This window comes from Nitrospiraceae bacterium (assembly GCA_035623075.1).
In the GTDB taxonomy this organism is placed as follows: Bacteria; Nitrospirota; Nitrospiria; order Nitrospirales; family Nitrospiraceae; genus DASPUC01.
In genome coordinates this window covers 57,105-114,775 of the sequence record DASPUC010000003.1, presented here as the reverse complement: position 1 = coordinate 114,775, position 57,671 = coordinate 57,105, and the positions used below count along the sequence as shown (strand labels likewise).

Genomic DNA, 57,671 nt, shown 5'->3' with positions numbered 1-57,671 from the left:
GTGCGTACGATTGCCACTGGAATACCGCTTTCGTGCGCCACGGCTGCCAATGCGGCACTCTCCATGTCGAGGCCGACCGCGCCCGTGAGATCGCGTATGGCCCGTTTCTCATCGGCTCGCCAGATGATTCGTGGAGTCGACACGATCGTACCGCTCTTCACGGGTATCCCGGCTTCTCGCCCGACGGAAAGCAAACGAAGACACTGGTCCTGCGAGCACGGAGTGAGACCTTCTCTCCTGATCCTTTGCCCATCATGAACAACCGAAACGACTTCTGACCCGATAATCAGATCCCCGATGCCGGCCGTCGTCAGCGCGCAAGCAAATCCCGTCGATAAGGCCAACGTCCATACACCCTCACTGAGCACCGATCGGGCAACCTGACTCGCACGACCGAGGCCGACGCCGGTTTGAACCACGTAATAGAGGCGCCCGTTCCGTTCCGTCTTGCCACAGCGGATGCTTCCAAGAATCGTCGTCTCGTCGAGTGAAAGAGCGGAATGAAGGGCGCGGAACTCCCAGCGAGTGGCAACGAATACTGCGATGCGTGTGACGGCAGGAGTGGAATGGGCACGAACACAACCAGTGGATTGGGCTGGCGCGATCGTCAACGATCCGACCGATAGCACCCGGAGATCATTACCTGCCTGCGTATGTCATCGGCGCGCATCCTTCCGCGTGTCCGTAAATTCCTATACATGGCGAGTGCCCAAAGCGGAAAGTATTGGCAATACCAGTGATAGCGCAAATAGAACACGCGCGGGAACCCAGTGCCGGTATGGCGCACTTCTTCCCACGACCCATCCTTCATTTGATGCCGAAGGAGATACTGAACCCCTCGAACCACGCTGAAGGCATCTGTGATGCCAGCAGACATCAAAGCCATGAGGGCCCAGGCGGTTTGTGATGGGCAACTCTCTCCCTCCCCCCTCGACTCGAACTCTCCGTAGGATAGGCAAGACTCCCCCCAGCCACCGTCCGGATTCTGCTTCGATTCGAGCCAGGAGACCGCACGGCGAATGTACGGCTGCGACAGATCTTCGCCGATCGCCCGTAGACCGGCCAACACGGACCAAGTGCCATAGATATAATTGACTCCCCAGCGGCCATACCAACTGCCATCCTCCTCCTGCTCCCGCTTGAGGAACGCCAACGCCGGTGCAACGGCCGGATGAGTCTGGTCATAGCCCAGCGCGGCCAGCATTTCCAGGCAACGCCCGGTCAGGTCGGCCGTACTGGGGTCGAGCAACGCATGGTGGTCGGCGAACGGAATATAGTTGAAGACGATGCGATTGTTGTCCTTGTCATAGGCGCCCCACCCCCCGTCCGATCCTTGCATGGCGAGCACCCAGTTCATCCCTCGCCGGATGGAGTCCCGTAATTCGGCTGTCTGAGCCACGTGGACCTTAGACAAGGCCATCAAGACCACCGCGGAATCGTCCACATCGGGATACAGTTCGTTTTCAAACTGGAAATACCAGCCGCCCGGTTCGGCGTTGGGGGATGAGAACTTCCAATCCCCGACCGTCCTGGTCTGCCTTGATACGAGATACGTACAGGCCTTCTGCAGCGACGGATGGTCCTGAGCCATCCCGGCTTCGACCAAGGCATTCATCAACACCGACGTATCCCAAATCGGAGAGTGGCAGGGTTGGAGATGCATCGTCTCAACCCGCTGCTCGCCGCTCCCGATGCTGTCGTAGACTTCCAGGTCTTCGATCTCGCGGAGCGCTTTCTGCACGAGCGGGTCGTCAACTTGATAGCCCAAACACCTGAGCGCCACGATCGAATTCGCCATGGCGGGATAAATCGCCCCGAGTCCGCCGCTTCCTTTGATGTGCTCCAACATCCATGTGGCCGCACTGTGGAGAGCCTTCTCACGCAGCCAACTGACCGGCATCCGGTCATACACTTTCAGCACGGCATCTAGCACCACAAAAAGATTGTGCGGGGTAAACCACCCTTGATCTTTGTTGAACGGAGGAAACCGGCGATACCGAATCTGCGTCCGTGGGGTGACATAGAGTTCGTCGATACCCTCTTCTTGAGGGATGCGGCAGACAGGCTGGTCTGCAAACACAATGAGTAATGGAATCAAGACCGCGCGCGACCAGTACGATATCGCATAGATGCTGAAATAAAACCGCTTCGGCAGCAGCATGATTTCGGGAGGCATACTCGGGATGCCTTGCCAATCGTACTGACCAAACAGCGCCAGGGCGATCTTCGTGAAAACGTTCACCTGGACGACTCCGCCTTTCGCGAGGATGCAATCCTTTGCTCGCACCATGAAAGGCTCCTGCGCCGATACGCCGCTGAGCTTCAACGCGAAGTAGGCCTTCACCGACGCACTGATCTCCGAAGGACCTCCGTAGTAAATCGGCCATCCGCCGTCCGGTAATTGCGTTGAACGGAGATAGCGGACCGCCTTACGTTCTCGTTCGAGATCAACCCGATCGAGGAATCTTCGAAGCATGAGGTATTCGGAAGTCAGCGTCGTGTCCGCCTCGAGCTCAGCGACCCAGCAGCCTTCGGATGTATGCTGCCGTGCCATAAACCACGCCTGGCTCCGACGCACTGCATCATCAATAGCCTCGACCTGACCACCTGAGTGCCCGCTAGCACGCCGACCCGGCGTGTCGACCGTGGCGGGAGACGTAGATTTTTCCGAGATGAGGCGCAAGGCCGGGGTCTTTGAAAATTCCGCTACGAGGCGGAATTTTTCCGGGACGGACGCGAAAAGGCCATCCGACAGACGGGTGAATATGGTTCGAAACAGTTTCATCGTGCTTCTAATCTGGGAAACACCCAAGGCAGACGGGAACGCGAGAACGACTGATTCCGCTGCCAGGACGAGACGGAACGAGTCTGCACACTCGGGGAGCTGCCTATCGCTGGGCTTATAACAGACGCCCTCCCTCAAGTCAAGAATTGAAGAAGTGGAAGTCCTCTGAACTACGAGGATTTTTGTTGGATCGTCGCCTAGGCAGGCTGTAAATCGGTCAACCGGACGGAAACAAGTTTTGAGATTCCCGGCTCTTCCATCGTCACCCCGAACAAGGAATCCGCGATGGCCATCGTCCGTTTATTGTGGGTAATGACCATGAATTGCGCATCCTGGGCCAGCTCGCACAACACGCCGGTAAAGCGTCCGATGTTCTCCTCATCGAGCGGTGCATCGATTTCGTCGAGGATGCAGAACGGTGTAGGTCTGATCAGAAAGCTCGCGAAGAGCAGAGCCATGGCCGTCAAGGTTTTCTCCCCCCCGGACAGCATCGCAATACTCTTCAGGCGTTTGCCTGGAGGTTGGGCGACGATTTCCACCCCTGGTTCCTGGGGGCCGCGGTTTTCATCCGTCTCATCCGGAGGACTTTCCACCAATTGGAGCTCTGCACGACCACCGGGGAAAAACTTGGCGAAGACATCGCCGAATTTCTGCTGCAACTCGGCAAAGGTATTGACGAACATCTCCTTGGTCGTTCGGTTGATGCGCTGAATAATTTCCTTGAGCGAGCTGATGGACGCGGCCAGGTCCTGCTCTTGAGTGGAGAGGAAACGAAACCGTTCCTCCAACTCTTGATGCTCGCTGATCGCAGCAAGATTGATCGGCCCCATCCGATCGAGTCGGTCTCGGACCTTCTGGAGCTGTTCTCGTAGCGCCGGCTCGTTCGCCGTTGGCTCGGCATCGCCACCAGGCTCGACTGTTAAGGTCGCGGGCATCCCTTCTGCCAGCAGACGGAGGTCAACCTGATACGTCCCGAGGAGAGTGGACTCCACTGTACCGAGTTGAGTTTTGACCTCAGCTCGCCGTACTTCCACCAGCATCCGAGCCTCGCGAATCGAGGTGATCCGTTGGTGTACTTGATCGAGTCCGCTCTCAAGCTGTCGGGCAGTTACCATGTCTTGCGCTTGCTGCTCCTGTGCTTCAACCAGTCGAGCCTTGATCTGGACCGCTGTCTGCCCCAGCTCCTGGCGCAAGGTCTCCTGTCTGAGCCGATCCGCCCGACATTGTTCAATCGAAGTGACGAGACTTTCGATCTGGCGGGTGAGAGCTTCGACACGCGTATCAGCCTCGACTTGAGCCTGCCGAAGGCGCAACAGATCCTCCTGTCGATGTTCAGAGGTCGTCCTGAGGCCTTGGGCAATCAACTGTGCCTCTGTCAGCTCTTGTCGCAGCACTTGTACACGGTGGTCGATCTGGCTGAGTCGTGCCCGCACCTGTCCAAGCCCGGTTTCTTGACCGAGTTTTTCGCTTTTCCACTGCGCAAACTGGGCTTCGCCGGAACGTATTTCTTGATCCAGTTGCCGGCCCTCGCGCGAATGTTGGGTTGCATCACTCGTCAGTGTGTCGATCCGCTGCGCCAGCTCTCCCAGTATGTGCCCGATCCCGACCGCATCTTTTTGGAGAGACAACGCTCGCATCTCGGCATCGCGGAGTGCATCGGCCAGCCGCCGTAACTCTTCCTTGAAGCCCACGGCGTGAGCAAGGAGCTGCTCCCGGCGTTGCCTGCCCTCTTCCACAGCAGCAACCAATCGTTCTCGCTTGGCATCGAGATCGAGAACCTCTCGACGTCGCTGGAGTAACCCTCCTGTGGTACTCACCTGTCCGCCTGTCATCACTCCCGCAGGGTCGAGAATTTCTCCCGCACCAGTCACGAGCACGGGGCCGTCTGGTGCCGACCACGAATGCTGTTCCCAAAGCCGAGTCGCCGTTTCCAGCGAGTCCACAATGACAACACGATCGAAGAGGTAGTTTCGCGTTTCCTCGCGGTGGTGCTCCGCCTTGATTAGGTCGACCGCACGCCCCACGACACCGGGTTGATCCTTGATTGTCGGCCACCAGGTTTCCAAGGAAGAAGTTCGGCCGGTCCAGCGCGGCTGTTGAGGGATGAACGTGCCTCGCCCAAGATCGTTGCCTTTCAAAAAGCCGATGGCGTGGGTAGCCGCTGCAAGCCCATCGACAAACCATCCACGTACCCGTTCACCGAGAATAGCGTCCACCGCGCGGTCAAGGCCCGGCGGGATGATCAACCATTCCGCCACCGCGTCGTGCACACCGGTGCAGGCTTTGAGGGCGGTGGCTTCTTCCTGTCCACAACGGCCATACCCCATGTCTTCCTGCAACACACCCTGCAGTGCCCGCAGGTGAGAGTCTACCGCAGCCAACTCTTCCGATTGACGCAGTAGTTGTTGGTCGATCACCACCAAGTCTTCTGCCGCGCGGTCATTCTGCTGCACGACCTGCTGATGCTGCTGGCGGAGAGTCTCTACCAATTGCTCGGCTTCACGGCAGGAGGCTTGAAGCTGCAGATGTCGATCATGTGCCGCAGCTTGTTGGGCCTCGGTTTCCCCTCGCTCTCTTGTCAATCGTTCGTCGCGCCCGGCTATGTCTTGCTTGCGCGTTGCTAATTGAACCAAGCCCTGTTCTGCATGTGCAACTAGGACGGTCAGGTTGAGGACGTCGAGTCGGCCCCGTTCTTCTTCCGCCACTGTTGTGGACCGTTGATGGAGTAATGTTTTCATCTCACGGTCGAGCGCAGTCACGGTCTGTTCCCGTTCCGAAGATTCGCGCTCCAAGGTCACGAGAGCTTCCTCTATGGCTTCCGTCTCCGATCGTAGACGGCGTCGTTCTTCCGCGAGTCGGTCGAGTTCCTGTTTCCCTTGCAACAACTGCTCTTCAAAGAGACCGCCTCGATTCCGCTCCACTTCAGCCGCCGTCAGCGCTTGCGCCTGTTGCTGCTCGACTGTCGTTAACTCTTCGTGCACACGGGCGATCCTGTCATTCGCCTCGAACACCGTAAGTCGTACCTGTTCGAGCGCAGCCACAAGCCGCGCCTGCTCGGCCGCTTCTCCTGATTCCTGTTGAGCGCATGTCTGGAGTTCAGCTTCTACACCTTTCATGGTCGCTCGGAGCGTTCGGTATTCATGCGTCAACAATTGGATCTCAAGGGATTTCGCCTCCTGCTGGAGCGTCTGATACGAACGCGCCTGCCGCGCCTGCCGTTCCAAGGCATTCAGCTGCTTCTTGACTTCGGCAATGATATCGCGCACGCGTAAGAGATTCTGCTGTGTGGTGTCGAGTTTGCGCAAAGCTTCTGCCTTCTGTTTCTTGTAGCGGATGATGCCGGCCGTTTCTTCGATCAACTCGCGACGGTCTTGCGGAGAGGAGTTGAGAATCTGATCAATTTGTCCCTGGGCAATAACCGTGTGCCCTTTGGTGCCTGCGCGCGTGTCGAGCAACGCGCTCCGGATGTCTTTAAGGCGACAGGGCGTCTTGTTGATTAGATATTCGCTGTCGCCGTTCCGGTAGAGACGGCGCGTAATCATGAGTTCCTGAAATTCGGCCAATTGACTCGATAGCCCAGACAAAGGATCGACGTTGATCCGATCCAATTCGCTGATCACCAATGACACCTCCGCCATCCCAAGGGGTTTCCGCAGTTCGGTCCCGTTGAAGATGACGTCTTCCATCTTCTCGCTGCGGAGCGTTTTTGTACTCTGTTCCCCAAGTACCCAGAGGATGGCATCGACGACATTGCTCTTACCGCTCCCGTTGGGTCCGACGATGGCCGTGACGCCGTCCGGAAATTCGATGCGGGCCTCGTGGAACGATTTAAAGCCCAGCATTTCGAGCGATTTCAGGTACATGGCGACTCCTTTTCAGGGGTGGTATGGCCAGCCTGAATGAACCAGACAAACGGGGGTCTTGTAACACAAGACCTTACGAAAAATCAAAGAAAAATACTGCCTGTAGTGGGCTTTGTTAAAAAGCCCACAATATTTTGACGGTTGAGTGTAAGGGAAGGGAAAAGACTAGCCTGCTTGGATCGCCACTGGTTTCTTCGACGATTCGATTGTGATGAGTTCCTTCGGAAGAAGAAATTCGACGTCTTCCTCGATCACAGTGAGATCTTCAACTTCAGCCGTGCCATAGGTCTTCAGGTAGGCTACAACTTCCTCTACCAACACTTCGGGGGCCGATGCCCCGGCGGTAATTCCCACCGCTTTCACGTTCTTGAGCCAGACCGGGTCGATATCGGATGCGGAGTCAATCAAATAGGAAACAATCCCGCAGTGTTCCCCCAACTCCCGCAAGCGATTGGAATTAGAGCTATTCGGGGAGCCGATGACCAGGATGACATCGACCAACTTGGCCAGTTCTTTGACCGCGTTTTGACGGTTCTGTGTGGCGTAACAGATGTCTTCCTGGTGGGGCCCCTTGATGTGGGGAAACCGTTGGTGGAGGGCACCGACGATATCTCGGCATTCGTCCACGCTGAGTGTCGTCTGGGTGACATACGACAGGTTCGTGGTGTTCTCGACCTGCAGATTTCGTACATCTTCGACCGAGGACACGAGGTGAAACTTGTCCGGGATCTGACCGAGTGTTCCGATCACCTCGGGATGGCCCGCGTGGCCGATAAGAATGAGATCGTACCCTTGCGTGTAATCACGGTTCACCTCATTGTGAACTTTGATCACAAGAGGGCACGTCGCATCGATGACGTGCAATCGTCGGTGATGCGCTTCCTCCCAAACCGACTTCGCCACACCGTGCGCGCTGAAAATCACCACCGAGCCTTCCGGAACTTCGCTCAATTCTTCGACGAACACAGCCCCCTTCTGACGGAGCGAATTCACGACATGCCGGCTATGGACGATTTCGTGTCGCACATAAATCGGCGCACCATATTTCTTCAGCGACAGGTCAACAATATCGATCGCCCGATCGACGCCGGCACAGAATCCTCGCGGGTTGGCAAGATAAATCTTCATCGTGATCCGCTCTCCCTCATAGCCCGATAGCATTGGTCGCCCTCACGCCAAGCCAACATGGTCGTCTCGTTTACCTTACGTCAGATCAGCAGGTTCCGTCAACAGTTTTGCCCGTCCTCCGGCAGATTCCGTCTCTTGACAGGGTTTTCACGGCCCCGTAGGCTGGACCTATTCACCATGTCGCCCGCACCGTTAAAGAAGATTCTCATCGTCGAGGACGAACAGGACATCCTGCAATTGGTCAAATTGTATCTGGAGAAAGAGGGATTCCGAACTGTCACGGCAGCGACCGGTTCAGAAGGTTTGAAGCAGGTTAAGCAGGAGAAGCCCGATCTGATCATCCTTGATTTAATGCTTCCCGAACTCGACGGACTTGAGGTCTGCAAACGGCTTCGTTCGGCTCCAGAAACGGCGATGCTGCCCATCATCATGTTGACGGCCAAAGCCGAGGAGTCGGATACCGTGATCGGTCTTGAGTTGGGCGCTGATGATTATGTCACCAAGCCTTTCAGTCCAAAAGCGCTGATGGCACGTGTCAAAGCGCTCTTTCGTCGACTTGATCGCAAACCCGACGAACGTCTGACTCGATACCAATATGGACGCCTGGTCATGGACTTGGCCCGTCACGAGGTTACTCTGAACAATAAAGACATTCCCTTGACGGCGAAAGAATTCGGACTTCTTGAGCATCTGTTGCGAAACCCGGGCCGCGTTCTCACACGCGAGGTGCTTCTCAACACCGTGTGGGGGTATGATTATTACGGTACGACTCGGACCGTCGACGTCCATATCCGCCGCCTGAAACAAAAAATTCCGCTCCTGAACGAAGCCATCACCTCGGTCAAATCGATAGGATATAAGTTGAAAGAAGCGGACCGGACGGCATGACTCTCCCCATCCGATGGAAGGTGACGCTCGCCACGCTGGTGGTGCTCGCCTGCGGACTCATCACTGCCGGTCTTCTCGCCGCTCAGTCGATCAAGCAACAGGAGATTGCTCAGTCGAGTCAAACCCTGGAAGTCCGGACCCAGCTCGTCGCTCATCAATTGCAACCTCTTCTTCTGGGTCCCAGCCCTCTGCCGCCCACAACACAACTCCAAGCGATCGTCCGCGATTTGAGTTCGTTGGCCCTCGTGCGTATCACGCTCGTGGCGGCGGATGGATCGGTTTTGGCCGACAGTGCCGTCCCTGATCGAGAACTGGCAGCTGTCGAAAATCATCGAACGAGGCCTGAAATTCAAAGCGCGATCGCCTCCGGATTCGGAACCGATCTCCGCATGAGCCACACGACCGGCCAGCGAACGTTGTATCGAGCGGTCGGGTTGAAACGGGATGGCGACCCGACCTATTCGATTTTTCTGAGGCTCGGGCTTCCGATGACAATGTTGGAACAGGAGTTGGGCAAGTTACAGCACAATCTGGCTCTTGCGTTCGGAAGTGCGTTTCTCATCGCCGTCGCGCTAAGCGTGTGGTTGGCACGCGGGCTGACAAAACCGTTGTCGGACATGGCCAAGGCAGCCAGTCAGCTGGCCGCCGGTGACCACGGCGTTCGTATCCAAACATCGGCGCAGGACGAAGTCGGACTTTTAGGCGATGCGCTCAATCACATGACCGCCGAGCTCCGAGTGAAAATCGAGGAATTGTCCGAAGATCGGTCGCAGTTGCTGGCGATGCTCACTTCGATGGTTGAGGGGGTGATGGTCCTCGACTATCGCGGTCGAGTCCTTCAGGTCAATCCGGCCCTTGAGCGCATGTTTGACATCAGTCGATCGGAATCGCGTGGTCGCCGCTGTGCCGACGTGTTCCAGCACCAAGACTTGAATCAGTTGGTTTCGAACGTGCTGGCATCCCGCAATGGGCAAGAATCCGAGATTATCCTCTCACCGAGTGGGCGGTGCCTCCATGTCGAAGCCTCAATCGCAGGAGGTGAACAGGACAATGAAGCCTGTGCGGTCCTGGTGCTCCATGACATCACCGAACTCCGGAGACTTGAGAACATCCGCAAAGATTTCGTGGCGAACGTCTCCCATGAATTACGGACTCCGCTGACCTCAATCAAAGGGTACGTCGAGGCGCTCATCGACGGAGGGAAAAACGACCCCGACACGAGCTCGCGCTTCCTCGATATCATCCTCAAGCAGAGCGACCGACTGAATTTGATTCTCGACGACCTGCTGCAGCTTTCGAAGATTGAATCCGGTCAAGTCCTGTTCAAGCGAGACCCGCTGCACCTCAGCACCGTCATTGAGCGGACCTTGGCCATGCTCAAACCCCTTGCGGATAAAAAAGGGCATCGCTTGACGTCGTGGATTGCTCCGGATCTCCCGCTGATTGCTGGCGATGAAGAGCGCCTCGTGCAGGTGCTCATGAACCTGATCGACAATGCGATCAAGTACACGCCGGAACATGGAACCGTCACCATCGCGGCCCATCGCGCGACATCTGGCCCCTCTTCCGCCAGCTCCGCCAGCGATCAGATCGACTTGACGGTCACCGACACCGGTATGGGCATTCCCGAACGGGATCGTCCCCGAGTCTTCGAGCGATTCTATCGCGTTGATAAGGCGCGCTCGCGCGAGCTGGGAGGCACAGGGCTCGGGCTGGCCATCGTGAAACATATCGTCGAAGGACACGGTGGACAGGTGTGGGTAGAGGCAAATATCCCGACCGGGAGTCGTTTTGTGGTGCGATTATCCGTCTACCACGTCGTTTCGCCGGACTCTCAGCTCAATCTGGTTCCGAGCAGATAAATCACGCACGACAACAGCGCCGCACCGGGCAATGTAAACAACCAGGCATAGAGAATCCGCTTCGTCACCCCCCAGCGCACCGCAGACAGTCGCTTAACCGCGCCAACACCCATGACCGAAGAGGTGATCGTGTGCGTCGTGCTGACTGGCAAACCGATGTGCGCCGTGACCATCAGCACTGCTGCAGCGCCGGTTTCAGCGGCGAACCCATGAACCGGTTCGAGCTTGACGATGCGCATCCCCAAGGTCCTAACGATCTGCCAGCCTCCCACCGCCGTCCCCAGACCCATCGCGATAGCACAGGCTCCGATGACCCAACCCGGCACCTCCGCCGTTTGAATCTGGCCCGCCGAAAGGAGAGCCAGTGTAATGATACCCATTGCCTTTTGAGCATCGTTCGCCCCGTGGCTGAATGCCATGAAGCAGGCCGACAAGAGTTGTAGCCGTTTGAAGAACCGCGTCGCCACGCTCCGCGCGATCCGGAAACAAGTCCAGCTGATCAGCACCATTAATAGAAGTCCCATCGCAAACCCGCAAAACGGCGACAAGACCATTGCTTCCAACACGGACCGGAGGCCGGACAATTTCACGGTCTCCCATCCTCCGTGAGTCACCGCCGCGCCGACGAGCCCACCGATCAAAGCGTGGGAGGAGCTGGTCGGAAGACCAAGCATGAGCGTGAGCAGATTCCAGAGAATCGCCCCCGCTAACGCTGCTGCAACCATCTGCTGTGTAACGGACGTCGGATCAATGATTCCCGATCCGAGCATCTTCGCAACCGCCGTCGACATGAATGCGCCAGCGACGTTGAGAGCCCCCGCTGCCATCACGGCCACAAACGGGCTGACCACTCGTGTGGAGACCACGGTCGCGATTGCGTTCGCACTGTCATGCCAACCGTTCGAAAAATCGAACATGAGCGCCAGCAGGACGACGAGGAGGAGCATCCCGCCCAAATCAGGCATGCGACACCCTGGTGAGGCGAAGGGAGGGGGCAGGCGGCAAGCCCTGCGGATTCCCTGCGAGAACAAACACAACCAACAAGGCCGCCGATCGGTCGAGCACCGCAGTCTGATCCCTTGTGATGAGCCACTGGCCTCTCACGCCTTGCCTCTTACCGGGTTCATTTAGTGGTGTTTTAAGGCGATACGCTCAAGAATATTGGCCACGTCCTCACACCGATCGGTTCCTTCTTCAAAGCCCTCGTAGATCTCTTTTAGTTTGATCACCGCCATCGGATCGTTTTCCTTTTCGAACAACGCCGAGATTGCGTCGCGAGAAACACGATCCGCTTCGTTCTCCAAGCTATTCACCTGAACACTACATTCATTCACTTGGGGATGGCCCATCCCCAAACGATCCACTCCCCGACCGACCGCGACAGAGGCTTGATACAAAATGTTTGCCAGCTTGATCGCCATATCGGTCGGTTTTGCTACCTTGTAGAGCACGAAGCGGTCAGCGATCGCCTCGGTCACATCGAGAATATCGTCCAATGCGCTGGCAAGGTCATGGATATCCTCGCGATCGATCGGCGTGATAAAGGTCTGGTTTAGCCGTAGGGCGATGTCGTGGGTGATGCCGTCCCCCACATGTTCCACGTCCTTGATTCGCTTGGCTTGTTGGACCGGATCCTGGAAGTGTTCCATCATCTCTTTCAGGAGACGACTCCCCTCGATCATGTTATGCGCGGCCTTCTTAAACATCTCGAAGAACGCTTCTTCCTTGGGAATCAGCCCAAACATCATCGAGTCGCCCCTCCTATCGTGCGCTGGTTACATTCCACGAGTCCTGTTACGTCGAGATTACGAAACGGCTACCGGCCTGTAAATTGTTCACCACCGGAGGATTCCCGTCGCCCAGGTGAGTCCCCCGCCAAAAGTGCCCAGCACGATAAGATCGTTTGGTCTGATCGAGCCGGCTCGGACTGCATGATCAAGGGCAATGGGGAGAGATGCCGAAGACGTATTACCGTAGTGCTCGATCACAGAACAGATTCGCCCTGCCGGAATCTTCAGGCGTCTCGCAACCTGCTCGAGGATACGCGCATTAGCCTGATGAAGGATCAGCTGCGTCACCTCTTGAAGGTCAATCCCGAACTCCTTCACCACATCCCGCACAGCTTCCTCCAGCCGCCGGACTGCCTGTCGAAACAGCGGAGATCCTTTCATCCGCAATGTGTGACCCATTGCGTTCACCGTCTCTTGCGTCGTCGGGGTTCGAGACCCTCCAGCAGGAATACGAATGTAGTCATGACCTGATCCGTCGGCATGGAGACGTAGGCCCAAGAGACCTCTGCTCGGATGGCTGCTGCCCGGCTCTGCGCGGACCACGACAGCTCCAGCCCCATCCCCAAACAAGAGCGCCGTGTCGACATCCGTCCGATCCAACGTCCGAGATTTCACCTCGGCTGCTACCACGAGACATGTTTTGAGCTGTCCACTTCGAATCATGGCGTCCGCCATCGAGAGTCCATAGAGAAAACCCGAACAGGAAGCAGAGATATCGAAGGCCGGCACATTCCGACACGCCAGGAACCGCTGAACGAGGCAGGCCGTTGACGGGAATGCCGTATCAGCCGAAGTCGTCGAAACCACTATTCCATCCACATCAGCAGCGGCAAGACCCGCGGTCGCCAAGGCTTGTCGACCTGCCTCCGCAGCCAGATCTGAGGAGGCTTGCGCCGGAGATGCCCAGCGCCGCTCCTTGATCCCCGTGAGCCGCTGCACGGCAGCTGCATCAACCCCTAGCGGTTCACCGACCTCGCGATTGGATATCTCCCGTTCAGGGATATATGAGCCAGTCCCGATTATTCTGGTTCGTACCATTTTCTTGGGGTTGCCCCCTCCTTTAGGAGACTAGCCGGCCCCCTGTGCGGGCGGGATTATAGGTCTCAGTGAGAAAGGGGTCAACCAAGTGCCAGTTTCATTGCATTTTACGCGCAAGCCTGATACAAACCGACACAGTGACAGGCTGACACAGTGACATGACAGTTTTACTTCAGCTAAAACCGCGAAAACGAGCTGCAATTGACCTCCGAGCGATCGGCTGTCTGGTGGTCTGCTGCTTACTGACTGCCTGTTCCACTACGCCCAAAAACCAAGATTCTTCAAAGAAAGCCCTTACTGGGACCGATGAGCAGATCTTTGTGGGAGACACGATTGAAAAGAACTACGACCCCAACGTGATCATGAAACGGGGCGAAGCCTTCTTCGATAAGGAAGAATATGGGGAAGCAATCGTCGAGTATAACCATTTTCTGGAGCTCCACCGTACCCATATGCTCGCCCCATATGCGGCTTTCCGAATCGGAGAAAGCCAGATGAAGCGAGCCAAGGGAATCCATCGAGACCCCGAACCGATTCAAAAGGCAATCGAGGCATTTGAGCGACTGCGAAAGGAATACCCGGGGAACCGCTATGAAACTCAAGCCGTCGAGAAAATTCAGGAATGCCACGACCTTTTAGCACAGACCCATCTCGTTGTCGGGCAATTTTATTATCGACGTGCCTCATACCTGGCTGCAGCTCACCGATTTGAGCAAATTATAAAACTCTACCCGGATAAGTCGGTTGCGCCGGAGGCCCTCTATTTTCTAGCCTTGAGCTATCACGATCTGGGAGCCGAGGACTGGGCCAGCGAAAACCTGATACTGTTGGCCGAAAAATATCCCAACAACAAGCATGAAGGTGAAGCCCGACGGTTGTTGGCCAAGATCGGAAACGTGAATTCTCCCACGCTGCTCGCTAAGAAATCCGATTCCGGCCCATCTGGGCCTCCCTCTATCGCGACCGAGCCAGATTCCCATATCAGCTCCCCGTCCGGCTTCGCTCCTCCGACCGCACACGGTTCACTAGGAATCCCTTCCGCCAACGTCCTTATACCGTCGTTCGTGACGTGCCGCCTCGGCGCCTGGTGCTAGGTTTACAGCGAAGACGCTGTCAGCAATCAGCAACGAGATTCTCCACCAAGGCTGAGGACTGTGGACTGAGGTGGAAAGAGGAGGTTTGCGGAACCTGGCGCGAAGACGAGATTCAAGAGCGGGAAGCTAATCGCTGATGACTGACCGCTGTTTACTGCCCGAGATACCAACCGATGCCATACCGCTCTAGAAAACCGGTAATCATCGTCAACGTGTTGGCATAGATCATCACGCCCACGATAACCAACAAGACCCCGCTCACTGTCGAGACGCCCCACAGGTAGGCCCGTGCTTGTTTGAAATAGACCAGGAAACGATCCACTCCTAACGCCGTCACGAAGAGTGGTAAACCCAAGCCGACCGAGTACGCCGTCAGCAGCGTGACGCCGCTCGTCAGCGAATCGGTCGTGCTAGCATAGAGCAAAATGGTTCCGAGGACGGGACCGACGCAAGGCGTCCAGCCCGCAGCAAACGCAACGCCGATGAGAAATGATCCAAGGTAACCGGTCGGACGATTTCTGAATTGATACCGATGCTCCATTTTCAAAAAATTCAGATTCAGGATGCCCAATAGATACAGACCGAAGACGACGATCAACACCCCTCCGATCCGTCTGACGTGGTCTTGGTAGGTAATCAACAGCTGCCCGAGGAAACTCGCAGAGGCACCGAACATAATAAAGACGGCGGAGAATCCGGCGATGAATAAGAGGGCGTTGGCGATGATGGCTTTCTTGAATTTGGATCGCTCTGTGGCATCCGTCAGTTGTTCCACGGACAAGCCGGTAATGTATGAGATGTACGAGGGGACCAGCGGCAGCACGCAGGGCGAGATGAATGAAAGCAAGCCCGCGGAGAATGCAGCGATCACGGAGATCTGTGGAAGGGACTGCGTCATGCTCTTACGACTTCATCAGCACTTGAATCAACTGGTGGGCTTCCGGGGCACTCCAGTCACGTGCTCCAAAAATCTGTTGTCGGACAACTCCGTTGCGGTCCACCATGAACGACATCGGCAAGGTGCGCGCACCATAGGTCAACCCCACCCGATAGTCGGCATCATGCAGAATCGGAAACGTCAGACCGATTTCCCGCTGAAACGGACGGGTCACGGCAGCTCCTTGCGGATCTGTGGATACGGCAAGAATTTCAAAGTCCTTTCGGGGAAAAGTGCGGTAGAGCTGCTCCATGGCCGGCATTTCGACACGGCAGGGTCCGCACCATGTCGCCCAAAAATTCACGAGAACGACTTTCCCTAGAAAATCCGACAACGAGACGGCTTTTCCATCGAGGTCCCGCAACTGAAAATTCGGCGCGGTGTCGCCTGGCTTGACGAGGCCACGAGACGCAACCTTAGAAGCCACGCCCCTGTCGACGAAGAACGACGTCCCATATTCTCCAGGCAGAATCGCCACGAGGGTCAGAGCACCCCCGATCAACCCCAGTCGGGTCATCCGTTCCTCGCTTACATCGTTTGACGGCCTGCATCGACCGTCTTGGGTGTCACGTTGAGCAACTTCGTAATCACCGGGAGGCTATCCAACCGTGTCCAATCCCGTGGTCCTATCACAATCTCTCGGATGACGCCCTCTTGGTCGATGATGAATGTCTCAGGCACACCCATCCGCTTATAGGGCTTATCAGTTTGCCCCCACGAATCGATCAACACCGGAAACGTCAGGTTCATGCCTTTGACGAAGGGCGGGATATCCTTCGTCGTCGTGACACGGTCAATACTCACCGCCAAGACTACCAATCCGTCTTTCTCAAAGTTCTTATAGAGCACTTCCATTGACGGCATTTCCTCGCGGCAGGGCTTACACCAAGTGGCCCAGAAATTGAGGAATACCACCTTGCCACGAAAGTCAGAGAGTCGGTAGGGCTTGTCATTGAGATCCGATAAGGCGAAGTCCGGCGCCTGCTTGCCTACGACCAATGGTTCGTACTTGGCACTCTGCATCCACACAATGCCAAACACAGCGCTGAGAATGAGCACCCCTGCCAACAAGATGAGGAGGCGTGAGCCGCCTGTTCGAGATGCAGGATGAGATGAGCTAGGGATCGAAATTTCCGACAAGATTGTTCCTTTCCAACCGTTTATAAGGATGTTCAGAATGTCGCCTTCTCACCCCCTCACCCCGGCGCGCCGAGACGCGCCGTCCACCGTGCAAGGCCGCAGCAAGCGAGGGCCCCGAGGCGTACAGTCGTTAGTACGTTGAGGGGAGCGAGCGACCAAGAACGAAGTTGGTAGCCATTTTCAGCATCCTACGGCTAGGCGTAGGCGTGGAGGCCCGACAACAAAAAGTTCACACCCCAGAAACAGAAGATGACCATCAAGAACCCGAAGACCGCGTAGATCGCCGCTCGGCGGCCTTCCCACCCACGCGTCATGCGTGCATGGATGTAGGCCCCGTAAATCAACCACACAATCAACGACCAGGTCTCCTTCGGATCCCAACTCCAATAGCCACCCCAGGCATAGTTCGCCCACATCGCGCCGAGGATAATGCCGAAGGCGAGAAGCGGAAAGCCGATCATGATGGCTTTGTACCCCAATTCATCGATCGTCTCGAGGTCCGGGAACGAAGCAAAGAACCGTGACCGGCTCCCCCGCTGTTCCGCCCGCTCTTTGAACAGATACATCAGGCCCAGACCACCGGCCATGGCAAAAGCCGCATAACTGGTCAGGGTTACGGACACGTGAATATAAATCCAGTAGCTGTTCAGGGCCGGCACAAGCGGTTCGGCCGTCTGGTACCGATAGGGGAGGAGAGACGCGGCTCCCATCGCGATGAACCCGATACCCACCACGAACGCTCCGATGGCCTTGATCTTGTATCGCAACTCAAGCAGCACATACCCGAGAATAATTGCCCAGGAGACATAGGCCATGGCTTCGAATTGATTCGACCAGGGCGCGAAGGTCCCTGAGTGTTGGAGACGTTCAAAAGCGCGGGTGAACAAAGCCGCCGTATTCACGATCCACCCAAACACCGTAATCAGCGTCGCGACCTGTCCCAGTTGCGTCGCCCAAGCCCCATCGCGCTCATCGAAATTCTCAGTCGGATGACCGGCCGGGGCAAACGTCATTGCGGGACGTCGCGCGAAGAGATAGGCGATATAGAGAGTCAGAGCGGCGAGATAAAGCCAGAAGGTCATGTCGAATAAGAAGAGAGACCGCATCATAAGGTCCTCCGTCGATGGAATCAGGCAAGTACGCTAGTGTTTAATCATACCCAAGAAAGGGGTAGTTTGACCACCATATGTCTTCAAGCCGAAAACGTCCGAATCCTGTCGGTCAACTTCCGGAATTCTTTCTGAAAATCGATCTGGCTCTTATGAGAGGTCCCACCGAGATAGACCGCGACACCCCTGCCATCCGGTACGATCTTTGCCCAAAGGCGCCGATGATAGATAAAGGAAGACAGGGTGATCCCGACGACGATCATGGTCGACCCGGTCCACACAATATTGATCCCAGGATTCTTCGCGATCTGGAGGCCGGTATACTTCTTTGGCTTATACCCCACCAGTTCGAACTGATATTTTGAATCTTTGACCTCAAAGAGATCAGGGAATTGATAAAAAATCCACGGCGTGGCCTGAACAGTCTCACGTTCGTTGACCGCGAGTCTGATGGCGGGGTTCGCATGTTCCACCGTCTTTGAGAAGACCTTCTTTTCCGTTGAATTGAAGGCAAAGTCCGCCACGAAGTCCGTGATCGACAGCTTCAACTTGAGATCGGCGAGCGCCTGCTCCTTCTGCCACTCCAAATCAACCGTTTTGATCACCTTGTCAGTCTGTTTGTCCTTGATATTGATCCGCGCGACTTCGATCTGGTCCCATGCGTCGCCATAGCTCGACTGGTAAAACCAGATATTTTTATAAACCAGGGGGTCGTTGACGGTAATTGTCTTCGTAAGGACCGATTGCCCTCCCTCAAGAACCGTCAGTGTGCTGTTATACGATTTCACCGAACCGTTCTCATGATAATCGATCCAAAACTTATCGATCTTCAAATCAAAATTGCCGCGCGGGATGTGATAGGTCTGCCCTTCCAGGCAGACGCCGAACTCCTGAAACCCGTAATAGCTGCCGATCAACCCGCCGAGCACAATGACCGTCGCACTTAGGTGAGCCATGTGGGCTCCCACGCGACCAAGGACGCCCTTTGTCGCATAGACCGTCACCTCGCCTGGTTCGTTTTTCGCGAGCACGCGATAGCCCTTCTCGATCAAATGCTGCACGAGCTTCTCCGCCACCGTTTCTTTGCTCGCATCGACTGACACCTCTGCCTGTTGCTTCATCCCCTTAATGAAGGCGAGCGAGACACTGACTTTGTCCTGCCGCATGGATCGCCAGACGGCGGGAAAGCGCTTATAGAAACAGGTCAAGGAATTAACACAGAGGAGCCCGAGGATGCTGGTAAACCACCAGGTGTGATAGACGTCGATCAGTCCCAATCGAAGAAACCAGCGATAGGCGTTCTCTCCATATTCCTGAATGTAGGTTTCCGGTCGTTCGCCCTGCTGGATAACCGTGCCAATCGTCGCCGTGGCCGCCAAAAAGAGGAAGAGAAACATCGCCAGCTTGATCGAGGCGAAGAACTCGACCAGTTCCCGCGAGAACTCATCCCATCCCAAGCCGGGGCTGGAAGACCGAGGGGTATCCTTCTGAGGAAGCGCGTCCGGCTGGCCGTTCATGATTGCGTACCACTCCCTCCCCTGCTCACCTGACACAAGCCCTGGCTTTCCATTCGTATCGTAGGAATTCCTTGCTTCGGATCTTAAGGGATTGTCCCTGCCCGGAAGGCGAGACCCTGTTCACATTCAATAGCACGGACGCGGTGCGGGCTGGCTTCGTTAAGTCCGCAGAAATCCAGTAATTCTACAAGCGCTGGGAAAGAGGTGTCAAGCAAACTGGATGAGACATCTCGGATCAATTCCCCTCGGAAGTAAGAATAGACAAATGGAGGGCAGTCATACTAGTATCGCGGGAGATTAGTCGCGTTTTCGTATACCAGAACCTTCGAAGGAGCGTAATGAGACACAACTACCTGTTTACATCAGAATCTGTGACGGAAGGGCATCCCGATAAGATCGCGGACCAGATCTCCGATGGGATTCTCGATGCGATCATCGCGCAAGACAAGTACTCGCGCGTAGCCTGCGAAACCATCCTAACAACCGGCATCGCATTTGTGGCCGGCGAAATCTCCACGAAAGCCTATGTGGAAATCCCCGACATTATCCGGGATGTGATCAAGGACGTCGGCTACACCGACGCGTCGTGGGGGTTTGATTACCACACCTGCTCTGTCCTTACTGCCATCCATCAGCAATCAAGCGACATCGCCATGGGAGTGGATTCCGGCGGGGCCGGCGATCAAGGGCTCATGTTCGGTTACGCGACGAATGAAACCGATGAGTTGATGCCGATGCCGATCGTTCTGGCACACCGGTTGACCCGGCGTCTCGCCGAAGTGCGGAAGAAGAAGATCCTCGACTGGGTCCGCCCGGACGGAAAATCACAGGTCACCGTCGAGTATAAGAACGGCAAACCACTCCGCATCGACACCATCGTCGTCTCCACTCAACACAGTCCCGATGTCACCACTAAGCAGATCGAACGCGAAATCATGGAAAAGGTCATCAAGCCAGTCATGCCCAAGGGTCTCTATGACCCAACCGGTGTCAAGCACCATATCAACCCCACCGGTCGTTTCGTGGTGGGTGGACCAATGGGCGATACAGGGCTGACCGGCCGTAAGATCATCGTCGATACCTACGGCGGTCACGGCAGCCATGGTGGCGGGGCCTTCTCCGGTAAGGACCCCACAAAGGTGGACCGCTCGGCGTCATACATGGCCCGCTATATCGCAAAGAACATTGTGGCGGCCGGCCTCGCCGACAAATGCGAAGTGCAGCTGGCCTATGCGATCGGCGTGGCTGATCCGGTCTCCGTACTCGTTGATACGAAAAACACCGAGAAGGTCTCCGTCGAAAATCTCGACAAGCTGGTGCGAAAATATTTCCCGATGACCCCTCGCGGAATCATCGATCACCTTAAGCTCCGCCGGCCGATCTTCAAGAAGACCGCCGCCTACGGGCACTTCGGCCGGAACGAACCGGAGTTCACCTGGGAAAAAATCGACAAGGCCAAGATCCTGCGCAAGGACGCAGGGCTCTAAGCCAGACGCTCCCACAGGCACACGCAAGGGGGGACGGATTACAGAATCCGCCCCCCTTTTACTGATCAGACATCAAGGAGGAGGGTTTCGTGGATTACGACGTGAGAGATATCAAGCTGGCGGACCAAGGCAAACTCAAGATTGAGTGGGCCGAAGCCACCATGCCGGTGTTACGCCTCATCCGCAAACGGTTCAAACGGCAACAACCGCTGAAGGGCGTGCGGGTCACGGCCTGTTTGCATGTGACCACCGAAACCGCCAATCTCGCGATCACGCTTAAGGCCGGCGGCGCGGATGTCCGGCTCTGTGCCTCCAATCCACTCAGCACGCAAGATGATGTCGCAGCAGCCTTGGTCCAACACGAGGGCATTCCGACCTTTGCCATTAAGGGTGAGGATAATACAACCTACTATCGCCATATTGAATCGGCTATCGCCCATCGTCCCCATGTCACGATGGATGACGGGGCGGATGTGGTGTCGCACCTGCACTCCAAGCGGAAAGATTTGCTGAAGAACGTCATCGGCGGTACCGAAGAAACCACCACCGGCGTCATTCGTCTCCGCAGCATGGCTGAAAAGAAAGTGCTCAAGTTTCCGGTCATTTCAGTCAACGATGCCGATACCAAGCACATGTTCGACAACCGCTACGGCACCGGACAATCCACCATGGACGGCATCGTGCGCGCGACCAACCGGCTCGTGTGCGGCTCCGTGGTCGTCGTGGTCGGCTACGGCTGGTGCGGTCGCGGGATTGCCATGCGGGCCAAAGGCATGGGAGCAGACGTCATCGTGACGGAAATTGATCCATTGAAGGGGCTCGAGGCAGTCATGGACGGATTCCGCGTCATGCCGATGGAACAGGCGGCACCGATCGGCGACTTTTTCGTGACCGTGACCGGTAACCTCAAGGTCATCCGCAGCGAACACTTCGCCGTTATGAAAGACGGTGCCATCGTCTGCAACAGCGGCCACTTCAATGTGGAACTCGATATTCCAGGCTTGGAAAAGCTGGCCAGAAAACGTCGCATCGTCCGGACCGGCGTCGAAGAATTTACGCTGCGAAAAGGGGGACATCGCGTGAGCCTGCTGGGCGAAGGGCGCTTGGTCAATCTCGCGACCGCGGAAGGCCATCCCTCCAGTGTCATGGACATGAGCTTTGCAAATCAGGCGTTGGGAGCAGAGTACATCGTGAAGAACTACAAGCTCCTTGAAAAGAAGGTATATCCGGTACCGCCGGCGATCGATAAGGAAATTGCGCGGCTCAAGCTGGCAGGCATGGGAGTGGTCATTGATACATTGACACACGAGCAGAAAAAATATCTGGCTTCTTGGGAAATGGGAACCTGAAGGCACAGCTGCATCCCCCTTCCGCTTCCAGACCCTTCAAATCATATTGACTCTCTCGACTTTTCCCGGGCGGAAGCCCTCGGAAACTCCTTCAGGGACTCAGTCAGTTTCCGCTTGCTTTCATGACAAAATTTCGTCGGAACTTTTCCCAATAGCTTCTTGCACACTTGCCACCCTTTCCCGGTGCTACGTGTGTCAATTCGCTGTGTTTCAAGGTCAGGAGTTCAGTCCGTATGACGCGCTTCACACGAATCGATGGCTTCGGAATGGCCTAAAGATTTCTGGACTTGGGATATAACTTAGCTGCCTGTGGTGTTGAACGCAGGCACTCGGCCCCTGAAGCCGTCTGCGGTCAGGCTACGTCCATAGCGACGAGTCGGGCGTTCGACGAGGTTGACGGACAGGATGGTAAACACCGTGCAGAGTATTGCCGCTATAGGAAGCGCGATCCAATTGAGAACTTCAGAGCTCAGATGATACATGCCGCCGATAGGAATAAGGATTTCTCGCGTCAACAGGAAGGCGGGCATATGTGCGCAGTAAAGAGAAAACGATACTTTCCCGAATGATTTGAATACAGTTCCGGCGGCTCCAACAGGGCGAATATATCCCTTGTCAAAGGACGCGCAGGTCACCAGCCACGCTGCCGAAAGCTCAAGGACGCTCGTACCGAATGTGAAATCCCTCAAGAGGATCGTCGAGAAAATCATGACCGCGACCGCAAACATTAGGTTGACAAGGCGAGTCCACGGCTTTTCGAGAAAAATTGGTTCCAACCGATTTAGCCATCCGTTTCGTTGAGCCATTGCAATCAGCACCCCCCAACAGATTGCGTCCAGTGGGAACGATACCATGATTAAATGTTGGTTGGCTGGCCGATGAACATGAGTAAAGACCAAAATCACCGCAACTAACACAAGAAGTTTGAACTTCTCGGAGTTTCGACTAAACAGGGGGAAAAGAATGTAGAACTGCTCTTCGAAAGAAAGCGACCAGAAAACCCCGAAAGCCGCGCCACCAATCCAAGGTATAAAGGCATTGTAGACAAACAGAGACGCAGCAAGTGCTTGTATGTGTATAGAGTGAAGCGTTCCAAAACTCCCGTTTTGATTAAAAAGGTGTGCTAAGAGAAGAGTCGTAACGATCCAAGTTATCGCAGTCGGAACGATTCGGAAAAATCGACGAATATAAAACTGCATCCATTGTTTAATAAAGTCTGCACGCGTTGGAGCATGGTCTTGTTCAAAATCTTGCATGAAACTTCGGGAGATCACATATCCAGACACCACGAAAAACAGATGCACCCCACCCCAAAACTGGGCGATGTTATTGATGACATAGAGATAGACGTTCGAAGGAGTCCCTTGCATAAATGCAACGTGCGCTAAGAGCGTGAGGATTATCGCGATTCCGCGTAATTGATCTATCTCGTCAATGTAAGAGATGCTCTTATAATTCTTCATCTATGATGACTTGCCCCCTCTGATTGTCTCGGCCCGCATGTGGGTCAGGCGCGTGGCGCCGCAGCGGCTTCAAATGGTAGGGAACCATAGTCCGGCGCCCTGTATAGGCGAATGCGGCGGTAAGCGTGGAACCAGCGTTCAACCAGCACTGTCATCTCTCAAAGTGTAGCAAACAGTGCCCGATCCAGCAGTTCATCCCGCAGTTTTCGATTAAAGCCCGCAATGGAGCTGTTTTCCCGGGGACTGCGACTAAGGAACAGGTGGTGAACGGGAAAGAAGCAAGAAGGGATCCTCAATGAGCTGTATCAGACGATTCAAACCGTCCTACGGTCCGCGGCTAATTCAGTGACTGTATCGCCAGGTCGAGGACGTTCCCCATTAGGTGCCACTCGAGGTAAGGATTTTGAGATGCCTCGGTCCAGAGTTTTTGGAGACACCGTCTCGTTAAGGAGAACGGATCAGCTCACCATCACTTAGTGAGTGATAGAGGAGGAATCGGACAATGGATTGAGATTCCAATGAGCTGTGGTAGAGTGATCATAGGTGCTGAGGTTTTGAAAATCCGAGGTTCCTATGAGATCGACAACATTTCATCCGCTCTCACTATCGGACTTCGAAGTTTCTCCTGAACAGGGATTTCTTCCGCCAGATCCGATCCAACAGCTACCGGATTGTCCAACACTGAATCATCTCGGGCACGAGCTGCCCAAGTTGCTGAGCGCTCGGACCGTCAGAAAGTATATCGAGGCACAACGCACACTGCTCCCATCTATTCCCGCTACATGGCGCGATCAGGACTATCGAGCCGCGATGCGGATTCTTTCGTTCGCCGGTCATGCTTACGTGTGGGATGTGCCGGATCAACCAGCTCCGACGTTACCATTGCAGCTCGCGAAACCGTGGCACGAGGTAGCGCAGCGGCTTGGCCGGCCACCGATTCTTTCCTATGCGTCCTACGCCCTCGACAACTGGCGACGGCTCGACTTGACCAAACCAGTTCAGCTCGACAATATCGTGCTGCTGCAAAATTTTCTCGGCGGCCAAGATGAAGAGTGGTTCGTCGTGGTCCACATCCAGATCGAACGGCAAGCGGGACCAGGGCTGGCAGGGCTGCTATGCGCGATAAACGGAGTAGCCGATGACAACGAGAATGAAGTACTGCTCGGCCTGCAATCCTTGGCACTGGCGCAAACCGCGATGCGCGACACGCTGCTCCGCATGAAAGAGCGCTGTGATCCTTACGTGTACTACACCCGTGTCCGGCCCTACATCCATGGCTGGAAGAACAGCCCGTCGCTCCAGAACGGCCTGGTATATCAAGGTGTCGCAGCCTATGCTGGACAGCCACAGCAATTCCGTGGCGAAACCGGCGCGCAAAGCTGTATTGTGCCCTGCCTCGATGCAGGGCTTGGTATCGTTCATGCTCCGGACCCATTAACCGTCTACCTCCAGGAAATGCGGGACTATATGCCTCCTCGGCACCGTTCGTTCCTGCAGGCTCTCGAGCAAGCCGTCGACGACCGTGATCAACCGGTGCTCTCGGGGTATGTACGAGAACGGAAGGCTCGTCACCCAGAACTGTGGAAAGCCTATAGCACTTGCATCGATCTTCTTGCTCAGTTTCGCGAGATCCATATCGGATACGCCGACACCTACATTCACCGCCAGCACCAATCTCACGCGAGCAATCCAACCGCCGTGGGCACCGGTGGAACTCCCTTCATGACCTATCTCCAAAAGCATCTGGACGAAACGAAGCACGCCATCGCTGGATAGCCCTCGCTCAACAGCCTATCCTGCAGAATGGATGGGGTATCCAGCCGCTCTTATGTTTTGAACCGCAGTTCGTGCGAATGGTTTCCAGTCAAACAGGAAAAGCAGCATATCACTCGATCGCAGTCACAGCGATGGTCGTTGCGGCGCCCTCTCTCCGTCAGACAATGTTCCCATTGAGTATCGTCAGGACCATCTATTTCTGCGCGAACTCCGGCTGCTTTCTCAATAGCGAAGCCATGAACTCCTGCTTGATCAAACTATCCCCTAACGACTCCATGATTTCGGCCAGATTCAGTTTCAGTTGAACTTCCTTCTTATCCCGGACCGATTCTGGTAACGTCTTGAGTGCACCCCAGGAATAGATCGATTCCTCCATCTCCTGCCAGATCGGATAGCCCTGAACGGTTTCAAACGCTCGCGCCTCTACACGCACCGGACGAAAGGCGATGCCCAACAGATAGCCTCCTCCAAACCAGACAGGCGTGCTGGTCAGCAATTCGAAGCCGATGTTCGCGCCGATCGCGATTGGATTCCATGCCGTAGCGAGCCCGAGTGCCATGCTCTCTGCTGTCATGTCTGTAAACATACCTGCGGCTGACCACTGCCAGCGAATTTTTCCATAATCCAGGATGCTGCCGGCCACGACGAGATCGGCGCCCAGGCGACGGCGAAATTCCCCAAGCTGTTCGGCATTTGGCAGCGTCCCTGGCTTCAGCTCCAACTCCTCAGCCAGTGCGTCTGTCTGCTCCAACGAGACAAACCGAAATCCCTGCCCAGCGGCGAGTCGGCTCAGGAGGAGCCAGCGGGCCTCCTGTTGAACCTCCTTCAAGGCTTCAGCCACCTGTTTCGCCTCGTCCTCTGGTGCCATGGGCTCTCCTACTGTTTTCAAGGTGGATAATTGCGTGATTTCGAGATCGAAACCGAAGAGCAAAATTGCCACCTGAGGGCGTTCGTTCAGATCTTCCACCTCTGATTGAAGAGCTGGCTCGAACGCGACGCAACCCGTGAGAGCCATGCCAGCCAGGTAGGATATGGAGGGCACCGACCGAAAACAGACCGTAAAGAATCTCATAAGGCCTCTCGAAGAATAGGCAGAGGAACGGGAGAACCCGTGCTACTCAGCTACTCAATGAGAGGCTCCTCAAATCCGATAGACGGAAAGTTGTTGGTGGAGACGGAGGGACGGAGGACCGTGCAGCATCAGCCGCCGGATCTGATGGACGGTGGTCAAAGAAATGGAGAACGCGGGTTCTGCAATCTCTCCTGATAAAAAGAGGCAACACGGCGCGCCAAGACTCGGAATGTCCGGCTTAAGGCCCGATGCCAGCTGAGTCAGCGCTTCTTCGTCTAGATCCTGATGTTCTTGATCTTATGCAGCGGCTTCTGAGACAAAGTGTAATTGTTCGGCGAGCTCTAGACAGCCAAAGAACAGCCACAAGGAGAGCAGACACCAGAGGGTAAGGCCAAAGACTGGTGCTCGACGATCCAAGAACATATAAAAACTTTAGTCCAAGTGTCGGGATCAGTCAAACCGGCTGATGGCAATGGATCATGGTGTTGCTCGCCTCAACCCCACACGAGACTTAAATGGACTGTCCAGCCTGGCCGTCGGGAAGCGCTCGAGTTTCGGAAGAGACACTCAACTTCTGTGCCCTCGGTGGCATTCGTCCGATCGTTAGAACCTACGGAGGCCATCTATGATCGCATGTTGAGCGAGAAGGCGCGCTTCCGTGTCATGCTGACGATGAACTGATGTTGGTCGTCGTGCCGTCCTTCTCTCACGCACGAACTCGCATTGTTGCCATTCCTAATTCTAATTCGATGGTTGGATTGATATCGCTGCAAGGGACTGCCGGAGACTAGTTGGTGGACCTGTGGATCTATGCCTTCCTCAGCCAGAGTTTCGACCAGAGCAGGCCAGAGCCTAGAAGTGGTTGGTGCGCTCTCCGAACCAATTCGGCTCCGGCGACAACCATGGCTCCGCCGAGTACCGTCTGCACACGGAGCGGTTCGTCCAAATACAGATAGGCCAGGAAGATCGTACAGACGGGAATCAAATTGTGGTAGGTCCCGACGGTGGCGGGCGAGAGAGATTGCAACGAACGGTAGCGCAGGAGAAACACGGCGGCAGTGGCACATCCAATGTATAGCACCGATGCAATAATCAGCGGCGATATTTGCTCCTGTTGGGGTTCCGACCACTTCAGAGAACCAAGAAACAGCACCAGAGCGCTGCTGCCGAACATGACTGTATTGGATACCATCATCCCAAAGCGTTTCACGATACCGGAGCAGAGCACGATGTGGCCTGACATCATCACCGTGAATAATAAGACGAATAGATCGCCGAATTGAAAACTCGTCTCTCCGTAAGGAGCCCCGTGGTAGACAGCTACCCCGCAGCCGATTAATGAGAGCGCGATACCTGCCACCTTCAACGGGCTCATGTGGTCTTTCCCCAACAGCACACTCAGAGCCGACGTACACGAGGGCAAGAGGCCATAGATCAGTGCATAGTGGATGACGCTCGTGTACATGAGACCCCAGGCCGCGATGGCGTAAGAGAAGACGCCCAGAAGCCCCACCAGACCCAGCTTCACGAGATCCGACAGATCCAACGATAACAACCCCCTTCGGTCCCAGAATAACGTGATGGCAAACAAAGATACGAAGCCGATCATCACTCTGAACCAGGCCAATCCGGCCGGCTGCATGCCACTGTGTTGAAAAACATATTTGATGACCAGGGTTACGGAGCTCAGTAACAACACCACGCCGAACAGACAGGCCATGGGAACGATGGAGGCCATCTTTTTCGACGTACTGATTGGAAACGCCGAGAGCGGTGACATTGATCAAAATCCTGTCATGTTCAATGCGTTCAGCTGCTCGATGAAGTCGGAGAGCTGGACCTGTTGCTCAGGAGAGATTCGGACAATACGAACGCCAAGATTTGGAGGATGGACGTGGGTCACCTGAACAGTGCACAGGACCGGAGACCCTTCGCTCAAATTGAACTCAAGCTGTAGCTCGTCACCGACTTGGACCGGTCCCTCCACCTGGAGTTGGAATCCCTTCTCGGTCAGATCGAGCACCTTACATGGCACCGGTTCAGTGCCGCGTCGAATCTGGCAAACCCGATCGATTACGACTCGGAACAGTTCACGTTTATGGGTCATCGGGCGCTCACCTTTCGTCAGAGGAGCAGCGCACACCGTACACTTGTGATACCGGTGGCCTGTTACCAGTCAGCTAGCTCTCTCGAAAGTATAGCAGTCGGTCCGCTACTCAAGCCCTTCCCTCCTCCACCGAACTGTCAGCTCCCTCTCAGATGAGGACTGGGACGTTGAGGCTTTTCCGAATGATCTGATCACGGGACGAAAACAGCGGGCACAGCGCACAGGAAGGGCGAATACCACAGAGACTGATTATCTGAGCTGGGGCTGTGAAAAAGGCACAATTTAGTTTCCGAATCTGGGGGGCCATGCTAGCGTGGCTGAGAATCAGAAGAATGGAGGTCGCTCATGCTTCTCGACGCAGTCCTGGTTGCCGCCACGCTCTATGTCTGTCCAGGAGACGTCTATTCCGATCAGGCCAGGGAAGGCTGTCGTCCCATGCAGGATACGAACAAAGAGGGCTTCAGCCAAATTCCTGAAGCTCCCGAATTTAATTCAAGATCGACGGCTCCCGCAGCGGTCGACACGGGAGGGTCGAGAGACACGCAATCCCGTCTTCCTGCCGCGTCAGCTCAGGAATGTGCGATGTACGAGGAATGGGTCAAACTGTCCACCAAGTCGAGCAGCATTGGAGCTCGTGAACTGTCACCGGGAGAATTCGAACGGTGGACGAATCTGAAGCAAGTTTTCGGGAACAGCCCGCCTCCAAATTGCCGGTGACACCTCGGGACGGCCTGGGGTTTCAGCCTTTTTCTGTCGATCCAGACACAAATTTCTGCGATCTACTCCACTTCCGCTCCACAGGTGCTTCGCGTGCGAGGTGTTCGCAGGGAACTCCCTTAGTATCGCTTCCTTCCGACGTGTCCGCTATTCGAACCCCGGATGATCGAAGAGCATTGGCCGGTTATTGACTATGGTCTGTAAGCGGCGTATCGTTTTGTCTACCGCTTGAGAAGAGGAGGAACGTCATGTCACTCATGTGCTCCTTCGCGATCTGTAAGGCACAGGAAGGGATGTGCGGGCATGAAAAGGTGATGTTGAGCGTCGCCTTACTCGCAGCCATCGGCTTCGGCGCCTATTTCTTGATCGGCTGACCCGAGGTACTCGAACGACCTATCCCCCGGCCATGTCGAGGCTCCAAGTGTGGTGTCGTGTGGCTCTTCCCTAGCTTCCTGCTAACTGGCGAGAGTTTCACGGACCTTTCGGAGCAGGTCCCTGGAGTTGAACGGCTTCGGAATGAACGCCAGACGCTGCCCTTTCATCGACTCAAGATTCTCATTGGCATATCCCGACATATAGAGTACTTTGACCATAGGCATCAGGGCGTCGATGCGTTTCGCCAGTTGGGGGCCTGTCATGCGCGGCATCATGACATCGGTCAGAATCAAGTGGGGGTATACCGTCGATTTGCTGAGAAGGCTCAGCGCCTCAACCCCATCGGTTGCTTCTTGAACCTCATATCCGGTTTGGCGCAACATATCCCTGACCGCTACTCTCACATCAGCATCATCCTCGACCAACAAAATGGTCGCCCTCCCTTCCACTGCCTCCGACCGAGTAGCGTGAGAATGGTCTGTTTGAGCCTGACCGGCTTGCGGCAGGCAGATTCGGAAGACCGACCCGACACCAAGTTTGCTCGACACTTCGATAAACCCGCCGCCTTGTCGAACGATGCCGTAGAGACTGGCAAGTCCCAACCCCTTTCCTCTCTGGAATTGCTCTCTAACGAAGAAGGGCTCGAAGAGATGGGCCTGCATGTCCGGATCAATGCCGCATCCCGTATCATAGATCGCTAACTCGACATACGTCCCTGGTCTGACCGCCTGCTCCTGTGCCGAGACCTCTGTGACAGTTCGCAGCGACGTCGAAATCCTGAGTTGCCCACCTTGGGGCATCGCATCGCATGCGTTGGTCACTATATGACGAATAATGTCCTCGATCTGTTGACAGGCCATGACGACCGATCCTCCCCCAGAAGCCACGGTCACGGTCAGCAGAATCGTGTCGCCAATGAGTTGCCGGATCTTCGGTTCCATCTCGGTGAGGACTTTGCCCAGATCGAGCATTGTCGGTTCCACCACCTGATGATGACTGAATGCGACCAGCTTGTGCATCAGTTCCCCTGCTCGTTCAACCGCGTCCTGGATCTGCTTAATCGGAGCCCGAATGGATTGACGATCTTCGGCGCGATGACACACCTGCTCGCTGGCCCCACTGATGACCGTCAACAGATTCGTAAGATCGTGAGCCACTCCCCCAGCCAGTCGGCTTAACGCCTCCATCTTCTCGGACCGGCGGGCCGAGTCTTCAAGACGCTTGCGCTCAGTGATATCCGTGATCGCTTCAATGACGTGGGTACGACCGTCGGAGGTTACAGCTTTGGACCATTGGACCAAAACCCATTGGTCATTGGGGAGCGGCACCTCATTCATCGTCATCTTCCCCGTGCTGACCGCATCGGGCATTTTGCAGAACGCACAGGGAGTCGGACAGCCGGCGATTTTGTCGTGACAGGTCTGGCCAGAAATATCTCCGAACTTGTTGAGCCCTGTTTCGTTCTGGAACTGTACCTTGTACGTCGAAGGATCGATCACCGAGACGATGACCGGCTGGGCGTTCAACAGCTCTCGGGGATCATAAGAAGACCGGAGCTGGTTATCGGGCTGTCCCACGGGAGGCTCCAAACTGAATGCCCATTGAGAACCCTGCACAGAGGGAGACACTGACTCACAGAGCCACGCTGTTTAATTGCGAGCATAGACCGTACCAAAGGAGATTGGCTTAGGGGCTACCGGCGTCTCTCTCACAATATTGAGAGGTTAGGGATCTCCCACAGTCATTTGAGAAACTGGATTAGTTAGGAAGCTGAATCAAAATTAGATCAAGAAAGAATTGAATCCGATACATTGAATCCCTCGAGCAAACGGTAGTCATAACTACCACCCTATGAGGTTCAGTCCCCGCGTCGAGTGCCGTGAGCTGCTTCCCCCACCTCCTGCCTCATTGGATCTCTGCTATAATCCTGCCGCTGCTGACCGCTCCTGCTCTCTGACTTTTTTGTGAGGTGTGCCACGTGGTTTCTTCGCCCCCTCACGACCCCCAACTCGCTCAGACGTTGGTTCTCGACGAACTGTTTGATCTGTCGCTCTACAAAGCCCTTCGCGGCGTGACCCAGCCAGATGTCCGTATGACGCTGGATGAGTTGATCAAGGTCGAAACATCTCATCTGGCATTCTGGCAGAAGTTCTTCGAACTGAAGCTTGAGACTCTCGACCTTGGCCGTCGGGTCAAGCTGGCCGTAATGATGCTGGTCTGTCGGCTGTTTGGCTCCACTGCCGTCCATCTCGTGCTCGAAGCCATCGAAGTCCACGGAGTACGAAAATATCTGGCGTTATGGCGGGAATACCAGGGCCAACCGTTGGGTGAGGCACTCCATGGCATTCTCATGGATGAGTTCAAACATGAAGATGTGCTCGTCACGGAACTCACAAAGCGAAAAATCAATGCCGAGAAGATCCGCAACATCTTCCTCGGGTTGAACGACGGCTTGGTGGAAATTCTCGGAGCAGTGAGCGGGTTCTTCGGCGCGTTCGGCAGCGCGACGATGGTCCTAGTCGCCGCCTCAACGACGGCGGTGGCCGGTGCCCTCTCAATGGCCGCCGGTGCGTTTTTAGCCTTGAACTCTGAGAAGGAAGTGAAGACGACTGAGATCGCCAGGAAAATATTTCTGGGCGAGGAATCGGAGATCCTGCCGATGGAAGAATCCCCCTTGGGCTCAGCCTTCGTGGTCGGTGCTGCCTACATCGCCGGCGCACTCGTTCCGGTGGTCCCGGTCTTGCTCGGCGCCAACGACGCCATCTTTTCGGTCGTGACTGCCGGCCTGATGGTAATCGTCGTCTCCACCATTCTGTCTTTCCTCTCCGGCATGGATATCAAGCGCCGGATCGCGCTCAATCTCATCATCATCACCATGGCGGTCAGCGTGACATACGCCATCGGCCTAGCGGCAAAGCATCTGTGGGGGATCGCGGTGTAGAGACTGAAGGCCCCAGGCGGTGCCGTCCGGCACCGCCTGGACAACTTACCGACCCAAGGCGTTCTTGACTGCGTTCCCGATCTCGGCAGGGTTCTTGACGACTTTTACGCCGGCTGCTTCGAGGGTTTTCATCTTCTCAGCTGCGGTGCCTTTGCCCCCTGAGATGATCGCACCAGCGTGACCCATGCGACGGCCTGGAGGAGCTGTGATCCCGGCGATGAAGCTGATAACCGGCTTCTTCACGTTCTTCTTGATGAACTCAGCCGCCTTTTCTTCCGCATCTCCCCCGATCTCGCCGATCATGACGATCGCCTGGGTTTCAGGGTCCTTCTCAAACAGTGGCAGCACATCCACAAACCCGGTCCCGTTCACAGGATCGCCTCCGATGCCAACGCACGTCGTTTCGCCGAGTCCGAGTGTTGAGAGCTGATGCACCGCTTCATAGGTCAAGGTGCCGCTGCGTGAAACCACGCCGACGACGCCTTTCTTGTGGATAAATCCCGGCATGATGCCGATTTTGGCTTCATCGACTGTGATGACCCCGGGACAGTTCGGACCGATCAGACGGACATCACGAGTACGCAGTGCGCGCTTCACTTTCACCATGTCATTGACCGGGATACCCTCGGTGATGCAGATGATCAATTTGATTCCGGCATCAGCCGCTTCCAGAATTGCATCGGCACAGAATGGTGGCGGTACGAAGATCAGCGAGGTATCACACTGAGTTTTCTTGATCGCGTCACGGACCGTATTGAAGACAGGAATGCCTTCGACTTCTTGACCGGCCTTCCCCGGCGTCACACCGGCGACGACCTTCGTTCCATAGGCCTTGCACTGCGTCGCATGGAACGAGCCTTCTTTGCCCGTGATCCCCTGCACCACCACCCGCGTATTCTTATTAACAAGTATGCTCACGATTGACCTCTTCTCTTTCTTTCCACTTTCTTCTCTTGATCGGGAAAGCCCGACCTCTTATGACATGCGGGCTAGCCAGACTTGTCGTTGCAACTCAAGCGGAGTCTCAGGTCTCCGCTTTTGCCGTTCTCTTTATCTCCCCACTTCCCTTGACTTAAAAACGGCATCATGTTGCCGAGAGCGACTTTGCCGAAGGAGCGGGGACGTCGCTTTTTTCCCTTCTCCTCCCTGAAACGGGGAAAGATTTCTTCTCTGCGGGTGGCGCCGAGCGGGCGCCCAAGCGCGCACAGCGGGGGTCCCTACACCAGGCGGGGGTGCGAGCACGCTTGGGCTGCTCGGCGACAGGACCCTCCTCCTACGCCGCCTTCCCCGTCAACTTCACGATCTTTTGCGCCGCCTCCCACAAATCGTTGGCGACTTCGAGTTTCAACCCGGAATGGTGCAGCAATGTTCTCCCCTCTTCCGCGTTTGTCCCCTGCAAGCGGACCACAAGGGGCACATTGACGTGTACTTCTTTGGCCGCCTCGATCACGCCATGTGCAATCCGCTCGCAACGGACGATCCCGCCGAAAATGTTGATAAAGATCCCTTTAACATTCGGGTCCTTCAGTAGAATTCGGAAGCCTGCCGCTACCGTTTCCTTCGTGGCGCCACCACCGACATCCAAGAAGTTCGCCGGTTCGCTGCCTGCCAGCTTAATGACATCCATCGTCGCCATAGCCAGACCGGCCCCGTTCACCATGCAGCCGATGTTGCCGTCGAGCTTCACGTAATTCAGGTTGTTCTCGCTGGCTTCGATCTCCAACGGTTCTTCCTCATTCAGATCACGCATCTGCTGCACATCTTGATGTTTGAAGATGCCGTTGTCGTCGAAGGAGACTTTCCCGTCCAGGGCCACGACGGTTTTCTCTTTCGTAATAATGAGCGGATTGATCTCGACCAGCGCACAGTTCTTTTCCATGAACAGACGGTAGAGGTTGCCGAGCATCTGGATGAACGGATTCATAACGGCGGGCTCGATGCTGTTGAGACCCATCGCGTACGCGATGTTGCGCCCGTTGTATCCCTGAAATCCGACGGCAGGATCGATCGGCTCCTTAATGATCTTCTCCGGCGTATGGGCTGCAACCTCTTCGATCTCCATCCCGCCTTCGGTGCTGGCGATAAAGACCGGCCATCCCGAATCACGATCCACCAGGATGCTCAGGTACAGTTCCTTGGCGATATTGGCACCTTCCTCGATCAGCAATCGACGCACGACGCGGCCTTTTGGACCGGTCTGGTGCGTCACTAGCGTCTTGCCGATCAGCTCTTTCGCGAAACCGGGAACCGCCGCTTTATCCTTGGTGATCTTCACACCCCCAGCCTTGCCACGTCCTCCCGCGTGGATCTGCGCTTTTACGACAAACACCGGGCTGTTCAGTTCCGCGGCCCACGTTTCGGCTTCCTGCGGTGTCTTGACTTCGCGGCCACGCGGCACCGGCACTCCAAACTGCGCAAACAAAGACTTCGCCTGAAACTCATGTACGTTCATGCTAACTCCATAATGAAGCTGTCAGCTGACAGCTTCCGACTCTCGCTACTCTTTTTTGGCATAGGCCGGCAGCACCATCGGGGAGATGACCGAAGAGGAGCCGCCATGCCTCTTTGCTTCGGCTCGAAACTTTGTCAGATGCTCAAGCGTGAGCTTACCCTGTTTCATCAAACGAACACGCTGGGCCGCAGTCGTACCGGAGCGTTTCCCGAAGACCATCAAGTCCAGCAGTGAATTGCCCATCAACCGATTGCGGCCGTGTAAACCGCCGGACGCCTCGCCAGCCACGAAGAGGTTTTTCGCCTCAGACTCTCCGTTGGTATCGATCTTCACGCCGCCGTTTTGATAGTGAAGCGTCGGGTAAATCAAGACCGGGTCTTTCGAGATGTCGATGCCGAACCGCTCGAACTGGGTCACCATGGCGGGGAAGTGTTTCTTGAGGGTGCCGGGTCCCTGCTCGACGTCGAGCAACGGCGTGTCCAGCCAGACGCCGACGCGCCCGGACATCGTCCGGATGCCTCGGCCTTCTTCACATTCTCGGATAATCGACGATGAGACCACGTCTCGCGTATCGAGCTCATTCACAAACCGTTCGCCTCTGGCATTGACTAGATGTCCGCCTTCCGAACGGATACCCTCGGTCACCAACGCACCGATCAACTGCTCCGGATAGACTGCTCCCGAGGGGTGATATTGGAAGGTATCGATGTGCATCAGCTTAGCGCCCATGCGATAGGCCATGGCGAGCCCGTCGCCCGTGGCGCCGTAGTGATTGCTGGTCGGAAAGCCCTGGATGTGGAGCCGGCCGATCCCGCCGGTCGCAAGGATCACGGCCTTTGCGGCGACGACGATGTTCCGCTTGTTATCGAGATCGCGCAGGACGACGCCTGTGCAGGTCCCGTTTCCGTCGCTGAGCAGTTCAACCGCTGCACAGAACTCCAAGAGTTGAATCTTCTGGTTCAGCACCTCGTCCTTCAGCACCCGCATGATCTCGAGGCCGGTATAATCCGAAGCAGTGATGAGCCGGGGCTTTGAACTGCCGCCGCCTTTCTTGACGTGCAGGTTCCCGTCGCCATCGCGATCGAAAATCACGCCCAGACTCAGCAGCCATTTCGCGATCGAAGGCCCCTCCTCCACCATCGTCTTGAGCAAGCGATGGTCATTCTTCATGTGACCGCCCTTCAGCGTGTCGAGGAAATGGGTCACCGGAGAGTCTTCAGCCGTGACGGCAATCTGCATGCCGCCCTGGGCCATGACGGTGTTGGAATCGCCCAACCGGAGCTTCGTGGCAAGAATGACCTTCGCGCCCGTTGCATGGGCATGGAGTGCGGCGGCACAGCCTGCTCCGCCACCGCCGACGACGAGCACATCGGTCTGGTATTGCGGCGTGAGGTCCAGATCTGAGGAGACCGGGCTCTCGCCTTCGAGCAACGCAGCCAGTTCGCGCACAGTCATCTCGCCCGCGTTTGGACCAAACTTGATGGGCCGATAGGCGGCTTCGCGAAAGTCGGGGTGAAACTTTTTGATGAGTTGATCGCGGTCGGCCGGAGAAAATTTTGGAATCGTCTGCTTACGGCGTTCGTCGCGGGTCTTGTGAACCAGCTCTTGGAGTTTATGGACATCCATAGCGAAGCTCTCAGCCTTCAGCGATCAACTGTCAGCTCAGATTCGGCTCTTTTATCTCTTCCTCGATTCACCGTAACTGAGAGCTGATCGCCGATTGCTGACAGCTATCATCATTTCAATTCCGCGCACACTTTCGTCAACTCCGCATCGCTCATTTTCATCACGCGGCTCCACTCCTCGCTGAACTTCCCCTCCTCGATTTCCTTGATGCGTTGGTCAAGCTGAACCGGTCTGTCGACGAAGTGTGCGCCCTGCGCGCGGCTGACATAGAGGGCGACGAGGTTCGGCGCGATATCGGCGATGCAGACCGGCGTGCAGAGGCCGCACATGACACAGTCCATGAACATTTCGGACACACTCTTAAAGTCGCCGAAGACAGCTTTCCAGACTCCTTCCCGCACATCGATCTTTTGCGGGCAGGCTTCCGTGCAGGCGTTGCAATTCCGGCAGAGCGGAGCCTCAGGGTAAAAATTGAAAAGGTCCTGCTTAGGATCCTCGAGCTTCTGAATATCGTAGGTCGCTTTGCGGGCCGGAAAGGGCGGCACCATCGAAAACGACATGCCGTCTTCGACCGCCGTCTGACAGGCCAGGCACGTCCTGACTTTCGGATCGTCCTTCGTTCGATAGTACGTCGCACAGGCACCGCAGAATCCGCCGAGACAGCCGGCCCCGCGTACAACCTCGTGGCCGGTGTACCACAGTGCCTTGATGACGGTGATCCCTTCCGGCACTTCGAATTTCTTGCCGTAGATCTCGACCGTAACCATCCGGGGCTTGAGCACCTCGGGTTGGTCGATCACATTCTGGTTGTCTGTAGTTTCCGTTGCCATCTTCTATGTTCCGTGACAGGTGACTAGTGACGCGTGACAAGAGCCTTCCCGGCGATCGCCCATCACCCATCACTCGTCACCGCATTCCTAGGCGATCGCGTCGATGATCGCGTTCAACGTCGCGCTAGGGCGCATCGCTTTCGAGGCCTTTGCATCGTCCGGATGATAGTACCCGCCGACGTCCTGCGGTTTGCCCTGCGCGGCGAGCAATTCGCCGTCGATTTTCTTCTCATTGTCGCTCAGGTCTTTCGCAATTTTCGCAAACTTCTCCGCGATCTTCTTGTCCGCCGTCTGCGCAGCCAGGGCCTGCGCCCAGTAGAGCGCCAGGTAGAAGTGGCTGCCACGGTTGTCGATCTCGCCAACCTTGCGGGCTGGTGACTTGTTGCTCTCGAGGAACTTGGCGTTGGCCTGATCGAGCGTATCCGCCAGAATCTTGGCCACCGGATTGTTCCCCACCTTCGCGAGATGCTCCAGCGACGCGGCCAGCGCGAGGAATTCGCCGAGCGAGTCCCAACGCAAATAGCCTTCTTCCTGGAACTGCTGCACGTGCTTCGGCGCCGATCCTCCCGCGCCGGTCTCGAACAAGCCACCGCCGTTCAGCAACGGCACGATCGAGAGCATCTTGGCGCTGGTGCCGATTTCGAGAATCGGGAACAGGTCGGTGAGGTAGTCGCGGAGCACGTTGCCGGTGCAGGAAATCGTGTCCTTGCCTTCCTTCATTCGCTCCAGCGAGAGGCGGGTTGCCTCCGCCGGAGACATGATCCGGATGTCGAGCCCCTTTGTATCGTGATTCGGCAGGTAGCGCTCAACCTTCTTGATCAGTTCCGCGTCATGCGCCCTGGTCTTGTCCAGCCAGAAAATAGCCGGAGCGCCCGTCGCCTTGGCGCGGGTCACTGCCAGCTTCACCCAATCCTGAATCGGGGCATCCTTCACCTGACAGGCACGCCAAATGTCGCCTTCCTCCACCTTATGTTCCAGCAAGGTCTTCCCCGCCGCATCCACGATTCGCATCGTGCCGTTGCCGGGAGCCTTGAAAGTCTTGTCGTGCGAGCCATACTCTTCGGCCGCCTGCGCCATCAAGCCGACGTTGGGCACACTGCCCATCGTCCGCGGATCGAAGGCGCCGTACTTCTTACAGAACTCGATCACTTCGTGATAGACAGGCGCATAGCTGGCGTCGGGAATCACGCACTTCACGTCCTGCAGCTTGCCTTCCGGATTCCACATCTTGCCCGAGTCGCGGATGACCGGCGGCATGGAGGCATCGATGATGATGTCGCTCGGCACATGGAGGTTGGTGATGCCCTTGTCGGAATTCACCATCGCCATCGGCGGCCGCTTCTTGTAGACCTCTTGGATGTCCGCTTCGATCGCCTTACGCTGATCCTCCGGCAGGGTCTTAATCTTGGCGTACAGATCGCCGATGCCGTTGTCCGGATCGACCCCCAGCTTCTTGAGTGTCTCACCATGCTTCTGGAACACATCCTTGTAGAACACGGTCACGGCATGACCGAAGATCTTCGGGTCGGAGATCTTCATCATAGTGGCCTTCATGTGAAGCGAGAACAAAACGCCTTGCTTCTTCGCATCCTCGATCTGCTCCTCAAGGAACGCGCGCAGGGCCTTGACGTTCATGAACGTGGCATCGAGCACCTCGCCTGCTTGCAACGCGATCTTATCCTTCAACACCGTGACTTTACCGTCCGCGCCGACAAACTCGATTTTCGCCGTGGTCGCAGCAGGAATCGTCAGGGATTTTTCATTCGATCGGAAATCGCCGCCCTTCATGTGGGTGACGTGGGTCTTGGAATCGGAGGTCCAGGCACCCATCTTATGTGGGTGTTTTCTGGCATAGGCCTTCACGGAGAGCGGCGCGCGGCGATCTGAATTGCCTTCGCGCAACACCGGATTGACCGCGCTCCCTTTGACTTTGTCGTAGCGGGCCTTGATCTCCTTTTCCTTGTCGTCCTTCGGATTCTCCGGATAGTCCGGCAGCTTGAACCCCTGCTTCTGTAATTCCTTGATCGTGGCCACCAATTGCGGGATCGAGGCGCTGATGTTCGGCAGCTTGATGATGTTGGCTTCCGGCGTCTTGGCCAGCTCGCCCAACTCGGCCAAGGCATCCGGCTGCTTCTGCGCCGGGGTCAAATATTCCGGAAACACCGCAAGAACGCGCCCGGCCAGTGAGATGTCCCGCAATTCGACGGACACGCCCGCCGCCTTCGAGAACGCATTGATGATCGGCAGAAACGAGTAGGTTGCCAGCATCGGCGCTTCGTCGGTCTTCGTATAGATGATCTTGTCTGCTTTGCTTGCCATAACGCTCCCTCTTTGAGTTACTGGTTTAGTTCAGCGCGTTCAATGCCGAACCCGCCTTGAACCACGCAATCTGCTGCTCGGTGATGCTGTGGTTCGCCTGGATGGTGAGCGCCTTGCCATCCGTCTTATGAATCGTCACCTGCACCGGCTTGCCAGGGGCCAGACTGTTCAGCCCCGTCACACTGATGCGGTCCTGCTGCTCGATCTTCTCGTAATCCTTCGGGTCAGCGAAGGTCAACGCCAAGATTCCCTGCTTCTTCAAATTGGTCTCATGGATGCGGGCAAAGCTCTTCGCAATGACGACGCGTACGTTGAGGAAACGGGGCGACATGGCCGCATGCTCGCGGCTGCTGCCCTCGCCGTAATTTTCGTCGCCGACCACGATCGAGCCGACCCCCTTTGCTTTATACCGCCTGGCGATTTGCGCAATCGTCAGGCCTGATTCACCGGTCAGGACATCCGTGCCCTTGCCCGGCTCCGAAGCGAACGCGTTATTCGCCCCCAGGAACATGTTGTCGCTGATCTTGTCGAGATGCCCACGGTACTTGAGCCACGGACCGGCCGGAGAAATGTGGTCGGTCGTCGTCTTGCCCTTGGTCTTGATCAAAAGCGGGAGCCTTTCGAAATCTTTCCCATCCCAACGTGGAAACGGCTGCAACAACTGCAATCGTTCGCTCGTCGGTGGGATGTCGACGGTCAAGGCATCGCCGTCTTCCGCCGGTGCCACGAACCCCTCTTCTCCCTTTGCAAATCCCTTCGCAGGCAATTCTTCACCCACCGGCGGCTCCAGCTTGAACTCCTTCCCGTCAGCACCTTTGAGCTTCTGATTGACCGGATCAAATCCAAGATCGCCGGACAATGCATAGGCAGTGACGACTTCCGGACTGGCTAGGAACGACAATGTTTCGTTGATGCCATCGTTGCGGCCCGGAAAGTTCCGGTTGAACGAACTGACGATCGAATCCGCCCTGCCCTTTATGCCATCGGCTCGCTTCCATTGCCCGATACATGGGCCACAGGAATTCGACAGGACCGTGCCGCCCAACTTCTCGAACGTATCCAGGAAACCATCACGCTTCATCGTGTGATAGATGCGCTCAGAGCCCGGCGATACGAGGAAGGACGTTTTGGCTTTCATGCCGGCTTTGAGCCCTTGTCGTGCAATGTGCGCGGACCGGCTGATGTCTTCATAGGAAGAGTTCGTACAGCTGCCGATCAATGCCGCCTTGAGCTCGACCGGATACCCCTTTTCCTTCGCTTCCGCCGCCAGCGTGGAAATCGGTCTCGCGAGATCCGGCGTATGAGGTCCGACGACATGCGGCTCCAGATTCGATAGATCGACCTCGACGATCTGGTCGTAATACTTCTCGGGCGATTGATAGACCTCAGGATCGGCCACGAGAAGTTCTTTGTGCGATTGCGCCAAGTTCGACAGATCCGCCCGATCAGTGATATTCATGTACGCGACCATCTTCTGGTCGAAGGGGAAAACAGAGGTCGTGGCTCCGAGTTCCGCGCCCATGTTGCAGATCGTGCCCTTGCCGGTTGCGCTGATGGTCTCGGCGCCAGGACCAAAGTATTCGACGATCTTGTTGGTGCCGCCCTTTACGGTCAGCAGCCCGCAAAGATAGAGGATCACATCCTTGGGCGATGCCCAGCCGCTCAGTTTCCCGGCGAGCCGTACCCCGATCAATTTCGGATGGAGCACTTCCCAGGGCAAGCCGGCCATGACTTCGCCCGCGTCGGCACCACCAACACCGATCGCCAACATGCCCAGTCCGCCTCCATTCGGCGTGTGTGAGTCAGTTCCGATGATCAAGCCTCCTGGAAACGCATAGTTCTCCAGGACAACTTGGTGGATGATGCCAGCGCCCGGCTTCCAGAATCCAATGCCGTACTTCTTCGCGGCGGATGCAAGAAAATTGTAGACCTCCTTGTTCTCATCCATGGCGCGAAGCAGGTCCTTCTCGGACCCCATTTCAGCGCGGATCAAGTGGTCGCAGTGGATCGTACTGGGCACCGCCGCTTTCTTTTTGCCCGCCTGCATAAACTGCAACATCGCCATCTGGGCCGTGGCATCCTGCATGGCAACGCGATCAGGTCGCAGCGCCAGCATGGCTTTGCCCCGCTCCCAGGTTTGCGTATCCAAATTGTCGGCATGCGAAACGAGCACTTTCTCTGCCAGCGTCAGACCATGACCGAATTTCTTCCTGGCCTTGGCACACACATCCGGCATCTTGGCGTAGAGCTTTCTTGCGAGTTCGAGTGACATGGCTATCTCCGTTCGGTTTGGCTGATAGCTGAAAGCCATCAGCTGTCAGCTTTATTTCAGCGGCGGCACTTCCCGCCTTTTTGGCGCTGCATAGTTCACCAGGTAGTCGAACAGCCGGATCAGACGGCTATCCTGGCGCTTCTGATCGACCCAATGGCCGATCAGCCCGATCGTGCGCGACAGAATGAAGAAGCCGTTCAAGCTATCGACTGGGAATCCAATATCGACCAGCACCGCCGCCATCGTCCCGTCGACGTTCAGAATTAGGTTATCCTTCTTGGCTGCCGTCACTTTTTCAACCTCCAGCGCGAAATCGAGACAGGGCGTCTTGATGTTTAAACTCTTGACGTACCCGACCAGTTCCTTTACGCGCTTGTCCGGATTGCGCAGGCTCTTCACGCGGTGGCCGATCCCCGGCACCGGACCGACGTTCTTCTTCATATGGGCCAGGAACTCGTCGACGGACATCTTATTGTCGACCGCATACTTGAAGTATCGACCGGCATCGGTGACGGCGCCGCCGAAGCGGGGACCGATCATAATCAACCCGGCCGCCACGGACTGCGACAATCCGATACCGGCGCAAGCCGCTAAGATGGTTGCGTAGGCCCCGCTGACGCAAGGGCCATGGTCGGCAGAGAGCATCATGATCCGCTTGATGATCTCGGCTTCCTGCTTCGAGATGACCCGCTTGTCCCACAGAAGACCGATGACGTGTGGAATTTCGTAGCCTTTATTGATGAGTTCGGAGGCCGGATAACCGTCATAGCAGGGCTCGTCGCCCCGGTCGTCACTGATGGTTGTACGGATCAGCGGCGCTACCATGACTTCGTCCGCCTTCATCGCTTCTTCCACGGACTTCGGCAACTTCGGCAGCACAATCGGCTCAGTCACTTCCTTGACCTGACCGGACTTCAACAGCTCTTGATAGGTTTCCTTGATCGCGGGACCGAGCGCGCCGAACGTCGGAGGCACAATCGCGCCAGCCTTCTTCAGCGCATCGGACTTTGAACGGGCTGAACCCTCGCCCTTCATGCCTTCCTTGGCTCCGGCATGGCCGAACTTCATCCCCTTCGGCAGACTTTCTTGACAGAACCCGGAGACGACACCGATCAACTTAATCCGTCGCTTCTTGGCGCCGTACCACTCAGCCGCGCGCTCCTCAAGATCGCCACCCATCTCCCCGACGATGACGACAGCTTTCGTCTGCGGATCGTTCTCGAACATTTCCAGGTAACTCACGTAGTCAGTGCCGGGATAAGCGTCGCCGCCGATGCCGATCGCCGTCGTGATCCCGTCGGCGAATTGCGAGCAGATCCAGATGATTTCGTTGGAAAGGCCACCGGATTTGGTAATAACACCGAAGGAACCTTCGCGATAGAGCTTGGAGAGCACCAGATTGTCGAACGCTCCGCCGATGACACCCAACCGACAGGCGCCCGCCGAGATGATGCCGATGGAAGACGGCCCGTTGAAGACTTTACCCAGTTTCCTCGCATGCGCACCGAGCAGTTTGGCGTCTTTTTCCGGCACACCCTCCGTGATCATGGACACGAGCTTAATGTGCGGATCGTCGAGCGCTTCCATGCCGCCCCTCATCGCGCGATCCGCCCCGATGTACACGAGGCTGGTGTTGATTGACGGATGGTGCTTCGTTGCTTCGGCAATACTCTTGTAGACGGGAATGGCGAGGAGCCCGCTGCCGTAGGGAATCTCATTGGTCTTGCCGGCATCAGGCGGATAGACAAACGCTTCAACGTTCAGCTGCTTTTTGATGAGGTAACAAAACTCAGCCATGCGGCGGGCAGCGTTGACACCTGCTTGGCCACCCTGAATGACGACGCGGGTGTCTTTGTTGGCGAGAATACTCATCGGGATCTCCCGTTATGTCAGTATGGTCATGGACAATGTGGCAGGCTACTTCGTTTGGAGCGCCTTATCGACAATGTCGGTGAGCGGTGTGTTGCGATCAAACACATGGATCTCAAATCCCTCATCCTTAAGCGCACGCATCGCATCAAGCCCTTCTTTTTCACGCGGGCCACCCCGGCGCACCCAGATTCGGACGCCATTTAGCTTGCCTTCGGACTTGGCCTTGCGGAAGCCGTTGATGATGCCGCCAAAGGTCTTTTTCACGTCCGTGAAATTGGCGATCGCGCCGCCGACAATAATGTTCTTGATCCCCGGCAATGAGCAGACCTTGTCGGTCAAGACTTCCACCGCCCAATCGGGTGGATCGCCCGAATATTCGGCATAGTTCGCAAGCTTACCGCCGCGCGCCACGACTGCGTCCGAATAGTAGACGCTGGCGCCACCACCGGCCGGCAGCATCGCCGTGTCCCCACTGGGAATTTCAATGAATTTTACCGAGCCCTTGATCTTGGAATCCACCGCCATCACTTCCATCTCGTTCTTGGAATAGGCGCGACCAAATTCGGCCGCGAAGGCAAAGTTCCAATCCGGATGGCGGAACTTCGCATCGCCATCGAGGAGGGTGACGGCGTCCAGTGCGACCAGTTCTCCGTCGCCTTCGCGGACAACGACCGGGTTCACTTCCAGATACTGCGCATCCTCATTGTCGAAGCAGATAAACATCTTGCCGGCGAAATCTGCCATTTTCTTGGCGAGCGAACCGGTAAAGCCGGCATCCTTGACCAATTTCTCCAGTCCTTCCGGAGTGGGATGTTCACCGACCTCCAGCGTGAGTCGCTTGACGCGATCCCAGTTGGATTCGACTTCGATCCCGCCGCAATTGGCGACGAGTATCTCAGCCCCCTCGCGGGTTGATTTCACCGCACAATAATATTCTTCCTTGTGAGGGATCATCTCGGAGACAATCACTTGAGAAACGGTAATGCTACCGACCTGACGGCCGATCATTTCTTTGGCCGCGGCCTCAGCACCCTTGAAATCCAGATCAACTTTGACAAGACCGAGTTTAAAGCGGGACCCCAACGCTTCGTGGGCCTTCGCCACGAGCTTGGATTTTTTCAGCCAATCATTGACTTGCCCGAGTTTGGTGAGTTCATCAACTGAGGTGACCACCACGTAATGAGGGACATGAATCCCCCACTTCTTCATCAGTCCCATTCCGGGACCTTCCAAGACCTTGGCCATAACGTCGCTCCTTACGTGTGAAGATCGCTGCTAAGGGGAGAGGGATTCTAGCGAAATCGACAGGATGACTCAATACACCAGAGGTACTAAGTGCGCAGGATCAAAAGGCCTATCGGATGGACGGCCATGCGATTGACCGCCTAACCGGCTGAAAATATGGGTATATTTTTTATCAGGCAAAGGTGTGCCAGAGCTCTGCCATTATCGTGAGGATCGGAGTGATTGGCAGGCGGGACAGAAAAATGAACTGCGCTCGCTTTGGAGGCGCCGGATCATCCGTCCACAGTGATTGGGACAGGGCTGGTTTTCCTTTCCGTAGACCAGATGCTGGTGCTTGTAGCGGCCTTCCGTCCCATCGGGTGCGAAGAAATCCCTGACGCTGGAGCCGCCATAGGCGATCGCCGTTTGGAGCACCGTCTGCATCGTGTCATATAGCTTGAGCCTCGTCGCCTCACGGAGCCGACTGACTTCTCGATTCGGGTGCAATCCCGCGCGGAACAGAATCTCGTTCGCATAAATATTCCCGATTCCCGCAATTACCTGTTGATGCATCAACATGGGTTTGAGCCGGCCGCGCCGAGCTTGTAAGATCCGGGAAAAATCTTCTCGAGAGACAGACAGGGGGTCGCACCCAAACCGTCTGGTCACATACCGGCCGAGGCCAGCCTGATCGACCAACGAGAGGCGCCCAAATCGGCGGGGATTCCAATACCGTAGTTCCGGCTCCTTTCCCCCGGCAAACGACATCCTGACATGCACATGTTGAGGATGTTTCGTCTGAGCAGATCGAAAAAGAAGAAGACCGGTCATGCCGAGTTCAGCCACAACATACCGGAGCTCATCGTCCTTCGAAAACCCCATCGCCACACTTTTGCCATACCGCTCGATTCCTTGAAGGGTTGTACCGATAAACCAGGGAAACATCCGACTCCCCTCACGGATGATGTCTGTCCGTCCAACCCAGCAGTCGGTGAGTTGGGACCCGAGGAGACATTTGCGCAGCTGATCGGCCACAACTTCGGCTTCGGGCAGTTCAGGCATGGAACCAATCCTCGAAACGACCAGAGAATACCGCTGTCCCAACTAAGTGACAATTAGGCCATGATCAGGATGGGAAAGGCAACGACTGTCGCGGGTGAGACACTGGTGCCTAAGGGACAATCAGTTCTCAGCGATCAGACCAGTCGTCTAAGACCGTGGCGCGGACTTGCGGAAGCGGAGAACATCTTGAATTGTCTCTTCGAGTTTCGGCAGTGGCATCGCACCGGGACGGCGTGCCATCACCAACTTCAGCACATCGGCATAGATCATTCCTTCCACACAACAAAGATAGGCCATTACAACGGACACCGATCGGCCCATCCCCGCACGGCAACAGACCATCACCCGATTGTCCGAGAGGTGTCGTTCGACCCAATCAACTGCACGGGCCAATGACAGAGAAGAGACTTCACCGTATTCCTTGAAGGCAATCCGTTCATAAATGACCCCGCCCGGAGCATCGATATCGTATTCCTCCGCGACGAGCAGCACCGCGCTCACTTGCGAGGTCGGCTGCTCGGCATCGTAAATGTTTCCCACAAATAACCTGTCCGTGATCTGATGCATGGTGGCCTCAGTATAGGCAGCGGGCTGACCAGGTCAAGGAAATCCTTTTTCAATCCGGTTGCAGTCTCTTTCGAGGCAACGTTATACTCACCTGCACGAATCAATCTCCGCCCAGAATAACACCTTCATGCCAAACCCAACTGTCGAGACCGTCGAATCCAGGCTTGCCACGGTCCAGTGTGCCATCTGTAAAGGCAGCAGCTTTGGGATCGACCAGCGATTCATGAACCCCGACGGGGAATGGCGGGGCGTCTGCAAGAAATGTTTCTACAGCTTTCCGGTTTACACCGATATGGAATTCTATCTCCGCACTCAGCCGGACGTGCCCTATCGACTCAAGGAGATTTCCTGCACGGCCTGCAATCAACGGGGAGTTAGTCTGGATTTTCGCATCACGATGTCAGTACGGGAAGCCATCTACTTCGTCACCTGCACGAACTGCAAGAGGACCTTCCCTGAGAAGTCCTCGCTGGAAGCCTTCGAATAGCTCACCTTTCCTTCTCTAGAAAGGTGTATACTTCGGATATGAGTGAGAAGCCAAAACAACCGCAGCCCCCTGAGGCGGACAATCAGCCGAAGGCGCGCAAAGAAATCCCGCTCATCTCTGTCCCGAACGATCGGGATATGATCGCGGAGGAGATGGAAGAGTTGTTCGACGAGGATCGGGTCTCGCACCAGCATGGAAGTTCAGAGCCTGAAGCAGACTAGCCCACTCTCTTAAGATTTTTTAAATCATTCAGCAAGTGGGCGCCTCCCGCCTCCACACCTCCCGGCGCGACCCTTCTGGGTTCCAGCGAGTGGAAACCTTCTGGAATTCCCGTAGCCATGGTCTGCGACCATGGTGCTGTGGTCAGTTCCAGATTTCCTTCTCGCTGAAATCTCATTGGGTCCCCGCGCCTCCGGTGAAGTCGGCGGTCGGCACCTACTTACCGATCCTCATGCAAAACAAATCGGCCGCCTCCGCGATTCGCGACGCAGAACCGGCCAGCGCTGCTCTAAAAAATGAAACGGCGACGAGTCGCTCCTAGACCCGTCGCCTTATCAAGAAATGTGGCCTTGCTGGAAGGTCTTTTTGAGCAGCCTCAAGAGTTCGAGATAGTCCCAGGACCTTTCCTGTTTCGCGATTGTTAGGACTTCGGTTTCGGCAGGTGCAGAAGCCTGACGCTTGAACTTTGGTAGTCACGGGCAGGATCATTCTCAGTCACTATATCTGTCACAGCCGACTCCCCACACGTGGAAGTTGGTCCATACTGACGCAATTGAGAGTAGACCGGGTCGAAATAACAAAACGCTATGTTACACCGATCCGGCTCCATGGCCAACAGCACATAGTTCCCTGTCTGGTATGTTCGTTCAGCCGCCGCCTTCGGAATCGAGAAGGCAAGGATTTTCTGACCAACAGTCCCCTTAGACCGAGAAGTATTGATGATTTCGTTTGCAAAAGCTTGCATCGCAGGCTTCGGTCCAATTTTATGTTTCAGCAGTCGCCGTAGAAATCGGTCAAGATATTTTCCGCGGCCATTTGGAAGTGGCTGGCCGATGACACGGCTAACGTAGACCTCCTCTGCCTTCAATCTTCGCTCGAAAAAATGGAAGTCGGACCCTGGACTAGGCCGTAATTTCCCGTCTCGTTCGTGCATGTTTGAGACTAGCAAAAAATGAGGCTGAAGTGTCTTATGATCAGCCAACCTCGTCCATCCCGCGATTAAGAACGTGAGTTCCAGGAGAAAGGGGGCTGCTCTCAATGCTGATGGGGCCGAATCAGCAAGGATCTGAACAGCTACGTATGGGCTTCGGCACCCGTTTTCAGCAAGACGCACGGCAATCCACTCATGCGTAGGTACCCCTTGAAGTTGGGAGAACCCCGTATAAGCTATCCCCCAAACGCCACATAGGGACACGAGCTTGCAGGTGTTGTCGTCGGCAATCTCGCCTTTGTGCAGACCACTGGTGAAGGTGAGTTGTCGGTCAGATGCGACAAGGACGTATTCGTGCGTAAGTGCAGCGAGAATCTGAGTCATATTACCCGACTCCCTAAACGGAAGGTCCAACTATTCGGCAAACTGCTTGGCATAGTACACGAACACAGACCGTGAGCTAGGAGGCGATTCTTACTTGCGCTCAATCACTTGTCAATGCTATCCACTACACAGCTCCAACGTGCTATAGCGATATTCGGGCACTAGTCCAAGCAACGGGACCGGTCTAAGAGCGATCGGTCCCGTTTCCATACTTTATAGGGAAGGGTGCGGCATCGAGCGACTTGCGCGGGAGCGGTGGGGTCCCCACCCGGCGTCTGCAGAAGGAAAGCTGGAACTGACAGAAGCACTGCGATCGAACGATTGCAGCTGAAGGAATTCCAGAAGGCTTCCACTGCAGAGCGCCGTGGAAGGGGTGGCGCGAGAGGCGCCGGAGCGAGAGGGCGTACACTTCCTCTGTATTGGTTGGAAAAGTTTAGACAGGACGGATGATCTCAACAGACGCAGAATCTGAAATTCTCCCGACTGTTCCCAGACGATCGCCCTTGGTCTTTCTGACTATGTCGCTTATCCGTACGATTGCACCTCGATGCCAGTCATCCACTGCCGCATTCTCGGGCGATGCCTTTCGGTCGAGTCGTCCAACGTCCTGCCGCCCCAGCTCGTTGCACAGCCAGGCCCGCTTCTCCCCTTTGAATTCCCGCAACTCACTCACCACCCGATAGACATCCGGTTGCCTCTGCACAATCGTGCGCCCGTCCTTACGAAGCAACAGATACGAAAACTTCAGGGCATCCTTGATGAAGCCCACCTCTCGATCGATCTCGAGAATATGGGCCGGTGTGTCCCATGGCCGTTCTTCATGGCACCAATCATCCGGATTCACCAGCGCCGGGCAATTTCGCTCATGGAGACAGGGGCTGTAAATCGTGCAGCGCTGCTCTTGGAGCAATCGGTCACGAACCTGATGGAGGGCTCGCGACGTCTGCCGCAATGCCGGCTCCATGAGCATGATCGTGCCGTGGGGCTTGAGAAGCGGGAGGAGGTCTGCTACCAGTTGTGTACGCAAGACAATTGGATCGAGCGCTGCGGCGAAGAGTTCATTCAGACAGTTTGCCATGATGATGAGATCGAACGGGCTTCGTTCTTTCGCCTGGTGGCGCCAGGACTCTTTCTGCGCCCGCTCAAGGTTCCCTTCGTATGGATAGAGAGTGGCACCGACGGTCCCGGCTTCCTGACAGTAGGCATTCCAGAAATTCTGCGCAAGCCGCACTGCTCCACTGGATGAGTCGACGGCCATGACCGAGAGACGCCGGGCCAACTCAGGATGCTGGTGATGAAGCCAATCAAGAACGGCCAATCCGCCCGTCCCAGGGCCGGACCCCAGATCGAGGACTTTCATGCTCGACTCTTCTTCTCCCGCCAGGGACTCGAGCGTGAGTTCATCAAGAAGCACTTGGATCTTTGAGAGATTGACGGGGAGAAAATAGACGCAATAGGCTGCGGCACTCTTCGGATCGTCGAGGTATGAGCGACTCAGCTCAGCCCGTTCTTTCGTGAACAGCCGCGACAGTTCGGCGACTGTCTGCGCGATTCTGTCGCTTCTCGCCCCATCTCCTTGGCTGAGTCGTTCGAGGGTTCGTAGCACAAGGGACGAGAGTGTGGCCGGCCGCCGGTCGTTGAAGGGCCCCATGGGCTAGTGTATGCTGATGTCGTTGAGGAGGACAACTATGACCGACGCCATTCTACTCGCGTACAAAGACGTCGAGAAATCCATGGAGCGGTTTACGGAACTGCTACACAGTCATGTGGAGACACTGCGCTCAGCTCCGAATTCCGACACCGACAAAGTCGTCCGATTGAGTCAGGGCTCGAAAGCCATGCGTGATAGCGCCATGATCTATCTTTCCTACGCCAAGTTCGTGGCGTACGGCATGCCTGAGAGCGAGGAACTCATCCAGGACGATCTGCAGGGATAGCTCGTCGTTCATATCTCGTGAGCGCCGTTCGGTAAATACTGGCGAGATGCGCTTCACGAATAACCAGGTACGCGGCGCGCGGAAAAAAAAGAGCCTGTCCGGCATATTCTCCGGACAGGCTCTTTACATTTCAGCAGGCCGCGCGCCGTTAGATACTACGCATGAAATGCGCGACTTCATCCGGATTGACCGTGCCACCCATAATCGACGACATCGCCACGTTGGTGGACTTCTTGCCGGTCAGACCGGACTCGACCTCGTCCACGATCAATTCGACTGGCATCGACTGACCACCATACACCCGAGGACCGCCGATGATTTTGGCCTTGGAATAGCCATAAATCGCTGTGGCAACCTCTTTGGCCAGCCAGCCGACGTAGTTGAACTCCGGTACGACGATGAGCTTGGCATTCGCACAGAGCTTTCGTAATTCCTGGGTCGGGAATGGACGAAGGGAGCGGACCTTGATCAAGCCGACTTTAATGCCCTTCTCCGTGCAGAGACGAACAGCCTCGCGCGACTGCGCGGCAGCACTGCCCGATGCGATGATGATGGCGTCTGCCCCGTCAACATTCTCCGCTGTGAGCAGGCCACCCACGTACCTATTGATGTACTTGCGGGACCGTTCAACAGCAGCCCACACTTCCTGCTGCCAGACCGCGTGGATGTTGTACGCCATGAAGTTCGATTTTTGGACCGGGGCGTCTCGTGAGAGACGAGCAGGCGGATTTTCCGCATCGAGCACCGGCACTGCACCACGCCAGGCCTCTCGCGGAGGCAGCTTCAGACCGCGATCCTGCATCCGGACATAGCCACGGGCATGGGTCACAAAGAACCCGTCGCAGCAGACACCGACCGGCAATGTCACGTCGTTCTTCTCGCTGATCGTAAAGCCGGCCATGATGAAATCGAACATGTCTTGCTGGTTCTCGGCGTGAAAGACGATCATGCCGCAGTTGAGGAGATAGGCAACCTCGATGTTGTCGGGCTGAATGGCCAAGGGGGCGTTCACGACCCGGCACGTAAACATCGCCACGGCTGGCAATCGGTGGCCCGGCCATGAAGCAATCCCTTCCATTCCTCTCAAGGTTCCGGGACCGGCTGTCGCCGTGAAGCATCGGACGCCCGCCCGGGAACCACCGGCAATCGCCGCCATCACACCCACTTCCTCTTCACCGCGATAATATTCTTTCACATACCCTTCGCCGTACAGCACGCCGACGAGCTGCATCGTTTCGCTCTGTGGGGTAATCGGATAGGCGACGGCCAGGTCGACGTTCGACCGGCGGATTGCTTCCTTGGCCGCTTCACTGCCGGTGATGAATTCCTTGGTTCGCGGGGCTTCGTGGAACAGATATTCCGGTGTCACCACCTTCTGCCGTTTGGCTTCGGCGTGGGGATCCTTTTTCCCGTCCAACTTGGGAGCCGCAACGCTGGTGATCGGATCACCTTGCGGGTTGGTCTTTTGCTCTGGCTCGCTGGCGATCGGATCGCCCTGCGGATTGGTTTTTTGCTCAGCTTCCAACGCTTCGCTCATGATCGCACCTCTCAAAAATGGTGAGCTGTGTCGCTCAGCCTATCCTTCCCGCTTCATGTGTTCAGCGGAATGACCAAATGCTGCTGCACTGCCGGCACCGGCAGGAGACGGAGCGAAGGTCATCGGATTGGTGTGGGTTTTTCCGCCATGAACTTTGGACTGGGTTCCGGTAAACCGGACATTTTCGCCGCTGCCCGGCAACTTGATGCCCATCTGCTCGCGAACCTTCTTAAAGATCTGGGCCACCCGCTTGATTTTGGCCGTATCGGAGTCGCGAATCGTCAACATGGCGTCTTCATGGCCTTGCTCCGCGCAAATCGCCATCGTGCAACAATTCGTTCCGGCGCGGATCATCTTGAGCGTCAGGTTCGCATAGTGGCAGTGAACGCCGATGAAGATGCAGGCTTCGATCTTGTTGCCCCAGATCGTCAGATTCGGATGGTTGGGGTTGATGACTTCTTCCGGATCGATCTTCGGATACTTCGGCCGGTAGTCCGGCATCGGGATAATCATGACGTCAGGGATCTGTGCCGCGATTTCCAGCGTGGCCTTGGCCTTTTCCACCGCATGATCATTCCAAGCCCAGAGGAGGAGCGGCCCAGGAAAGATTGTGGCGTTCGGGCTCGTGAGCATCTTGCGGGCCATCTCTTCGATGACCTTTTCCTCGTTCGGCTCAAGCAACCCATAATAGAGTCCTTGCCCCGGATCGGGCAGTGCGACACCTAACTGGGCAGCCGAGGGAGGATGAAAGCCCGCCGGTCCTGGAACGATGATTTTCTCTCTGGTATCTTGCGTTGTTGCCACGCCCATTCCCCTTTCTGACGCCCTTACCTTTACCCGACCACCGGGCTCGCCAATACCGCCGTCGTGCTTTTCTCACCATAAGTAATGTTGTCGGTCAAGGCGGCCTTCGGCAACTGGTCGATCATGATCATCTTGATCGCGTTGTTCTTCGCCATGTTGTCGCAGACCCACACGCATTGTGCGCAGCCTTTACACCGGTCCACCGCCACATAGGCTGAACCGTATTTGAAGCCCTTATCCTTCCCCATTTCATCGCTGTACAGGATCGTGTTGGCCTCCGGGCAATACTGCGTGCAGAGTTTGCAGCTCTTGGCGGCGCAAATTTCAACATTGATATCGGCTACAAGATACATGGTGCTCCTTTTACGCGCTGGCCGCCGCGACCGGCTCTTCCACGCGCTTGACGTCGGGGGAAGCCCAACCGTGGTCGACGGCGTAGTTCCACCCAGCCCGCATCACGGCCACATTCTTTTCAATGAGTTCCTGTTTCTTCTTGAACTTTCGCTCCACAACGCTGTCGAGCGCAGCCGTTCCGCCGGACACAACGAATCCTTTCCCGAGGAACCGGTCCTTCACGGCCTGCTCCAACCCCGCCATGTTCGTCAGCCCGGTAATGGCTCCGATAGCTCCCATCAACGCCATGTTCGTGGCGAGATCCATGCCCGCGACTTCCAAAGAGATCTTCGTCGCCGGGAAATAGTAGAGCTTCGCACGTCGCTCTTCCAGCTCACGCTGCTGGTCCTTGTGCAGTTTCATCGGTCCATCGTTGTTGATCAACGCGATCCCGTCTTCTTTCAATCCGAAATAGAACGGCATCGTGTAGGACTTGCCGTGCGTGATGACCTGAGGGTGGAAGATAATAATGATGTGAGGAAACGTGATTTCACCGATTTCATAGATCGCTTCGTCCGACACCCGCACATAGCTTTCGACCGGCGCCATCCGCTTTTCCGACCCGTAGAACGGGACGATCGTGCTCTCGCCGCCCGCATTGATGACGGCGGTGCTCAGAATGTGAGAGCCAGTGACGACACCCTGTCCGCCGACGCCTGCCATCCGAATATTGAATCGCTTTGCCATGATCCAGCCTCCCTTTCGTCGGCTTAGGCCTTGCCAGGAATTGCAGCGGCGGGAGCAGCGGGCTTCGGGAGAAATTCCCTGTAGCCGTACCGCTCGGTCAAGTATTGCTTGGCTTCGTCGCTGATATATTCGGAGAAGGCATAGCGATCGTTCTCAACGGTCTTCGCATCTTCCATAACCTTATCGGTCGGGATCGCATATTCGATGTTGCACGACGTGTAGGCTTGGATATAGGTGGCGCCGACTTCGCGGGCAATCAGCACGGCTTTTTTGATGACACTCTCGACACGGCGGGGGTTATTCGGTACGACGGTCGCCACGTACGCACAGCCGGCGACTTTCGCCATTTGCACCATGTCCATCTTCTCGAATTTCTTTCCGAGCGGCGCCATCTTCAGTACAGCGCCACGATTCGTCATCCCGCTCTCCTGTCCGCCCGTATTCCCGTAAACTTCGTTATCCAACATGATCGTCGTGAAACGCTCTTTCCGGAACCAGGAGTGGAGGACTTGCTGGAAGCCGATATCAGCGGTTCCGCCGTCGCCGGCCATGACCACGACATCTTTCGGTTTGTCGCCGAACCGGAGACGGAGACCACGGGACAATCCGCTCGCGACGCCGTTCTGGTCGCCATAGTTGCCGTACACGAAGGGAATCGCAGCCTGCGAGATTGCCAGACGACCACATCCGGCGGTGCCGACCGTGATGGTGTCTTCGGGATTGGGGAACGCAATCATGGCGAGCCGAATGAAGAGGGTCATCGCGCAGCCGGCGCACATGGGATGCTCTTCGAGGACTTCCTTGAAGCTCCCCATCTGCGATACGGACACTTTCTTGCCGAAGGGGCCATGTTCGACCATGTCCCGATATTCCTTCGGCATGAACTTCTCAAAACCGTTCGAAAATTTGACGTAATCAAGACTCATCCGGCACCTCCCTCTCTCACTGCAACGGGCATCCGTTGCTGATCAGAACAATCGTGTTATACGAAACAAATTCGAAGGACGTCGAGGTTGGAAGAACGGAGACGACCCGTTTATGGGCTTCCAAAAGTGAAGTCATCCTAGCAAAGCCGAAAAAAGACTGTCAACGAATATGTTGCCACGGCTCCGCGCCGAGGCCTGACCGTAAAAATTCTATAACTTCCTGATAATCAACGCAACTTCGCAGAAGACCCACCCTAGCCGAAAGAAGGCCTACCCCCGCGGAACGCCCATAGGCCATTCGCCCTAACAGACTGATTAAGACCGGGCTGGATCGCGATGTCTCGTCTGCGATCTTGGCCAGAAAATCACGGTAGATCATTGCCGATTGGCGCAAATCTGTCTACACTAGGCAGCATGCCGAACCGTGTCCTCATTCCGGGAGAAGAAGAAGGGGCTCAGCACGCTGGTGGTGTCCATAAGCGCCCGCCGATTCCCGACGGTTCTCTCAAGGCTGAATGTCCCAAGTTCATGAGCCACGGCCCTTGCGGTGGCGTTCGGAAAGGTGGACTCTGCGAAGTGTACCCCGAGATGCCCTGCCCCTGGGTCACCCTCTACAATGAGCTCGAGCGTCTTGGCCAAGTTGAGTGGATGAAGCAGTTGTGAAATCGTGAACCGTCCCTCGTGAAGTGTGAAGCGTCGAGATCCGGCACGAGATACGCTTCACGAGAGACGAGAGCCGCTCACCGAACGGTACAGGTTTAGAGAGAAGTTGCGGTGTCACACAAGACGGGAAAGACAAAGGCAACACGGTTAGGCTACAACGAACGGCACGCGAGGAGTGGTCTGACCGACCCGCTGCCCGGCATCGAAACATTTCCCAACCAGTACAAGGGCTATGAGATCACCATCGAAATCCCCGAGTACACCGCCATTTGTCCCAAAACCGGCCTCCCTGATTTCGGGACGATTACACTCCACTACATGCCGGACAAAGACTGCCTGGAACTCAAGTCACTCAAAATGTACATCCATGCTTATCGGAATCTAGGCATTTTTTACGAGAATTCCGTGAACCGCATCCTGCAGGATGTCGTCAGGGCCTGCCACCCAGTGTGGGCAAAAGTCACCGGCACGTTTGCGGCGCGGGGCGGACTCAAAAGCGTGATCGAAGCACGATTCCCGTGAGATTCGCTCCTGCACGATCTCGATTCAACTGACGCACGCCACCCCCTCCATGGCTACGTATGCGATCGGCGATGTTCAAGGTTGCGCGACGCAACTCCGTCAACTGGTCGATCACATCAACTTTGATCCTACGACGGACCGCTTGTGGTTCGTCGGCGATTTAGTCAATCGCGGACCAGCTTCCCTCGCGGTTCTTCGGTTCATCAAGAATCTTGGGTCCGGGGCACGTGTCGTGCTCGGCAACCACGACCTCTTCCTACTCGCAGTTGCTGAAGGGGTTGTCCCCCTTCGTCGGAAAGACACAATCCAGGACGTGCTCGCGGCGGAAGACCGGCCGGAGTTGTTGGAGTGGCTCCGACGCCAACCGTTCCATCACCGCGAGGGATCATACCTGATGATCCACGCAGGAATTCTCCCTCAATGGACAATCGATGAAACAGTACGCTTGGCGCGCGAAGTGGAATCGGTACTCTCCGGCCCGAACTACCGCGCCCTTTTGGAGACGCTCTTCACCGGGCTCACCCCTCGATGGGACCCTTCGTTGGACGGCGACGAACGATCTGCGAGTATTGCCCGCGTGTTGACGAAACTACGGACCTGCAGCCCCACAGGCGACTTATCAGGATTCTCCGGCCCGCCTGACCAGGCCCCAGCCGGCTATCTTCCCTGGTTTCGCCACCCCCATCGACGACAAACCGACATCACTGTCGTCTGCGGCCACTGGGCCGCCTTGGGGCTTCATGTGGAAGAGAACCTGATCGTGCTCGACAGCGGTTGCGTGTGGGGAAACCGATTATCGGCAATCCGGTTGGACAACCGCCAGATCTATCAGGTGTCATGCTCCGACGCCTGCGGAAGTGATTGAACTACGCGACCCGATTCGACTCGGCCCCGTTTGCTCCGACTCAATCTCCTGCATAACCAGAGGTAAACTTCTGCCCGCCGACGGACCGCTCAAAATGTCCTTCAGCAAGGCCGCAAGGAACGAGCGACCGAGACATCCTTTGTCACGTACGTTGAGGGAGAGAGTGACTGAGAACGCAGCTGGAGGGCATTTTCAGCGGTCGGTCAGTGGTAGGATTCGGAATCGGAGGGAAACTTCCCCTGCTCAACTTCTTCCTTATATCGACGAAGCGCCTGGAGCGCATCGGCCTTGAGATGAGCATAGGGCTTGACAAATTTCGGAACAAACCCGTCGAAGAGCCCAAGAAGGTCGTAGAGCACCAGGACCTGTCCGTCGCAATGAGGACCGGCGCCGATGCCGATGGTCGGGATCGTGAGTTGATCGGTAATCGTCTTTGCTACTTCGGCAGGGATTGCCTCTAACACCACGGCAAAGGCCCCGGCTGCTGCGAGGGCTTTGGCGTCATCCATTAAGGTCTTGGCTTGGTCTTTCCCCTTACCCTGCACTTTGTATCCACCCAGTTGGTGCACCGATTGAGGGGTCATCCCGAGGTGGCCCATGACTGGGATCCCGATCTGGGTCATGGCCGCGATGCGATCTGCAACGTGGGCTCCC

At 56.1% G+C, this 57,671-nt stretch carries 50 protein-coding genes (2 of these 50 cut by a window edge); 15 read left to right on the top strand and 35 right to left on the bottom strand.

Going from position 1 to position 57,671, the window contains the following annotated elements; genetic code table 11:
• From VEI50_00670 to ispH, 4 genes are all read right to left on the bottom strand, one after another.
• A protein-coding gene (locus VEI50_00670) for a hypothetical protein (protein ID HXX73625.1) crosses the window boundary here: on the bottom strand, positions 1–629 show its 5' portion. Its footprint begins 229 nt before the window's first position; only the first 629 of its 858 coding nucleotides appear in the window; the start codon lies at positions 627–629; its stop codon lies beyond the left edge, outside the window.
• Positions 608–2,785 carry a squalene--hopene cyclase gene (gene shc, locus VEI50_00665; GenBank protein HXX73624.1) on the bottom strand — a complete coding sequence of 726 codons (2,178 nt, stop codon included), beginning with the start codon at positions 2,783–2,785 and terminating at the stop codon, positions 608–610. Before shc ends, VEI50_00670 begins: the two co-directional genes overlap by 22 nt.
• Positions 2,786–2,982: 197 nt before the next feature.
• The gene (gene smc, locus VEI50_00660) at positions 2,983–6,648 is read right to left on the bottom strand and encodes a chromosome segregation protein SMC (protein ID HXX73623.1); all 3,666 of its coding nucleotides are present in this window, start codon (positions 6,646–6,648) and stop codon (positions 2,983–2,985) included.
• 165 nt (positions 6,649–6,813) lie between these two features.
• Positions 6,814–7,809, bottom strand: a complete 996-nt coding sequence (gene ispH, locus VEI50_00655; GenBank protein ID HXX73622.1) for a 4-hydroxy-3-methylbut-2-enyl diphosphate reductase — start codon at positions 7,807–7,809, stop codon at positions 6,814–6,816.
• 144 nt (positions 7,810–7,953) lie between these two features.
• On the opposite strand from ispH, the gene VEI50_00650 reads away from it, so the two are divergent.
• Together VEI50_00650 and VEI50_00645 are read left to right on the top strand one after the other, a co-directional pair.
• Positions 7,954–8,664 carry a response regulator transcription factor gene (locus tag VEI50_00650; protein HXX73621.1) on the top strand — a complete coding sequence of 237 codons (711 nt, stop codon included), beginning with the start codon at positions 7,954–7,956 and terminating at the stop codon, positions 8,662–8,664.
• Positions 8,661–10,526, top strand: a complete 1,866-nt coding sequence (locus VEI50_00645; protein ID HXX73620.1) for an ATP-binding protein — start codon at positions 8,661–8,663, stop codon at positions 10,524–10,526. Before VEI50_00650 ends, VEI50_00645 begins: the two co-directional genes overlap by 4 nt.
• Here VEI50_00645 and VEI50_00640 read toward each other — a convergent pair.
• From VEI50_00640 to VEI50_00630, 3 genes are all read right to left on the bottom strand, one after another.
• Positions 10,499–11,491: an inorganic phosphate transporter gene (locus VEI50_00640; GenBank protein ID HXX73619.1), complete on the bottom strand. Its 993-nt coding sequence runs from the start codon at positions 11,489–11,491 to the stop codon at positions 10,499–10,501. The two genes, VEI50_00645 and VEI50_00640, sit on opposite strands and share 28 nt — an antisense overlap.
• 162 nt (positions 11,492–11,653) lie before the next feature.
• Positions 11,654–12,274: a DUF47 family protein gene (locus VEI50_00635; GenBank protein HXX73618.1), complete on the bottom strand. Its 621-nt coding sequence runs from the start codon at positions 12,272–12,274 to the stop codon at positions 11,654–11,656.
• Between the two features lie 87 nt (positions 12,275–12,361).
• On the bottom strand, positions 12,362–13,354 hold the full coding sequence (locus VEI50_00630) for a beta-ketoacyl-ACP synthase III (GenBank protein HXX73617.1): 993 nt from the start codon (positions 13,352–13,354) through the stop codon (positions 12,362–12,364).
• Between the two features lie 158 nt (positions 13,355–13,512).
• Here VEI50_00630 and bamD point away from each other — a divergent pair, with 158 nt between their 5' ends.
• A complete protein-coding gene (gene bamD / locus VEI50_00625) occupies positions 13,513–14,448 on the top strand; it encodes an outer membrane protein assembly factor BamD (protein HXX73616.1) in 936 nt (311 codons plus the stop codon).
• A gap of 151 nt (positions 14,449–14,599) precedes the next feature.
• Here bamD and VEI50_00620 read toward each other — a convergent pair whose 3' ends face one another.
• From VEI50_00620 to VEI50_00600, 5 genes are all read right to left on the bottom strand, one after another.
• Entirely contained in the window at positions 14,600–15,346 is a 747-nt protein-coding gene (locus tag VEI50_00620) for a cytochrome c biogenesis protein CcdA (GenBank protein ID HXX73615.1), read from the bottom strand.
• A 4-nt stretch (positions 15,347–15,350) separates the two neighbouring features.
• On the bottom strand, positions 15,351–15,902 hold the full coding sequence (locus VEI50_00615) for a TlpA disulfide reductase family protein (protein HXX73614.1): 552 nt from the start codon (positions 15,900–15,902) through the stop codon (positions 15,351–15,353).
• Between the two features lie 11 nt (positions 15,903–15,913).
• Complete coding sequence (locus VEI50_00610) at positions 15,914–16,456, bottom strand: TlpA disulfide reductase family protein (protein HXX73613.1); 543 nt, start codon at positions 16,454–16,456, stop codon at positions 15,914–15,916.
• A gap of 263 nt (positions 16,457–16,719) precedes the next feature.
• On the bottom strand, positions 16,720–17,634 hold the full coding sequence (gene ccsB / locus VEI50_00605) for a c-type cytochrome biogenesis protein CcsB (protein HXX73612.1): 915 nt from the start codon (positions 17,632–17,634) through the stop codon (positions 16,720–16,722).
• 83 nt (positions 17,635–17,717) lie between these two features.
• Positions 17,718–19,151 (bottom strand): cytochrome c biogenesis protein ResB, encoded by a 1,434-nt coding sequence (locus VEI50_00600; GenBank protein HXX73611.1) that lies wholly within the window; start codon positions 19,149–19,151, stop codon positions 17,718–17,720.
• Positions 19,152–19,489: 338 nt separating this feature from the next.
• On the opposite strand from VEI50_00600, the gene metK reads away from it, so the two are divergent.
• Both metK and ahcY read left to right on the top strand, forming a co-directional pair.
• On the top strand, positions 19,490–20,638 hold the full coding sequence (gene metK, locus VEI50_00595) for a methionine adenosyltransferase (GenBank protein HXX73610.1): 1,149 nt from the start codon (positions 19,490–19,492) through the stop codon (positions 20,636–20,638).
• Between the two features lie 89 nt (positions 20,639–20,727).
• Positions 20,728–21,987: an adenosylhomocysteinase gene (ahcY, locus tag VEI50_00590; protein HXX73609.1), complete on the top strand. Its 1,260-nt coding sequence runs from the start codon at positions 20,728–20,730 to the stop codon at positions 21,985–21,987.
• 299 nt (positions 21,988–22,286) lie between these two features.
• On the opposite strand, the gene VEI50_00585 is transcribed toward ahcY, so the two are convergent.
• The gene (locus VEI50_00585) at positions 22,287–23,450 is read right to left on the bottom strand and encodes an acyltransferase (GenBank protein HXX73608.1); all 1,164 of its coding nucleotides are present in this window, start codon (positions 23,448–23,450) and stop codon (positions 22,287–22,289) included.
• A gap of 573 nt (positions 23,451–24,023) precedes the next feature.
• Between VEI50_00585 and VEI50_00580 the strand changes: the two genes are divergently transcribed.
• The gene (locus VEI50_00580; GenBank protein HXX73607.1) at positions 24,024–25,226 is read left to right on the top strand and encodes a hypothetical protein; all 1,203 of its coding nucleotides are present in this window, start codon (positions 24,024–24,026) and stop codon (positions 25,224–25,226) included.
• A 193-nt stretch (positions 25,227–25,419) separates the two neighbouring features.
• Here VEI50_00580 and VEI50_00575 read toward each other — a convergent pair whose 3' ends face one another.
• The 3 genes from VEI50_00575 to VEI50_00565 form a co-directional block, all read right to left on the bottom strand.
• On the bottom strand, positions 25,420–26,298 hold the full coding sequence (locus VEI50_00575; GenBank protein ID HXX73606.1) for a hypothetical protein: 879 nt from the start codon (positions 26,296–26,298) through the stop codon (positions 25,420–25,422).
• A gap of 808 nt (positions 26,299–27,106) precedes the next feature.
• A complete protein-coding gene (locus VEI50_00570; protein HXX73605.1) occupies positions 27,107–28,078 on the bottom strand; it encodes a DMT family transporter in 972 nt (323 codons plus the stop codon).
• A 3-nt stretch (positions 28,079–28,081) separates the two neighbouring features.
• On the bottom strand, positions 28,082–28,405 hold the full coding sequence (locus VEI50_00565; protein ID HXX73604.1) for a PilZ domain-containing protein: 324 nt from the start codon (positions 28,403–28,405) through the stop codon (positions 28,082–28,084).
• A gap of 345 nt (positions 28,406–28,750) precedes the next feature.
• On the opposite strand from VEI50_00565, the gene VEI50_00560 reads away from it, so the two are divergent.
• Both VEI50_00560 and VEI50_00555 read left to right on the top strand, forming a co-directional pair.
• Positions 28,751–29,122 (top strand): hypothetical protein, encoded by a 372-nt coding sequence (locus VEI50_00560; GenBank protein ID HXX73603.1) that lies wholly within the window; start codon positions 28,751–28,753, stop codon positions 29,120–29,122.
• Between the two features lie 248 nt (positions 29,123–29,370).
• On the top strand, positions 29,371–29,496 hold the full coding sequence (locus VEI50_00555) for a hypothetical protein (GenBank protein HXX73602.1): 126 nt from the start codon (positions 29,371–29,373) through the stop codon (positions 29,494–29,496).
• An 81-nt stretch (positions 29,497–29,577) separates the two neighbouring features.
• Here the strand turns inward: VEI50_00555 and VEI50_00550 are convergent, their stop codons facing one another.
• Positions 29,578–31,074 (bottom strand): response regulator, encoded by a 1,497-nt coding sequence (locus tag VEI50_00550; protein ID HXX73601.1) that lies wholly within the window; start codon positions 31,072–31,074, stop codon positions 29,578–29,580.
• 401 nt (positions 31,075–31,475) lie between these two features.
• On the opposite strand from VEI50_00550, the gene VEI50_00545 reads away from it, so the two are divergent.
• A complete protein-coding gene (locus VEI50_00545) occupies positions 31,476–32,438 on the top strand; it encodes a VIT1/CCC1 transporter family protein (protein HXX73600.1) in 963 nt (320 codons plus the stop codon).
• A gap of 45 nt (positions 32,439–32,483) precedes the next feature.
• Here VEI50_00545 and sucD read toward each other — a convergent pair whose 3' ends face one another.
• The 10 genes from sucD to VEI50_00495 form a co-directional block, all read right to left on the bottom strand.
• The gene (gene sucD / locus VEI50_00540) at positions 32,484–33,356 is read right to left on the bottom strand and encodes a succinate--CoA ligase subunit alpha (protein HXX73599.1); all 873 of its coding nucleotides are present in this window, start codon (positions 33,354–33,356) and stop codon (positions 32,484–32,486) included.
• Positions 33,357–33,711: 355 nt separating this feature from the next.
• Positions 33,712–34,890: an ADP-forming succinate--CoA ligase subunit beta gene (gene sucC, locus VEI50_00535; protein HXX73598.1), complete on the bottom strand. Its 1,179-nt coding sequence runs from the start codon at positions 34,888–34,890 to the stop codon at positions 33,712–33,714.
• Between the two features lie 45 nt (positions 34,891–34,935).
• Positions 34,936–36,516 carry an FAD-binding protein gene (locus VEI50_00530; GenBank protein HXX73597.1) on the bottom strand — a complete coding sequence of 527 codons (1,581 nt, stop codon included), beginning with the start codon at positions 36,514–36,516 and terminating at the stop codon, positions 34,936–34,938.
• Positions 36,517–36,626: 110 nt separating this feature from the next.
• Positions 36,627–37,346, bottom strand: coding sequence for a 2Fe-2S iron-sulfur cluster-binding protein (locus VEI50_00525; protein ID HXX73596.1), 720 nt, complete (start codon positions 37,344–37,346; stop codon positions 36,627–36,629).
• Positions 37,347–37,433: 87 nt separating this feature from the next.
• A complete protein-coding gene (locus VEI50_00520; protein ID HXX73595.1) occupies positions 37,434–39,665 on the bottom strand; it encodes an NADP-dependent isocitrate dehydrogenase in 2,232 nt (743 codons plus the stop codon).
• 25 nt (positions 39,666–39,690) lie between these two features.
• On the bottom strand, positions 39,691–41,937 hold the full coding sequence (locus VEI50_00515; GenBank protein ID HXX73594.1) for an aconitate hydratase: 2,247 nt from the start codon (positions 41,935–41,937) through the stop codon (positions 39,691–39,693).
• Between the two features lie 51 nt (positions 41,938–41,988).
• Positions 41,989–43,809 (bottom strand): citrate/2-methylcitrate synthase, encoded by a 1,821-nt coding sequence (locus VEI50_00510; protein HXX73593.1) that lies wholly within the window; start codon positions 43,807–43,809, stop codon positions 41,989–41,991.
• 45 nt (positions 43,810–43,854) lie between these two features.
• A complete protein-coding gene (locus VEI50_00505) occupies positions 43,855–45,054 on the bottom strand; it encodes an ATP citrate lyase citrate-binding domain-containing protein (protein ID HXX73592.1) in 1,200 nt (399 codons plus the stop codon).
• Between the two features lie 201 nt (positions 45,055–45,255).
• A complete protein-coding gene (mutM, locus tag VEI50_00500; protein HXX73591.1) occupies positions 45,256–46,095 on the bottom strand; it encodes a bifunctional DNA-formamidopyrimidine glycosylase/DNA-(apurinic or apyrimidinic site) lyase in 840 nt (279 codons plus the stop codon).
• Positions 46,096–46,242: 147 nt separating this feature from the next.
• Positions 46,243–46,662 (bottom strand): dual specificity protein phosphatase, encoded by a 420-nt coding sequence (locus VEI50_00495; protein ID HXX73590.1) that lies wholly within the window; start codon positions 46,660–46,662, stop codon positions 46,243–46,245.
• Between the two features lie 127 nt (positions 46,663–46,789).
• Between VEI50_00495 and VEI50_00490 the strand changes: the two genes are divergently transcribed.
• Both VEI50_00490 and VEI50_00485 read left to right on the top strand, forming a co-directional pair.
• Positions 46,790–47,149 carry a hypothetical protein gene (locus VEI50_00490; protein HXX73589.1) on the top strand — a complete coding sequence of 120 codons (360 nt, stop codon included), beginning with the start codon at positions 46,790–46,792 and terminating at the stop codon, positions 47,147–47,149.
• 38 nt (positions 47,150–47,187) lie between these two features.
• Positions 47,188–47,370 carry a hypothetical protein gene (locus VEI50_00485; GenBank protein ID HXX73588.1) on the top strand — a complete coding sequence of 61 codons (183 nt, stop codon included), beginning with the start codon at positions 47,188–47,190 and terminating at the stop codon, positions 47,368–47,370.
• A gap of 419 nt (positions 47,371–47,789) precedes the next feature.
• Here VEI50_00485 and VEI50_00480 read toward each other — a convergent pair whose 3' ends face one another.
• Entirely contained in the window at positions 47,790–48,683 is an 894-nt protein-coding gene (locus VEI50_00480; protein ID HXX73587.1) for a hypothetical protein, read from the bottom strand.
• 433 nt (positions 48,684–49,116) lie between these two features.
• Positions 49,117–50,334 (bottom strand): small ribosomal subunit Rsm22 family protein, encoded by a 1,218-nt coding sequence (locus VEI50_00475; GenBank protein HXX73586.1) that lies wholly within the window; start codon positions 50,332–50,334, stop codon positions 49,117–49,119.
• 37 nt (positions 50,335–50,371) lie between these two features.
• Between VEI50_00475 and VEI50_00470 the strand changes: the two genes are divergently transcribed.
• The gene (locus tag VEI50_00470; protein ID HXX73585.1) at positions 50,372–50,620 is read left to right on the top strand and encodes a hypothetical protein; all 249 of its coding nucleotides are present in this window, start codon (positions 50,372–50,374) and stop codon (positions 50,618–50,620) included.
• 148 nt (positions 50,621–50,768) lie between these two features.
• Here VEI50_00470 and VEI50_00465 read toward each other — a convergent pair whose 3' ends face one another.
• Genes VEI50_00465 through VEI50_00445 form a run of 5 tightly spaced genes read right to left on the bottom strand, consistent with a single transcriptional unit; the run spans position 50,769 to position 54,967 of the window.
• A complete protein-coding gene (locus tag VEI50_00465; protein ID HXX73584.1) occupies positions 50,769–52,157 on the bottom strand; it encodes a transketolase C-terminal domain-containing protein in 1,389 nt (462 codons plus the stop codon).
• Positions 52,158–52,196: 39 nt separating this feature from the next.
• Positions 52,197–52,967, bottom strand: coding sequence for a carbon monoxide dehydrogenase beta subunit family protein (locus VEI50_00460; protein ID HXX73583.1), 771 nt, complete (start codon positions 52,965–52,967; stop codon positions 52,197–52,199).
• A 23-nt stretch (positions 52,968–52,990) separates the two neighbouring features.
• Positions 52,991–53,314 (bottom strand): pyruvate ferredoxin oxidoreductase, encoded by a 324-nt coding sequence (locus tag VEI50_00455; GenBank protein HXX73582.1) that lies wholly within the window; start codon positions 53,312–53,314, stop codon positions 52,991–52,993.
• Positions 53,315–53,324: 10 nt separating this feature from the next.
• Complete coding sequence (locus VEI50_00450; GenBank protein ID HXX73581.1) at positions 53,325–54,041, bottom strand: 2-oxoacid:acceptor oxidoreductase family protein; 717 nt, start codon at positions 54,039–54,041, stop codon at positions 53,325–53,327.
• A gap of 23 nt (positions 54,042–54,064) precedes the next feature.
• Entirely contained in the window at positions 54,065–54,967 is a 903-nt protein-coding gene (locus VEI50_00445; GenBank protein HXX73580.1) for a thiamine pyrophosphate-dependent enzyme, read from the bottom strand.
• Positions 54,968–55,381: 414 nt separating this feature from the next.
• Here VEI50_00445 and VEI50_00440 point away from each other — a divergent pair, with 414 nt between their 5' ends.
• The 3 genes from VEI50_00440 to VEI50_00430 all read left to right on the top strand — a co-directional run bounded on the left by VEI50_00440 (position 55,382) and on the right by VEI50_00430 (position 57,017).
• The gene (locus VEI50_00440; protein HXX73579.1) at positions 55,382–55,630 is read left to right on the top strand and encodes a methylenetetrahydrofolate reductase C-terminal domain-containing protein; all 249 of its coding nucleotides are present in this window, start codon (positions 55,382–55,384) and stop codon (positions 55,628–55,630) included.
• A gap of 111 nt (positions 55,631–55,741) precedes the next feature.
• Positions 55,742–56,152, top strand: coding sequence for a preQ(1) synthase (queF, locus tag VEI50_00435; protein HXX73578.1), 411 nt, complete (start codon positions 55,742–55,744; stop codon positions 56,150–56,152).
• A 49-nt stretch (positions 56,153–56,201) separates the two neighbouring features.
• Positions 56,202–57,017 (top strand): symmetrical bis(5'-nucleosyl)-tetraphosphatase, encoded by an 816-nt coding sequence (locus VEI50_00430; GenBank protein HXX73577.1) that lies wholly within the window; start codon positions 56,202–56,204, stop codon positions 57,015–57,017.
• A 203-nt stretch (positions 57,018–57,220) separates the two neighbouring features.
• On the opposite strand, the gene panB is transcribed toward VEI50_00430, so the two are convergent.
• Positions 57,221–57,671, bottom strand: the 3' portion of a protein-coding gene (gene panB / locus VEI50_00425) for a 3-methyl-2-oxobutanoate hydroxymethyltransferase (GenBank protein HXX73576.1). The gene runs 338 nt beyond the window's last position; only the last 451 of its 789 coding nucleotides appear in the window; the start codon falls outside the window, past its right edge; it ends in the stop codon at positions 57,221–57,223.

Bases quoted from the DNA above. Each gene is read 5' to 3' on its own strand.
- shc (HXX73624.1), bottom strand. From the start codon at position 2,785: ATGAAACTGTTTCGAACCATATTCACCCGTCTGTCGGATGGCCTTTTC.
- smc (HXX73623.1), bottom strand. From the start codon at position 6,648: ATGTACCTGAAATCGCTCGAAATGCTGGGCTTTAAATCGTTCCACGAG.
- ispH (HXX73622.1), bottom strand. From the start codon at position 7,809: ATGCTATCGGGCTATGAGGGAGAGCGGATCACGATGAAGATTTATCTT.
- VEI50_00650 (HXX73621.1), top strand. From the start codon at position 7,954: ATGTCGCCCGCACCGTTAAAGAAGATTCTCATCGTCGAGGACGAACAG.
- VEI50_00645 (HXX73620.1), top strand. From the start codon at position 8,661: ATGACTCTCCCCATCCGATGGAAGGTGACGCTCGCCACGCTGGTGGTG.
- VEI50_00640 (HXX73619.1), bottom strand. From the start codon at position 11,491: ATGCCTGATTTGGGCGGGATGCTCCTCCTCGTCGTCCTGCTGGCGCTC.
- VEI50_00635 (HXX73618.1), bottom strand. From the start codon at position 12,274: ATGATGTTTGGGCTGATTCCCAAGGAAGAAGCGTTCTTCGAGATGTTT.
- VEI50_00630 (HXX73617.1), bottom strand. From the start codon at position 13,354: ATGGTACGAACCAGAATAATCGGGACTGGCTCATATATCCCTGAACGG.
- bamD (HXX73616.1), top strand. From the start codon at position 13,513: ATGACAGTTTTACTTCAGCTAAAACCGCGAAAACGAGCTGCAATTGAC.
- VEI50_00620 (HXX73615.1), bottom strand. From the start codon at position 15,346: ATGACGCAGTCCCTTCCACAGATCTCCGTGATCGCTGCATTCTCCGCG.
- VEI50_00615 (HXX73614.1), bottom strand. From the start codon at position 15,902: ATGACCCGACTGGGGTTGATCGGGGGTGCTCTGACCCTCGTGGCGATT.
- ccsB (HXX73612.1), bottom strand. From the start codon at position 17,634: ATGATGCGGTCTCTCTTCTTATTCGACATGACCTTCTGGCTTTATCTC.
- VEI50_00600 (HXX73611.1), bottom strand. From the start codon at position 19,151: ATGAACGGCCAGCCGGACGCGCTTCCTCAGAAGGATACCCCTCGGTCT.
- metK (HXX73610.1), top strand. From the start codon at position 19,490: ATGAGACACAACTACCTGTTTACATCAGAATCTGTGACGGAAGGGCAT.
- VEI50_00585 (HXX73608.1), bottom strand. From the start codon at position 23,450: ATGAAGAATTATAAGAGCATCTCTTACATTGACGAGATAGATCAATTA.
- VEI50_00580 (HXX73607.1), top strand. From the start codon at position 24,024: ATGAGATCGACAACATTTCATCCGCTCTCACTATCGGACTTCGAAGTT.
- VEI50_00575 (HXX73606.1), bottom strand. From the start codon at position 26,298: ATGAGATTCTTTACGGTCTGTTTTCGGTCGGTGCCCTCCATATCCTAC.
- VEI50_00570 (HXX73605.1), bottom strand. From the start codon at position 28,078: ATGTCACCGCTCTCGGCGTTTCCAATCAGTACGTCGAAAAAGATGGCC.
- VEI50_00565 (HXX73604.1), bottom strand. From the start codon at position 28,405: ATGACCCATAAACGTGAACTGTTCCGAGTCGTAATCGATCGGGTTTGC.
- VEI50_00560 (HXX73603.1), top strand. From the start codon at position 28,751: ATGCTTCTCGACGCAGTCCTGGTTGCCGCCACGCTCTATGTCTGTCCA.
- VEI50_00555 (HXX73602.1), top strand. From the start codon at position 29,371: ATGTCACTCATGTGCTCCTTCGCGATCTGTAAGGCACAGGAAGGGATG.
- sucC (HXX73598.1), bottom strand. From the start codon at position 34,890: ATGAACGTACATGAGTTTCAGGCGAAGTCTTTGTTTGCGCAGTTTGGA.
- VEI50_00530 (HXX73597.1), bottom strand. From the start codon at position 36,516: ATGGATGTCCATAAACTCCAAGAGCTGGTTCACAAGACCCGCGACGAA.
- VEI50_00525 (HXX73596.1), bottom strand. From the start codon at position 37,346: ATGGCAACGGAAACTACAGACAACCAGAATGTGATCGACCAACCCGAG.
- VEI50_00520 (HXX73595.1), bottom strand. From the start codon at position 39,665: ATGGCAAGCAAAGCAGACAAGATCATCTATACGAAGACCGACGAAGCG.
- VEI50_00515 (HXX73594.1), bottom strand. From the start codon at position 41,937: ATGTCACTCGAACTCGCAAGAAAGCTCTACGCCAAGATGCCGGATGTG.
- VEI50_00510 (HXX73593.1), bottom strand. From the start codon at position 43,809: ATGAGTATTCTCGCCAACAAAGACACCCGCGTCGTCATTCAGGGTGGC.
- VEI50_00505 (HXX73592.1), bottom strand. From the start codon at position 45,054: ATGGCCAAGGTCTTGGAAGGTCCCGGAATGGGACTGATGAAGAAGTGG.
- mutM (HXX73591.1), bottom strand. From the start codon at position 46,095: ATGCCTGAACTGCCCGAAGCCGAAGTTGTGGCCGATCAGCTGCGCAAA.
- VEI50_00495 (HXX73590.1), bottom strand. From the start codon at position 46,662: ATGCATCAGATCACGGACAGGTTATTTGTGGGAAACATTTACGATGCC.
- VEI50_00490 (HXX73589.1), top strand. From the start codon at position 46,790: ATGCCAAACCCAACTGTCGAGACCGTCGAATCCAGGCTTGCCACGGTC.
- VEI50_00485 (HXX73588.1), top strand. From the start codon at position 47,188: ATGAGTGAGAAGCCAAAACAACCGCAGCCCCCTGAGGCGGACAATCAG.
- VEI50_00480 (HXX73587.1), bottom strand. From the start codon at position 48,683: ATGACTCAGATTCTCGCTGCACTTACGCACGAATACGTCCTTGTCGCA.
- VEI50_00475 (HXX73586.1), bottom strand. From the start codon at position 50,334: ATGGGGCCCTTCAACGACCGGCGGCCGGCCACACTCTCGTCCCTTGTG.
- VEI50_00470 (HXX73585.1), top strand. From the start codon at position 50,372: ATGACCGACGCCATTCTACTCGCGTACAAAGACGTCGAGAAATCCATG.
- VEI50_00465 (HXX73584.1), bottom strand. From the start codon at position 52,157: ATGAGCGAAGCGTTGGAAGCTGAGCAAAAAACCAATCCGCAGGGCGAT.
- VEI50_00460 (HXX73583.1), bottom strand. From the start codon at position 52,967: ATGGGCGTGGCAACAACGCAAGATACCAGAGAGAAAATCATCGTTCCA.
- VEI50_00455 (HXX73582.1), bottom strand. From the start codon at position 53,314: ATGTATCTTGTAGCCGATATCAATGTTGAAATTTGCGCCGCCAAGAGC.
- VEI50_00450 (HXX73581.1), bottom strand. From the start codon at position 54,041: ATGGCAAAGCGATTCAATATTCGGATGGCAGGCGTCGGCGGACAGGGT.
- VEI50_00445 (HXX73580.1), bottom strand. From the start codon at position 54,967: ATGAGTCTTGATTACGTCAAATTTTCGAACGGTTTTGAGAAGTTCATG.
- VEI50_00440 (HXX73579.1), top strand. From the start codon at position 55,382: ATGCCGAACCGTGTCCTCATTCCGGGAGAAGAAGAAGGGGCTCAGCAC.
- VEI50_00430 (HXX73577.1), top strand. From the start codon at position 56,202: ATGGCTACGTATGCGATCGGCGATGTTCAAGGTTGCGCGACGCAACTC.